52 protein-coding genes and 3 pseudogenes (1 of these 55 only partly in view) are annotated in these 57,522 nt (G+C 65.2%); 22 read left to right on the top strand and 33 right to left on the bottom strand.

Annotated features, from left to right (window positions below):
* Positions 1-296: 296 nt before the first annotated feature.
* From HUU99_RS09000 to HUU99_RS09025, 6 genes are all read right to left on the bottom strand, one after another.
* Positions 297-635: an antibiotic biosynthesis monooxygenase family protein gene (locus HUU99_RS09000; RefSeq protein WP_174286247.1), complete on the bottom strand. Its 339-nt coding sequence runs from the start codon at positions 633-635 to the stop codon at positions 297-299.
* Positions 632-1,501 (bottom strand): hydroxypyruvate isomerase family protein, encoded by an 870-nt coding sequence (locus tag HUU99_RS09005; protein WP_174286248.1) that lies wholly within the window; start codon positions 1,499-1,501, stop codon positions 632-634. The genes HUU99_RS09000 and HUU99_RS09005 overlap by 4 nt, the downstream gene beginning before the upstream one ends.
* Positions 1,498-1,914, bottom strand: a complete 417-nt coding sequence (locus tag HUU99_RS09010) for a cupin domain-containing protein (RefSeq protein ID WP_174286249.1) — start codon at positions 1,912-1,914, stop codon at positions 1,498-1,500. Before HUU99_RS09010 ends, HUU99_RS09005 begins: the two co-directional genes overlap by 4 nt.
* Positions 1,915-1,940: 26 nt before the next feature.
* Positions 1,941-3,302, bottom strand: coding sequence for an NAD-dependent succinate-semialdehyde dehydrogenase (locus HUU99_RS09015; RefSeq protein ID WP_174286250.1), 1,362 nt, complete (start codon positions 3,300-3,302; stop codon positions 1,941-1,943).
* A 78-nt stretch (positions 3,303-3,380) separates the two neighbouring features.
* Entirely contained in the window at positions 3,381-4,541 is a 1,161-nt protein-coding gene (locus tag HUU99_RS09020) for an isocitrate/isopropylmalate family dehydrogenase (RefSeq protein WP_174286251.1), read from the bottom strand.
* 8 nt (positions 4,542-4,549) lie between these two features.
* Positions 4,550-5,365, bottom strand: a complete 816-nt coding sequence (locus tag HUU99_RS09025) for an amidohydrolase family protein (RefSeq protein WP_174286252.1) — start codon at positions 5,363-5,365, stop codon at positions 4,550-4,552.
* A gap of 292 nt (positions 5,366-5,657) precedes the next feature.
* Here HUU99_RS09025 and HUU99_RS09030 point away from each other — a divergent pair, with 292 nt between their 5' ends.
* From HUU99_RS09030 to HUU99_RS09040, 3 genes are all read left to right on the top strand, one after another.
* On the top strand, positions 5,658-6,398 hold the full coding sequence (locus tag HUU99_RS09030) for a GntR family transcriptional regulator (protein WP_174286253.1): 741 nt from the start codon (positions 5,658-5,660) through the stop codon (positions 6,396-6,398).
* A complete protein-coding gene (locus HUU99_RS09035; RefSeq protein ID WP_174286254.1) occupies positions 6,395-7,783 on the top strand; it encodes an MFS transporter in 1,389 nt (462 codons plus the stop codon). The genes HUU99_RS09030 and HUU99_RS09035 overlap by 4 nt, the downstream gene beginning before the upstream one ends.
* 173 nt (positions 7,784-7,956) lie before the next feature.
* Positions 7,957-9,486 carry a porin gene (locus HUU99_RS09040; RefSeq protein ID WP_174286255.1) on the top strand — a complete coding sequence of 510 codons (1,530 nt, stop codon included), beginning with the start codon at positions 7,957-7,959 and terminating at the stop codon, positions 9,484-9,486.
* A 418-nt stretch (positions 9,487-9,904) separates the two neighbouring features.
* On the opposite strand, the gene HUU99_RS09045 is transcribed toward HUU99_RS09040, so the two are convergent.
* On the bottom strand, positions 9,905-10,792 hold the full coding sequence (locus HUU99_RS09045) for an SDR family oxidoreductase (RefSeq protein ID WP_174286256.1): 888 nt from the start codon (positions 10,790-10,792) through the stop codon (positions 9,905-9,907).
* A 215-nt stretch (positions 10,793-11,007) separates the two neighbouring features.
* On the opposite strand from HUU99_RS09045, the gene HUU99_RS09050 reads away from it, so the two are divergent.
* A complete protein-coding gene (locus HUU99_RS09050) occupies positions 11,008-11,715 on the top strand; it encodes a helix-turn-helix transcriptional regulator (protein ID WP_217430807.1) in 708 nt (235 codons plus the stop codon).
* 229 nt (positions 11,716-11,944) lie between these two features.
* Here the strand turns inward: HUU99_RS09050 and HUU99_RS15885 are convergent.
* The 9 genes and pseudogenes from HUU99_RS15885 to HUU99_RS09095 form a co-directional block, all read right to left on the bottom strand.
* Positions 11,945-12,339 (bottom strand): annotated as a pseudogene (locus HUU99_RS15885) (thiol-disulfide oxidoreductase DCC family protein).
* 458 nt (positions 12,340-12,797) lie between these two features.
* Positions 12,798-13,151, bottom strand: a complete 354-nt coding sequence (locus tag HUU99_RS09060) for a hypothetical protein (RefSeq protein WP_174286257.1) — start codon at positions 13,149-13,151, stop codon at positions 12,798-12,800.
* Positions 13,133-13,565 (bottom strand): annotated as a pseudogene (locus tag HUU99_RS15805) (DUF2269 family protein). Before HUU99_RS15805 ends, HUU99_RS09060 begins: the two are co-directional and overlap by 19 nt.
* 81 nt (positions 13,566-13,646) lie before the next feature.
* Positions 13,647-14,159 (bottom strand): DoxX-like family protein, encoded by a 513-nt coding sequence (locus HUU99_RS09070; RefSeq protein ID WP_174286258.1) that lies wholly within the window; start codon positions 14,157-14,159, stop codon positions 13,647-13,649.
* 64 nt (positions 14,160-14,223) lie between these two features.
* Entirely contained in the window at positions 14,224-14,529 is a 306-nt protein-coding gene (locus HUU99_RS09075; protein ID WP_174286259.1) for a hypothetical protein, read from the bottom strand.
* A 495-nt stretch (positions 14,530-15,024) separates the two neighbouring features.
* Complete coding sequence (locus HUU99_RS09080) at positions 15,025-15,720, bottom strand: TonB-dependent receptor plug domain-containing protein (protein ID WP_174286260.1); 696 nt, start codon at positions 15,718-15,720, stop codon at positions 15,025-15,027.
* Between the two features lie 124 nt (positions 15,721-15,844).
* Positions 15,845-17,059 carry a lipase family protein gene (locus HUU99_RS09085; RefSeq protein WP_174286261.1) on the bottom strand — a complete coding sequence of 405 codons (1,215 nt, stop codon included), beginning with the start codon at positions 17,057-17,059 and terminating at the stop codon, positions 15,845-15,847.
* Positions 17,060-17,088: 29 nt separating this feature from the next.
* On the bottom strand, positions 17,089-19,557 hold the full coding sequence (locus HUU99_RS09090) for a TonB-dependent receptor (protein WP_174286262.1): 2,469 nt from the start codon (positions 19,555-19,557) through the stop codon (positions 17,089-17,091).
* On the bottom strand, positions 19,554-20,564 hold the full coding sequence (locus HUU99_RS09095) for an alpha/beta hydrolase (protein ID WP_174286263.1): 1,011 nt from the start codon (positions 20,562-20,564) through the stop codon (positions 19,554-19,556). The genes HUU99_RS09090 and HUU99_RS09095 overlap by 4 nt, the downstream gene beginning before the upstream one ends.
* Before the next feature lie 150 nt (positions 20,565-20,714).
* Here HUU99_RS09095 and HUU99_RS09100 point away from each other — a divergent pair, with 150 nt between their 5' ends.
* The 6 genes and pseudogenes from HUU99_RS09100 (at position 20,715) to HUU99_RS09125 (ending at position 27,571) form a co-directional block, all read left to right on the top strand.
* Positions 20,715-21,620: a LysR family transcriptional regulator gene (locus tag HUU99_RS09100; protein WP_174286264.1), complete on the top strand. Its 906-nt coding sequence runs from the start codon at positions 20,715-20,717 to the stop codon at positions 21,618-21,620.
* Positions 21,621-21,741: 121 nt separating this feature from the next.
* Positions 21,742-23,307: a class I adenylate-forming enzyme family protein gene (locus HUU99_RS09105; protein WP_174286265.1), complete on the top strand. Its 1,566-nt coding sequence runs from the start codon at positions 21,742-21,744 to the stop codon at positions 23,305-23,307.
* A gap of 19 nt (positions 23,308-23,326) precedes the next feature.
* Complete coding sequence (locus tag HUU99_RS09110; RefSeq protein ID WP_174286266.1) at positions 23,327-24,412, top strand: CaiB/BaiF CoA transferase family protein; 1,086 nt, start codon at positions 23,327-23,329, stop codon at positions 24,410-24,412.
* A gap of 183 nt (positions 24,413-24,595) precedes the next feature.
* Positions 24,596-25,339 carry a carboxylesterase family protein gene (locus HUU99_RS09115; protein ID WP_302479983.1) on the top strand — a complete coding sequence of 248 codons (744 nt, stop codon included), beginning with the start codon at positions 24,596-24,598 and terminating at the stop codon, positions 25,337-25,339.
* On the top strand, positions 25,300-26,448 hold the full coding sequence (locus HUU99_RS09120) for an acyl-CoA dehydrogenase family protein (protein WP_174286268.1): 1,149 nt from the start codon (positions 25,300-25,302) through the stop codon (positions 26,446-26,448). The genes HUU99_RS09115 and HUU99_RS09120 overlap by 40 nt, the downstream gene beginning before the upstream one ends.
* Positions 26,449-26,580: 132 nt before the next feature.
* Positions 26,581-27,571, top strand: a pseudogene (locus HUU99_RS09125) (IS481 family transposase).
* A gap of 208 nt (positions 27,572-27,779) precedes the next feature.
* On the opposite strand, the gene HUU99_RS09130 reads toward HUU99_RS09125, so the two are convergent.
* The 6 genes from HUU99_RS09130 to HUU99_RS09155 form a co-directional block, all read right to left on the bottom strand.
* Positions 27,780-29,426, bottom strand: coding sequence for an ATP-binding protein (locus tag HUU99_RS09130; RefSeq protein ID WP_174286269.1), 1,647 nt, complete (start codon positions 29,424-29,426; stop codon positions 27,780-27,782).
* A gap of 105 nt (positions 29,427-29,531) precedes the next feature.
* Positions 29,532-30,251, bottom strand: a complete 720-nt coding sequence (locus HUU99_RS09135) for a TIGR02186 family protein (protein ID WP_174286318.1) — start codon at positions 30,249-30,251, stop codon at positions 29,532-29,534.
* A 38-nt stretch (positions 30,252-30,289) separates the two neighbouring features.
* Positions 30,290-31,204: a sulfite exporter TauE/SafE family protein gene (locus tag HUU99_RS09140; RefSeq protein WP_174286270.1), complete on the bottom strand. Its 915-nt coding sequence runs from the start codon at positions 31,202-31,204 to the stop codon at positions 30,290-30,292.
* Between the two features lie 33 nt (positions 31,205-31,237).
* Positions 31,238-32,065, bottom strand: coding sequence for a hypothetical protein (locus HUU99_RS09145; protein ID WP_438827179.1), 828 nt, complete (start codon positions 32,063-32,065; stop codon positions 31,238-31,240).
* 149 nt (positions 32,066-32,214) lie between these two features.
* Positions 32,215-33,591, bottom strand: coding sequence for a glycosyl transferase family protein (locus tag HUU99_RS09150; protein WP_174286271.1), 1,377 nt, complete (start codon positions 33,589-33,591; stop codon positions 32,215-32,217).
* Between the two features lie 241 nt (positions 33,592-33,832).
* Positions 33,833-34,372 (bottom strand): outer membrane protein assembly factor BamE, encoded by a 540-nt coding sequence (locus HUU99_RS09155; protein ID WP_174286272.1) that lies wholly within the window; start codon positions 34,370-34,372, stop codon positions 33,833-33,835.
* A gap of 145 nt (positions 34,373-34,517) precedes the next feature.
* Between HUU99_RS09155 and HUU99_RS09160 the strand changes: the two genes are divergently transcribed.
* Together HUU99_RS09160 and HUU99_RS09165 are read left to right on the top strand one after the other, a co-directional pair.
* Complete coding sequence (locus HUU99_RS09160) at positions 34,518-35,033, top strand: ubiquinol-cytochrome C chaperone family protein (RefSeq protein ID WP_254603081.1); 516 nt, start codon at positions 34,518-34,520, stop codon at positions 35,031-35,033.
* A complete protein-coding gene (locus HUU99_RS09165; RefSeq protein ID WP_174286274.1) occupies positions 35,030-35,548 on the top strand; it encodes a YceD family protein in 519 nt (172 codons plus the stop codon). Before HUU99_RS09160 ends, HUU99_RS09165 begins: the two co-directional genes overlap by 4 nt.
* A gap of 16 nt (positions 35,549-35,564) precedes the next feature.
* On the opposite strand, the gene HUU99_RS09170 is transcribed toward HUU99_RS09165, so the two are convergent.
* The 4 genes from HUU99_RS09170 to HUU99_RS09185 all read right to left on the bottom strand — a co-directional run bounded on the left by HUU99_RS09170 (position 35,565) and on the right by HUU99_RS09185 (position 40,400).
* Complete coding sequence (locus HUU99_RS09170) at positions 35,565-36,104, bottom strand: SixA phosphatase family protein (RefSeq protein ID WP_174286275.1); 540 nt, start codon at positions 36,102-36,104, stop codon at positions 35,565-35,567.
* A complete protein-coding gene (locus HUU99_RS09175) occupies positions 36,101-38,842 on the bottom strand; it encodes an ATP-dependent DNA helicase (protein ID WP_174286320.1) in 2,742 nt (913 codons plus the stop codon). The genes HUU99_RS09170 and HUU99_RS09175 overlap by 4 nt, the downstream gene beginning before the upstream one ends.
* Positions 38,843-38,974: 132 nt before the next feature.
* Positions 38,975-39,625: a TetR family transcriptional regulator gene (locus HUU99_RS09180; RefSeq protein WP_174286276.1), complete on the bottom strand. Its 651-nt coding sequence runs from the start codon at positions 39,623-39,625 to the stop codon at positions 38,975-38,977.
* On the bottom strand, positions 39,615-40,400 hold the full coding sequence (locus HUU99_RS09185; RefSeq protein WP_174286277.1) for an SDR family NAD(P)-dependent oxidoreductase: 786 nt from the start codon (positions 40,398-40,400) through the stop codon (positions 39,615-39,617). The genes HUU99_RS09180 and HUU99_RS09185 overlap by 11 nt, the downstream gene beginning before the upstream one ends.
* Positions 40,401-40,537: 137 nt before the next feature.
* Here HUU99_RS09185 and HUU99_RS09190 point away from each other — a divergent pair, with 137 nt between their 5' ends.
* Positions 40,538-42,151 (top strand): lysine--tRNA ligase, encoded by a 1,614-nt coding sequence (locus tag HUU99_RS09190; protein ID WP_174286278.1) that lies wholly within the window; start codon positions 40,538-40,540, stop codon positions 42,149-42,151.
* 88 nt (positions 42,152-42,239) lie between these two features.
* Here the strand turns inward: HUU99_RS09190 and HUU99_RS09195 are convergent, their stop codons facing one another.
* The 3 genes from HUU99_RS09195 to HUU99_RS09205 form a co-directional block, all read right to left on the bottom strand.
* Positions 42,240-42,539 (bottom strand): hypothetical protein, encoded by a 300-nt coding sequence (locus HUU99_RS09195; RefSeq protein ID WP_174286279.1) that lies wholly within the window; start codon positions 42,537-42,539, stop codon positions 42,240-42,242.
* Between the two features lie 208 nt (positions 42,540-42,747).
* Positions 42,748-44,754 carry a threonine--tRNA ligase gene (thrS, locus tag HUU99_RS09200; RefSeq protein WP_174286280.1) on the bottom strand — a complete coding sequence of 669 codons (2,007 nt, stop codon included), beginning with the start codon at positions 44,752-44,754 and terminating at the stop codon, positions 42,748-42,750.
* Positions 44,755-44,821: 67 nt separating this feature from the next.
* Positions 44,822-45,637, bottom strand: coding sequence for an LD-carboxypeptidase (locus HUU99_RS09205; protein WP_174286281.1), 816 nt, complete (start codon positions 45,635-45,637; stop codon positions 44,822-44,824).
* A 48-nt stretch (positions 45,638-45,685) separates the two neighbouring features.
* Here HUU99_RS09205 and HUU99_RS09210 point away from each other — a divergent pair, with 48 nt between their 5' ends.
* Positions 45,686-47,095 (top strand): glutamate ligase domain-containing protein, encoded by a 1,410-nt coding sequence (locus HUU99_RS09210; RefSeq protein ID WP_174286282.1) that lies wholly within the window; start codon positions 45,686-45,688, stop codon positions 47,093-47,095.
* 39 nt (positions 47,096-47,134) lie between these two features.
* A complete protein-coding gene (locus HUU99_RS09215; RefSeq protein ID WP_174286283.1) occupies positions 47,135-47,389 on the top strand; it encodes a DUF6356 family protein in 255 nt (84 codons plus the stop codon).
* Between the two features lie 126 nt (positions 47,390-47,515).
* Here HUU99_RS09215 and HUU99_RS09220 read toward each other — a convergent pair whose 3' ends face one another.
* A complete protein-coding gene (locus HUU99_RS09220) occupies positions 47,516-48,838 on the bottom strand; it encodes an RsmB/NOP family class I SAM-dependent RNA methyltransferase (protein ID WP_174286284.1) in 1,323 nt (440 codons plus the stop codon).
* 77 nt (positions 48,839-48,915) lie between these two features.
* Between HUU99_RS09220 and HUU99_RS09225 the strand changes: the two genes are divergently transcribed.
* Complete coding sequence (locus tag HUU99_RS09225; RefSeq protein WP_174286285.1) at positions 48,916-49,077, top strand: DUF1674 domain-containing protein; 162 nt, start codon at positions 48,916-48,918, stop codon at positions 49,075-49,077.
* A gap of 176 nt (positions 49,078-49,253) precedes the next feature.
* Here the strand turns inward: HUU99_RS09225 and HUU99_RS09230 are convergent, their stop codons facing one another.
* Positions 49,254-50,111, bottom strand: coding sequence for a hypothetical protein (locus HUU99_RS09230; RefSeq protein ID WP_174286286.1), 858 nt, complete (start codon positions 50,109-50,111; stop codon positions 49,254-49,256).
* Between the two features lie 100 nt (positions 50,112-50,211).
* Between HUU99_RS09230 and HUU99_RS09235 the strand changes: the two genes are divergently transcribed.
* Entirely contained in the window at positions 50,212-50,472 is a 261-nt protein-coding gene (locus tag HUU99_RS09235) for a helix-turn-helix domain-containing protein (protein WP_174286287.1), read from the top strand.
* Here the strand turns inward: HUU99_RS09235 and HUU99_RS09240 are convergent.
* Together HUU99_RS09240 and HUU99_RS09245 are read right to left on the bottom strand one after the other, a co-directional pair.
* The gene (locus tag HUU99_RS09240; RefSeq protein WP_174286288.1) at positions 50,462-50,794 is read right to left on the bottom strand and encodes a CRISPR-associated endonuclease Cas1; all 333 of its coding nucleotides are present in this window, start codon (positions 50,792-50,794) and stop codon (positions 50,462-50,464) included. The genes HUU99_RS09235 and HUU99_RS09240 overlap by 11 nt on opposite strands.
* Positions 50,791-51,543, bottom strand: a complete 753-nt coding sequence (locus HUU99_RS09245; protein ID WP_174286289.1) for a CRISPR-associated endonuclease Cas1 — start codon at positions 51,541-51,543, stop codon at positions 50,791-50,793. The genes HUU99_RS09240 and HUU99_RS09245 overlap by 4 nt, the downstream gene beginning before the upstream one ends.
* Before the next feature lie 94 nt (positions 51,544-51,637).
* Here HUU99_RS09245 and HUU99_RS09250 point away from each other — a divergent pair, with 94 nt between their 5' ends.
* From HUU99_RS09250 to HUU99_RS09270, 5 genes are all read left to right on the top strand, one after another.
* Positions 51,638-52,330, top strand: a complete 693-nt coding sequence (locus HUU99_RS09250; RefSeq protein WP_217430808.1) for a hypothetical protein — start codon at positions 51,638-51,640, stop codon at positions 52,328-52,330.
* Positions 52,331-52,424: 94 nt separating this feature from the next.
* Complete coding sequence (locus HUU99_RS09255; protein ID WP_174286291.1) at positions 52,425-53,006, top strand: hypothetical protein; 582 nt, start codon at positions 52,425-52,427, stop codon at positions 53,004-53,006.
* Between the two features lie 11 nt (positions 53,007-53,017).
* Positions 53,018-53,380, top strand: a complete 363-nt coding sequence (locus HUU99_RS09260; protein ID WP_174286292.1) for a hypothetical protein — start codon at positions 53,018-53,020, stop codon at positions 53,378-53,380.
* On the top strand, positions 53,377-56,538 hold the full coding sequence (locus HUU99_RS09265) for a DNA polymerase domain-containing protein (RefSeq protein ID WP_174286293.1): 3,162 nt from the start codon (positions 53,377-53,379) through the stop codon (positions 56,536-56,538). Before HUU99_RS09260 ends, HUU99_RS09265 begins: the two co-directional genes overlap by 4 nt.
* Positions 56,539-56,575: 37 nt before the next feature.
* On the top strand, positions 56,576-57,522 hold the 5' portion of the coding sequence (locus tag HUU99_RS09270; RefSeq protein ID WP_174286294.1) for a type I restriction-modification system subunit M. It continues 637 nt past the right edge of the window; 947 of the gene's 1,584 nt are visible here — the first part of the coding sequence; the start codon lies at positions 56,576-56,578; the stop codon falls past the right edge of the window.

The following is a 57,522-nucleotide window of genomic DNA, read 5'->3' on the forward strand; positions in this document are numbered from 1 at the left end:
CCGCGCGCCATGCCGTTGCCGGCGAGCATGGCGAGGTAGGCGCTCGGCAGCGCATCGTAGGTGATCGTGTAGCGACGACTGTCGGCAAGCGGCAGGTCGCGCCTGAAGACGTGGGCGTGGGTGTCGACCGGACCGGTCATCGCTGGCGGCCTTGCCGCTGCCCGCGCGCTGCACAGCACTGCGGCCGTGCCGGACAGGAACGCGCGCCGACCCATCATCGTCCGTCACCGGTCATAGCGATCTCTCCTGATATTCTGCGCGACTTCTTCGCCGTGGCGGTCTTGCGGGCGAGTCCGTTAGGCTCCCAGCATCGGCTGCTGCTCGGCCGATGGTCGAACGAAGCCGCCGATGACCAGTTCGCTATGCTCGACCGATGGCGGCGCGGCGATCCACGGTGAGATCAGATCTCTCCAGAGCTGGAAGTCCGTCGACGGCCTGAACATGCCGGTATGATGCTCGACGCTCTCCCAGCCGACGATCAGGCGATACTGCGACCGATCCTCGATCACCTGCTCCAACCTCATGCCGATACATCCCTCGGCGCGTTCGAAGAGAGGGACCGCCTTTCGGACGTCGCGCTCGAACTCGGCATTCGTTCCCGGCCTGATCGTGATGGAGGCGACTTCCGTTATCACCGTGCTCTCCCCATCGGTACAGATGTGCGGTTTACCAACGGTGCCAACGCTGGATAGCCTGACGGCCAGCCAATCCCTTCGACGGTACTGCGCGCCGGGATATATTCGAGGCCGATCGGCCCTGCGTAGCCAACATCCTCCAGCGCATCGAAGAAGGATGCGAAGTCGATCGTACCGGTTCCGGGTTCGTGCCGTCCGGGAGCGTCGGCGACCTGAACATGGGCGAAGCGATGGCCATAGCGCGTCGTGAACTCGACCGGATCGACGCCTGCCTGAGCGGCGTGGAACACATCGAACGAGAGCCAAAGGTTCGGGGCCTCGACCGCGTCCAGCACCCGCATCGCAAGATCGGGATGGTTCATATAATAGCCCGGCAGCGATCCCGGGCCGATCGGCTCGATGATGACCCCGAGGCCGTGCGATGCTGCGGCCTCACATGCCGATCCGATATTGGCGCGGTAGCAGGCCCAAGTGCGGTCTTCCGAAACATGCGCCGACGGCACGCCCGACATGGGGTGGATGAGCGGGCACGCTATCGCACGCGCGTAGCGGACGGCCTCTTCCACCGTCACCGCGAACTCCGCCTCGCGGCCGACGAGCGCGGCTATTCCCTTCTCACCGGGCGTGCCGGCGGGGGTCCCGATCTGCGTGACGGACAGTCCGTTGCCCTCGCAGAGCGCCCGCACGCGATCGCTTGAGACGGCATAGGGCGACGGATGCTCGACGAACGCGAAGCCCGCGGCGGCGGCGGCGGCGAACCGGGCCTCGAACGGCAGCTCGGTGAAGAGATATCCCAGATGCGCGGACAGGCTGAAGCCATTCGCCAAGGATCGATCGCCCGCGGGTCGCGCTGCCGGACCGGTCATTGTCCGCCATGCTCCTCGTCGATCCGGCGCGTATCTCCCGTCGCGACGATCGTCCTGTCGGCATCGGTCGAGGCATAGACCCACAGGATGCGCATCCGCGCGGTCTCCGACGCGTTCTTGAAGAAGTGGGGGACGCCTGCCGGGATGAAGGTCGTGTCGCCCGGATGCACGTCGTATTGGACGTCCGCGATCGTGGCGACCGCCTGGCCTTCGAGCAGCACGACGCTCTCGTCGCAATTGTGGTAGTGCAGCGGGACCGCGCAATCGGGATCGAACTCGGTGATCCCGTTGATGAAATCGGTCGCGCCGATCCCGGCTCTGACCAGGGGGAAGGTCCGCACGCCGCCGCCGCGATCCTTCGGATCGATGCTGTCGAGTTGCAGAACGACGGGCTTCGCATTGGCTGAGGCCATGTTCAAACTCCTTGAAAAGGGATCGATCAGCCGATCCAGACGGTCTTCAGATTCATGAAGGCGTGCACGCCGAGCTTGCCGAGTTCGCGCCCGTAGCCCGAGCGTTTGATGCCGCCGAACGGGATGCGCGGATCGGACGCCACGAGCGCGTTGACGAACACCGCGCCCGCCTCGATCCTCCGGACGTGATGCCTGGCGGCGTCCAAATCCCGGGTCCAGATGGAGGCGCCGAGGCCGAACTCCGACCGGTTGGCGAGGCGGATGGCGTCCTCCGCGTCACGCGCGCGCACGACCGCGGCGGCGGGGCCGAAGGTCTCCTCCCGGAAAGCCGTCATGTCCTCGGTGACGTCGTCGAGCACGGTCGGTCGGTAGAAATTGCCGGGACCCTCGATCATGCCACCGCCGACGAGCAGCGTACCGCCCTCCCCGATCGTTCGCTCGACCTGGCGATGCAGCTCGTCGCGAAGATTGGCGCGCGCCATCGGGCCGAGGGCATGATCGCGGTCCATCGGATCGCCGACCGTCATCGCGGCGACGTTCGCCAGGAATGCCTCGACGAAACGATCCGCGACCGAGCGCACGACCACGAAGCGCTTGGACGCGATGCAACTCTGGCCGGTGTTCGAGAAACGCGCCTTGACCGCGGCCTTGGCGGCGAGCTCGACGTCGGCGTCGGCAAGGACGATGAACGGATCCGATCCGCCGAGTTCAAGGACGTGCGGCTTGAGCTCGCTGGCGGCCTGCGCGCCCACCAGGCTTCCGACCTGGGTGGAGCCGGTGAGGCTGACTGCCGCGATACGGCGATCGCGAATGACCGCCTCGACCTTGCTATTCTCGATCAGTAACAGGCCGAACAGGCCCACGGGAGCGTCCGCAAGCTGCATCAGTTCGGCGGTCGCCTGCGCGCATTGTGGCACGTTGTTCGCGTGCTTGAGGATCAGGCCGTTGCCGCCGAGCAGAGCGGGCACGAGGCACCGGATCGTCTGCCAGAACGGGTAGTTCCAGGGCATGATCGCAAGCACCACGCCAAGCGGGTCGCCGACGATCATGCTTTCGCGCGCGAACGTCTCGACGCGCTCGGGTGCGAGGATGCGTTCGGCATTGTCGGCGTAATAGTCGCAGGTCAGCGCGCATTTGGCGATCTCGCCTTCCGCCTCCACGATCGGCTTGCCCATCTCCTGGGTGATGAGTGCGGCGAAGCGCTCCGCGTTCGCCCGGAGAACGGCAGCCATGCGCGAGAGGAGGGCGGCGCGGACCGAAGGCGGCTCGCCGGCCCATCCACGCTGCGCCGCGGCGGCACGCGCGAGCACGGCGTCGACCTCCGCGGCCGTCTGGAACGGCAGTTCCAACATGGCGACGCCGGTCGCAGGGTTAGCAGATACGATCATTGCAAGTTCCTCTTGTCCGTGGAACGACGCCTCAGCGTCGGGGGCCCGACATGGCAGACATGACGGTGCGCGGCGGCATCAGACGCCCGCCGCAAGTTTGGCGTGGACCAGGCGGCGCAGGTTCCCCGCCGGGCGGCTCTCGCCCGGAATGTCCCCAGGGCTCGGGGGCACCCAGCGAAGCCTCGATCCACTTCCTCCGGCCGAGGAGAGTGCTGCGATGACCGCGTCGGCGAACCCGCCGGTGCCGACCTGCGTGCCGCCCGGCCCGAGATCGGCGGTGCGCGTTTCGCCGCCCGTCAGCACCGCCTCCAGCGCGGCGTCGACGCGGTCGGCCACGTCGGCGCGACCGATGTGGTCGAGCATCAGGAGCGCCGCCCGCAGCAATGCGGTCGGATTGGCGATGCCGCGCCCCGCGATGTCCGGCGCGGAACCGTGCACCGCCTCGTAGATCGCGACGTCGTCGCCGAGGTTGATCGACGCGCAGACGCCGAGGCCGCCGCCCAGGCCGGCGACCAGATCGCTCAGGATATCGCCGTACAGGTTGCTGGTGACCAGCACGTCGAACCGCGACGGGTCGGTGACGAGCTTGCAGGCGGACGCATCCACCAGCAACCGGTCGCTCTCTATCTCGGGATAGCGTGCGGCGACCTCGTCGAAGATCCGGTCGAACATGCCGTCGCTCAGTTTCAGGATGTTCGATTTCGAGATGCCCGTCACGCGGCGACGCTTCTGCGAGCGCGCGATGAAGAATGCCGTCTCGCATATCCTGCGCGTGTTCGCCGCCGAGTTGACCTTGAGCGAGGTCACGACACCGTCGCCGAGATCATATTCGATGCCGATGTAGAGGTCCTCGAAATTCTCGCGGACGAGGATCAGATCGATATCCGGTCGCGCCCTGCTCGTTTGCGTTCCCGGCAACGTTCTGACCGGGCGCACCGACGCGAACGTCTCGAACTCTTCCCTTATCGTGACGTTCGCGCTGCGCTCGCCATGGCCGATCGGCGTCGCCAGCGGCGCCTTAAGCGCGACGCCGCAGCGCCGGATGGCGTCGATCGTCGCCCGCGGCAGGCCGCTCGCGTCGCCACCGGCGAAGACCCTGCCTCCGGCGTCGCAGCGGATCCAGTCGATGCCGGCGTCGGCCGCGGCGAGTATGCGCACCACGGCCTCCGAGATTTCGGGGCCGATCCCATCGCCCTCGATCAGGACGACAGGGGCGAGGTCATTGTTCTTGTAGGTCATCGAAGTCCTCAATCATGCCAGTCGAGCGCGAACAGCCGGCCGGGATTGCCGCAGAGCAGGGCGCGCCGCTCCTGATCGTCGGGCACCCACGCCGCCAGCCAGCGCAGCGTGTCCGCATAGGAGAAGCCGCCCTCGTGGCCGGTCCACGGCCAGTCGCTTCCCCAAATCACCCTGCCCGGTCCGACGGTCGCGAGGATGCGCGCCGCCGACAACGAGGCTGCGGGCGGCGGCAGGCGATAGGGCGCGGAGAATTTGAAGAAGACCCGCTCGTTCTTGGCCGACGCGTCGAGGAGCAGGTCGAGCGCGCCGCCCTCGCACCCGTCCGTCCGGCCGAAATGATCGATCAACACCGCACAGGGCAGGGTCGTCAGACTCGGCGCCACCATCTGCCACTGACTGCCTTCGGCCTGAACCTCGAGCACCGCCCGCAAGCTGGCGAGCCGCTCCGCAAACGCGTGAAAGGCCGCGGAGGACAGATCTGGCGGCGACTGGCCGATGCAATTGATCCGAACCCCCACGATGCCGCCGGCGACCAGGTTTGCGAGTTCAGCGTCCGACACGTGCGGATCGACGACGGCGACCCCCCGAAAGACGTTCGGCGCGTCCTGAATGGCGTTCAGGATGAAGCTGTTGTCGGTGCCCAGGAAGCTCGGCTGGACGAGGATCGCACGCCGGACCGATGTTCCTTGCATGTCGTCCATCAGCGCGTGGGCATGGGCGTCATAAGCGGGTGCGTAACGCCGGTTCGGCGCGAGCGAGAGGCCGCGTTCGAAAATGTGAACGTGCGTGTCGATCGGGTCAGGATGGACGGTGCCGGCTAGCAACTTCGAATTTCCTCTTGATCGACGCGTCGTTCTGCTGCACCACTCCTATATAGGACTAGAGGAGCGATGCAAGCTTCCGGTATCGAGAGGATCGCATGACTGCAACCGCCCCCCCGTCACGACGTGAAGCATCCGGTCCGGCGGCGGGAGCGAGGTGCGATCCATCGCCGGCCAAGTGCGGTCCTGAATCGACGAAGGACTTGAGGGGCACGGGTGCGGCTGTGACAATCGTCGAACCCCGGTCGCGAACCAGGTCGCGCCGCGGAACGGAACGTCCATCATGATCTCGACCATGCCAGCCAGACCAGTCCTCGCGGGTGACGCCCATCTCCCGCTCTATCGCCGGCTCTGTATCACGATCGCCGGCCGGATCGCCGATGGCCACTGGCGGCCCGGAGACATGATCCCCAGCGAGACGGACCTCGCGAGGATCTACGACGTGGCGCCCGGCACCGTCCGCAAGGCGATCGAAACCCTGGCGACCGACGGCCTTATCGAGCGGCGGCACGGCCGCGGCACGTTCGTCCGCCGGTCGAACTTCGACCATTATATGACGCGATTCTTCCTGTTCCGGGATGCAAGCGGCAGCGAGCTCGATCCCGAAAGCCGCATTCTCTCGCGGCAGGTCGTGTCGGGCCCCGCCCCGGTCGTCAGCGCGCTGGGCCTGCCCGACGGCAGCGATCTGATCCACCTCGTCCGACACCGATATTGGGAGGATGCGCCGCGCCTGCTCGAGGACATCTATCTCCCGCTGCACCGGTTCGGGCCGATCCTCACGTGCGACATCGAGGAGATCGGGCCGCTTCTCTATCCCGCCTATGAGCGGCTCTGCGGCGAACTGGTCTGCTTCATGGAGGAGGAGATCACGATCGTTCCCGCAAGTGCGCAGGACGCCGCCGTGCTGGGATTGCATTCCGCTGATCTAATCGTCGCGATTGATCGGTGGGCAAAGGACGCGGCACGACAACCGATCGAATGGCGTCGCTCCCGCGGCGAGACAGGCCGGTTCCGATACAAGGTCAAAGTCGAATGACAGATACCGTCCTAAAGCGTCAGGAGGACAGCTTCGTGGTTCATGCAGCCGCCGAGCCGCCGATCGGCCAGACCGACCACGACGTCGCAGCCTCCACCGTCCGGGCGATCAGCTGGCGGTTCATGCCGCTTCTCACCGGCTGCTTCATCGCCGCCTATATCGATCGTGTGAACGTCAGCTTCGCCGCACTGACCGCCAACCGCGATCTGGGCCTGTCGGCAAGCCAGTTCGGCTGGGGTGCCGGTCTGTTCTTCGTCGGCTATTTCCTGGCCGAGACGCCGAGCAATTTCATCATGACGAAGATCGGCGCGCGGCGGTGGTTCTCTCGCATCATGGTCAGCATGGGAGTGGTCGCCGGCGCGACCGCTTTCGTGACCAGCCCATACGAGTTCTACGGTGCCCGCTTCCTGCTCGGCTGCTGCGAGGCCGGTCTTCTCCCCGGCGTCATCCTGTTCCTTCGCGGCTGGGTGCCCAAGGCGCTTCGCGCGCAGTTCATGGGTACCTTCCTGCTCGCCATTCCGCTGTCCAGCGTCATCGGCGCACCGATCTCGGGCGCTCTGCTGGAACTCGACGGGCTGTTCGGCCTCAAGGACTGGCAGATCATGTTCGTCCTCGAAGCACTGCCGTGCGTGATTCTGGGCGGTCTCGTGCTCCTGTTTCTGACCGAAACGCCGGACGAGGCATCCTGGCTGTCGTTGGAGCAGAAGGCGTGGTTGCGGGGCCGGTTCCTTGAGGAGAAGAAGGAGGCCGAGGGCTCGCTTCATCGCGAGGCCAACCGTTCCTGGATGATCCTGCTCGACGCTCGCGTGCTGGCGTTCGGCTTCGCCTTCTTCGGGGCGCTGTGCGGCAGCTACGGGATCACGCTCTGGCTGCCGCAGATCGTCAAGGCGTTCGGCGTCACGAGCGCGATGAACGGCTTCGTCACGGCTATCCCGTTCGTGTTCGGTTCGTTCGCGACGATCATCATCGCCCGCAGGTCGGATCGGACGAGGGAACGCGTGTGGCACGTCGCCGGTCCGGCGCTTGTCGCCGCAGCCGGCCTGGCACTTGCCTCGATCGTAGCGTCGCCGTTCCTCATGATGACTGCGGTGTCGCTCGCGGCGATCGGCCTGTTCGGCCTTCGCGGCACCTTCTTCGCACTCGTTTCGGAGCGCTTCTCGGAAGACAATGCGCCGCTCGGGATCGCGGCGATCGGCGCCTATAGTTCGCTCGCCGGGCTGATCGGTCCTTGGGTCGTCGGTCTCCTCAAGGACGCCACCGGCAGTTTCGTGCCCGGAATGATGTTCCTCGCCGTCATGTCGCTGGCCAGTGCCGCGACGCTCCTGCTGAACAGGCGACTGGGAGTGTCATCGATCCCGGTCCGGATCGCTGAACCTGCGGGATAAATAGTCGGCACGATCGACGAACGCCCGGGCGGCAAGAACCGGGGGACATTAACAAGCTGCCTGCACGAAGAAGCCGCTCGGCAGGGCTTCTTCGGATGCTGACGCTCTGCGCCTCGCCAGAGCGAACAGGATGCAAGCGCAATCAGCCTAAAAACCGAAAGGGGGAGGATTCCATGGTTTATACGTTCGCACTCGCGTTTGCGGCCTCGGCAACTGCTCTATCCTCATCGCCATCGCAAGCGACATCGCCTGCCGACCTTCAGAGGGAAGCAGCGCCGCCCGAGGACCTGGGAGACCTGGTTCGAAGACAGGCGCTCGAGATCAAAGCGCTGAACGAGCGGATCACCGCTCTCGAGCAGTCGCAGGCCAAGCCGAGGACGCTTCGATCCGACGACGACCAGCAGCAAGCGGCCGATCACGTCGCGCGTACGGCCCCGCATGCCCCGGCTCGCGTGCTTCCGGACGGTGTCCGTCCGACCCCGGCCGCCAACATGACCGCGCTGCAGGTCCAGGACCAGATCGACCAGACGATCAAGGCTCGGATCGGCTCGTCGAACCCCGATATCATCGCCGAATGGGGACAAGGCGCGCCGATCTTCCGTTCGGTAGACGGCTATTGGTCGTTCAAGCTGCGCGGCCGGATGCTGCTGGACGCCTCAACGACGAGCGGCTCGCGTTATGACGAGCGGAATATCACGACGACCGGTGCGCGGGCGCTCCGTCTGGGTCTTGAAGGCGGCCTCGGAGACCGGTTCTTCTATCAGTTCGAGACCGACCTCATCAACCGCCAGGCGAGGATCCTGACCGCGTTCCTCGGCTACCGGGGCGGATCGGGCAAGCTGACCTACGACGTGCGAGCGGGTAATCTGTTCAACGATCGCGGCTTCGAGGGATCGACCGGCTCGGACTCGACCCCATTCCTGGAACGCAACGTCGTCGCGACCTCGATCCTTCCCGAACGCGGCTTCTACGGCATGGGCGTGCAGACGCGGCTGTACGGTAGCGACTGGCATTTCTCGGTCGCGGTGACCGGCGACGACCTCGACGGTGTGGCGACGGCTTCGGACAGCAGGACGATCCAGCTTCGCGGGCACTGGAACCCGCCCGTCGTGGACGGCGCGATCGTCCATGTCGGGTTGTGGAGCTATGACGAGAATCTTGCCGGCAAGAGCGTGATCGCGCGCGATACGAACATCGGCGGCCGCTTCAACGACAACCTCCGCGTCTCGACCGGCCCGCTCGTCGGGGCGACGGGCGACCGTGGCTATGGTGCGGAACTCGGCTCCTTCGTCGGTCGCTTCTGGGTCATGGGCGAAGCAGGCCAGCGCGTCTCGCGGCTGAGCGATCAGCCCGATTTCACGGCGCGCGCGTGGAGCGTGTCCGGCGGCTATTTCCTCACCGGCGAGCCTGCACCCTATAATTCGCGCAACGGCAGCTTCTCCACGCCGCACGTCAAGCAGTCGATCTTCCGCGGCGGTAGCGGTGCCGTCGCGCTGACCGCGCGGTATGAGAACCTCGACTATGGGAACGTCGCGACCGGCGGCGATGGCTGGGCGGCGACGGTCGGAGGCAATTGGTACCTCAACGATTTCGTCGCGCTGATCGCGAACGGGATCGAGTGGCATACCGACAATAGATCAACCACCTTTATTGGGAGGGACTCTGGTCGAACTTTCACGGTCCGCGCCTTGGTGGTGTTCTAGGGCTTGTGTGTTTGGATCAACAGACGTGTTAGAAAACAAGCTTATGATGGGGTCGGTTAATCGCGTGCCGCAGCGCGAGCCGATGTTCAGCGGAACGCCTACCAAGCCGAGATCGATGGCTTCACTTAAACGTTAAACGCCGAAAACCAACCATCGTTCGTGGAACTAGAGATGAATGTTATCGTTCTCATCACGTCGGAACGCTCTAAGTTCGCAGATATTTATGTGAACAAGCTACCCCATAGAGCGTTCGCCTACGCCATCGGATAATCATCATGACCGACATCGATCAACATGAGGCTCGTGGCTCGAACGCGAGTGCGCCGTTTGGTGCAGCGAGCTCATCTACGGGACGGCGCACTTTTCCGGCGGGCGGCGTTGGGGCATTCGCTGCGGTGTCGTCGGCGAGCGCGCAACATCAAGCTGATGGTGCGAAATAGGTCTTCTCCGTCAAGTCGGCGAGCAGGGTTGGACCGGTAGGTGTCCAGCCGGTGAGTTCGCGTGTGCGAGTGCTCGACACGGGCGCGTTGGTGCCGACAAAGCCGGCGAGCGCACCGAAATGCTCGGGTGGACGAGACTGAACCGGCAGACCGAGCGCGCGGCCGATCGCCTCGGCGATGTCGCGGAACGCAACGCCTTCCTCTGCAACCGCGTGATAGGCTGACAACGGTACGCCTGCGTCCAGCACCAGGCGGTAGAGCCTGCCGGCGTCGGACACGTGCACCGCGGGCCAGCGGCCGGCGCCGTCGCCAATATAGCCCGACACGCCCGTCGCGCGCGCGAGACGGGCGAGCATCGCCATGAAAGCGGGATCGCCGATCCCGTGCACCGTCGTAGCGCGTCGCACCGCGCCGACCCGCACGCCGCGCGCGGCGAGCGCGGCTGCGGCCGCCTCGCTCTTTCTGACGTAGTTGGGATCGTTGAGCGGCGGCGTGTCCGCCTCGGTCGCGATCCGGCCAGGAGCGAGCATCGCAAGCCCCGTGGTGACGAGCATCGGCTTGTCGGTCCCGGCCAGCGCGTTCCCCATCGCCATGATCGCGCGCCGATCCTGCTCGCTGTTTTCGGCATATTTCGAAAAATCGTGATTGAAGGCGAGATGGACCACCGCGTCGGCGTCGCCAGCCGCCGCGGCGAGCTGGTCGAGGTCATCGAGCGTGGCCTGCAACACGGTCGCGCCCTTCGCGGCTAGTGACGCCGCCTTCTCCTTCGAGCGCGAAAGGCCAAGCACCTGGTGTCCGGCACCCAGGAAGTCGTCGACTACCACGTTCCCCACCCAGCCGGTGGCACCCGTCACAAACACGCGCATCGCAGACCTCTTGGTTGTTCGCCCGTGTTGTCGGGACGCGCTGGGCTGGTGTAAAGTTTGGAGCGTATCCAGGTATAAATGCAAACAGGTTTGATCCTCATGATCGGTGACGGCTCGCTCGGCGGCTATCTTCGCGAACGTCGCACCCGCTTGATCCGACGGCTCTTGGCTGTGCCGGCGGTCGGCGGCGCACCCCTGGGCTCCGACGCGAGGAGGTGGCGCAGCGCGCCGGGATCAGCGCGACCTGGTACAGCTGGCTGGAGCAGGGGCGCGGCGGCGCACCTTCGACGGCCGCGCTCGACAGGGTGGCCGAAGCGCTGATGCTGACCGCGGTCGAGCGGGAGCATCTCTTCCTGCTTGCCTTTGGTCGGCCGCCGGAGGTGCGCTATCAGCCGCCTGGAGGAGTGGCGCCACGGCTCCAGTGCGTGCTCGACGCGCTCGATGGCTATCCAGCAATGATCCGGACCGCGACATGGGACGTGGTCGCTTGGAATCAGGCCGCCGTTGCCGTGTTCACCGACTATTCGGCATTGCCGCCGGCGGAACGCAACCTGCTCCGCATGATCTTCCTTGATCCCCAGGCGCACACCTCGAACTCTAACTGGGAGAGCGTCGCCCGTTTCATTGTCGCCGTGTTCCGCGGTGACGCCGCCCGCGCCGGCGCGGGTGACGCCGTGCAGCCGCTGGTGGACGAGCTGTGCGCGAAGAGCGCGGACTTCGCCACGATGTGGCACGAGCGCGCGGTCAAGGGCGTCTGCGAGGGCGTGAGGCGCCTGCACCATCCTGTAATTGGTGAGATCGCAATGGAGTTCTCGGCATTCGCGGTCGACGGTCGGCCGGATCTCGCCATGCTGGTCTACACGCCCGTATCGACCGACGACGCGGCTCGGATAAAGGCACTCACCGCTGTCTATGCCGGCTGACGGCATCGTCTACCAACGGAGCGGCATACGGAGAACTGGCTGTCGTTGTCGCGGTCACAACGAGATAAACGCCTGACATTAGTGCAATCGGCAGACCCCGTTGCTTTGACAGCAGCCAAGCCGCTCCTGGGTGCAGTAGTGTCTCCGAAGAGGCTAACCAACTCAAATGAACGAAGGTCCGCTTCCAGGAACCGTAGAACTCACCTGAATGTCGCTTTATTGGTCTAGATTACCCGGCCCGCGTCTTCGGATGACAGCCGCAGCAGACCTGCCGTTGGCCGAATATCCGGTACCGGTCGCGCGCAAAGAGGCGATACAGCGGATCGCGGACGTAACGGGGTATCGCCCGCAGGATCGAGGTACTTCGCCAGGGCCAGCCCAGTCCGGCGTAGATCGCGAGCACAGCGTCGCTGTCGCGCAGCACCTTCAAACCGTCGACGACGATGATCGTATCGGGTCGTCCGGATCGATGCGGTGGCGACGGCACAATTCTCGCCCGACCTCACCCTGGATGGAGGCGAGACGGAAGCGCCGATGCCGATCGTGACGCAAGATGAATTGCGCATTAGCCGAACACAGTACGCACAGCGCGTCGAACAGGATGATGGGGCCGTTGTCGTCCATGGTCACGCTCCTTGCATGGCGGGCGTGACGAACAGGTCAACGATGCCGTGTAGCACCTTGCGGAAGTGCGCGGCGGGGGTCGCGCACGAACTCTGCGGGCATTATGTCGTAATCGGACAACGACTGTTCCACCCGGGTCCCAGCCGACGCATTCGCCGCCGGCAAAGGCTGCCAGGCCCTTGTCGACCCGCTCGTCCGTATCGGCGAAGTCGCGGAACGGGAGCGAGGCGGGGAGGTAGGCGAAAGCGACTCGAGGCTTCAGCGCCAGTCGGCGGGCAATCGTCCAGTCGAAGGCGGCAAAGGCCTGCTCCACTCCGGGCCCGACGATCTCGGCCTGCTCCCAGCGGAAGAAAGCTGCAAACAACGCTTGTCGTTTGTCCGCCGACAAACCTTGTCCACTTCGCCGAACTTGATGGCATTGCTGCATAAGAGCGTGGAGATCGGCCGGAACGAGTCGCTCAGCGGCGGCTGCGAGATGGTCGCGGCTGGTCAGGCGGTAGATGAACCAGGTTTCGACGCAGACGCGGCGGTTGATGTCGCGGAACGTCTCGGCCAGCGCATGGAGCGGCCAGCCGGCGCGCACCATCGGCACCGGCCAGCGTCATAGCGCGAGCGGCGATCGCGCCTGCCGTCAGCCCGCGCCGGAAGTAGCCGCTCGCCCACAAGGCGCCGCGCGCCGCGAGCAGGCGCATCGCGTCGCACAGCAGCCGGGCGATCGGGTTGGCGCTGCGCCAGACCTGCGCGGTTCCCGCCAGCGTCAGCGTGCCCGCGCCGTCATGAACAAGGCGCAGCATCAGCGGCAGCCGGTCCATGTTGGACCCGAGCAGGCGGCGGAACAGCGACGCGCTAACCACAGGTTGGGCTTTGCGACCATGAGCCAGTAGATCGCGATCACACCGGTGAACGCAGGCCAGCCGAGCGCGAACCGCCAGCGCGACAGCCGGTGGTAGAGCGCCGGCAGCGCCTGCCCGTCAGGCGTGGAATTGGCGATGCGGCGCATCCGCAGCTGGATCGCGACCACCGGCAGCCAACAAGCGCCGACTAGCAGGTATAGTGCGATCGCGGCGGCGCGCCAGCTGGTGGTCAGCGGAACCCGCGATGCGCGCCAGCCACACGCCCGTGACCGGCTGCACGATTACCGCAGGGGTGGTGAACAGCCAGTCGGCGAGCACGACCTGCCGGTCGATAAGGCGCCGCGCGGCAAGCTCGACCGAGCGGTTCGCCATCCAGCCGTGAAAGGCGGTGCCGAGCCCGGTGCGAACAACAGGGTCGAGCTGATGATGTGAACGGTCTTGAGCAGCGCGTAATCATCCATGATCGGTCTCCCCCGCGCGCACCGCGAGCGCGAGCCCGAGCACGGCGACGTTCTTGACGAGCGGGCCGAACGGGCCGGCCCACAGGACGGGAAAAGCGATCGGGAGGATGGCCGAATAGCCGGCCATAACGGCGATCGCGACCGCGCGCACCCGAAAGCGGGCGAGAAGCGCCAGGCCGATCGCGATGTCGAGCAGCGAGGCGGCGACGAGCGTCGGCAGCGCGGCAACGCGGCAACGCCGGTGATCCCGGTCCGGGCGAGCAGCGCGAAATTCTGGTCGCGCGGAATCGGCAGCAGCGGCACCAGCCCGCGGCACCAGCCCGCCCGCCCGCCAGACCGGCGCGAGCAGCACGCGCAGCACCGGCGCGAGCGGCAGGAGTCGCGCGGCCAGCAGGTCGGCTGGCGTGGCGGGCGAGCGCGCCAGTGCCTGCTCCAGCAACGCAGGCCGGAAGCCACAGGCGGCGACGAACGGCGCGACATCGGCGGCGTTGCCCGCCTCGAGCATGGACAGGCTCTCGCGCGTGATCCGCCCGGCCCGAGGATCTCGCCGACGCGCGCCGCCGCCGCGATCAGCGCGCGCGGGATCGCAGCATCGGTGCGGGCACCAGGCCGAGCCAGCGACGCAGCGCCAGCGTGATCGCATCGGTAAACATCGCCTCCGGGCCGACCGCGTCGATCCGCACTGCGATCGGGCCGGTGGGTACGAGCGGCCGGGCGATACTCTCTACCAGATCGTCGACATGGATCGGCTGGAGCATCCAGCGCCCCGCGCCGAGCCGGAGCGGCATCGGCAACGCGGCGAGGGTGGAGAATAGCGCCGTGCTCTGGCCACCTCGGCCGACGATCAGCGACGGCCGGACAACGACCCAGTCCATCATGCTCCCCGCTGGATCGAGTCCGGCGAGCTTGTCGTCCGCAGCGCAGCGCCGCTCCCCCGAACACCGGCAAAACGGCCAAGGTGCTCACCAGCGCGCCCGAGGTGGCATTCTGGACGTCGATGCTGTGGATGTATTGGCACGAAGTGACGGATGTGAGATCCGCAAACCCGAAATCGTAGTCGACGTTGAGGATACCGACTGTCGTGTTCTTCACGGTGCGAGGCAAGACGTACTGATTGTATTGCAGATCGCCGTTGAGTGGCTCGTGCGTCATGAAATTGTAGAGCACAACGTCGCTGGCGTCGATATTGACATGCTGGTAGAAGCCGTCTGCCCCGATCTTCAGCTTGTCTGTCGGTGCAAACAGAAGCGAGCCGTGGCCGCCGTAGGAATCTGCACTGTTCTCGTTGCTGAGGCCGCGCGCCGCGTTGTCGACGAAGCCGCCGCGTTTGTCATAAAAGTGGGAGGCGCGGACCGCCAGAACGTCCTCGATCAGGTGCGCGCCGACCGCGGCCCGTGCGGAATAGCTGACGTCTCCATGGCGCGTGGTCGAAACCTCGCCGCGCCTGATCGCCTCAAACTTCGTGAGGCTCGGATCGTGGAGCGTATAGGAGAGAAGCCCGCCGAGCGTATTAGCGCGTAGATCGTACCTTGCGGCCCTTTGAGCACCTCCACTCGATCGATGTCAATCGGATCGAGGTCGAGCGTCTCCTGCGCACCAAAGTTGAGGCTGGAGCTTGAGCCGACCGGCGCGCCGTTGACCACGATCGCGACCGTGGGAGAAGTGTCGATTCCGATCGACAAGCCGCGAATGATAGGTGCCGCCGAGCCGACGCCGTTGTTGAACTGGAGACCGGGCGTCTGCGCGGCGAAGTCGCGGATGCTGGTCTGTCCGCTAGCGAGCAGATCGTCACCACGGAAGGCGGTGATCGCGCCAGGCACTTCGAGCGCCCGCTCCGACCGCTTGTTCGCGGTAACGATGATGTCGTTCAGGCCGGCCGCTTGCGTCTCGTCGGTTTCGCTCGGACCGGCCTGGGTCGAGCCCGCAGACGACGGTGCCGATCCCGACGCGCTCGAGCCGCTGGTCGCCTGACCGGCTGCCGAAGGAATCGTGTCCGATGTGGCGGCCGTCGGCGTAGCCGTAGCCTGCGCTACCGTGGGCGCGGCACATGCCGTGATGGCCAGCATCGCTGCACTGCCAAGCGGCGCATTCACAAGAGCTTTCATTTCCTCTCCCCTTCTCGCCACGGAACGCTACTTTCAGTGTTTTGTGAGGGGGGGCGCTGCGATGCTGGCTCGGCTTCTTCCCTTCTCAGGATAATGTTGAGCAGGATCCTGCCTCGCCTTTGCGGCTGAAGCGCTCGTCCAGCCACGTAACCGCACCTGGAAAGCCGGCCACATCCGCAGCGCGATGATCTCCCTGGAGGACGACGTAGGTGACCGAGTCACCCTCCTTGCAGTAGGCCCTCGCAAGCCTATGCATGTTTTCCGGCACGACGAGTTCGTCCTTGTCGCCAACGTAGAAGTAGGACGGCGACTTCGGCTTGCCGTACCTTCCGCCGGCCACTTGAGCGAAGATATCCCGCACTCTGGGTAATGCCCAGGGATTGACCCCACCAACGGTGAAACTCTCGATCCTCTTGTTCGGATAGCCGCCCGCAAACTGCTCGATACATTGCGTTCCGATAGTCCGACGGAGCTGTTGACCCTCCTGGTTCAACAGCGCGTCCAGACCGATGGCTGGGTATGCTCTGCTAATCCCGAAAAAGCCTGCAAAGGCGATACCCGCCGCCGGCCCGCCATTCAGGTGCTCGAGAACTTCGCCGACATCGACGGCCAAGCCGCCCGAAGCGGCTCCGACCAGGTTCAACTCGGGCGCGTAAGTAGACGCCAGCTCGTTCGCGAACTCGGTTCCCCGGGCACCTCCCGAGTAACCGATCATCCCGACCGGCGTGGCCGCGCCCGCCAAGCCCGCGGGCGTGAAGTTTTCCGCTGCCCGGATGCCGTCGAGCGTTCCCTTCGCCTCGACGTAACCGGCGACCCACTCGTGATCGGGGCCGAGAAAATCGGGCACCACGACCACCCAGCCCTTTGACAGCAGGGCCGCAATCTTCCCGACGTCGCCTTCGGAGCCGGTCCGCAAGCGATAGGACGGGTCGCAGTCGTAGGAGAGCGTGTCAATCGGCGGCTGGAATGACACGAGCTTGGCGGGCCTGCTCATCCTTTGGGGCCTGAGGATCGTAGCGACGTTCGCCTGCGGCGCGCCGACCGTATTCGCACTGACGTATTGAACTTGGTAAGCACTGAATTGCGAAAGTCTTTGGATGGTTACCGACCGCGACCTCAGGATCTCACCTGGGTGGCGGCCATCGAAGGATTGGGGCTGCGCGTAGAACGGATCGGCCACGCCACTGAGGACAGGAGTCCTGTCAGGCTCGGAAGCCATCACCGGTCCGGTGGCGGCGATCGAGGTGATCGACAGCGACCCTGCCACCCACATGGTCGATATGAGCCGCACCAGTTTCATTGCATCTAGCCCTCATCCGCGCTCAAAGACTAGAAAGTCAGTCTAAGTTGAGCCGCCACGTTGATTGGCGCTTCCTTTTGGGCGAAGATCAGAGAATTATAGTCGAGGATCTTCCGGTCAGTCAGGTTCTTCCCGATCAGGTCGAGAAACAGGTGCCGCTTCGGCAACTCGAGAGTGATCTGACCATCGAGGCGCACATAGCCGGGCACTCGGAAGAACGGGTCGTTTCCGTTCGCACCATCTGCATAATAGCCCGACGTGAAATACGGGTTGGCCCGAATGGTCAGGCGATAGTCCGAGCCGAAATCGAAGGAATAGCTGGCCGAGACATTCCCGCTCCAGGTGGGCGAGTATGGCGTACGTTGACCGGTGACATCTGCGATCGCGGCCACTGGCTGAGCAAACGCGGAGCAAGCGGGAACGACGTAGTTGTTTGCGCAGGCGTTCTGGAGCGTCAACGGCGAGGAGTTTGGAAAGCTGGTGTACTTTGCGTCGAGATACGTCACGTTCGCGCCGAGGCGGAATGCCGGCGTCACCGCCAGTTGCGTCTCCAGCTCGATGCCTTGTGACTGAGAAGATGCGGCGTTGCGGACGACCGCCTCGTAAGCGTTGAACTGCGGAACGTAAAACGGCGAGTTGACCTGCAACGCTTCGTAGTTGCTACGGAAGGCGTCCACGTTGACGAGTAGCTTGTTTCCGAAGAGCTTGCTCTTGATACCAACCTCGTAAGCATTGACGTGCTCCGAGCCGTACTCCGCGAATGCGGGGAAGGATGTGAACTGGACGCCGTTGAACCCGCCCGCTTTGAACCCTCTGTTGAAGGTGAAGTAGGCCATCACCTCGGGATCGATCTGATATTGAAGGCCGGCCGACGGCTCGAGCGCCCGGTAGGTGTTGCTCCTGGTCGGGGAAGGGCCGCCGATGCCCTGACCAGCGGCTAGCGCCCAAAGCGCTGCGGCAGGCGCGGGTATCGGCGTCCACCCACCATAGACTTGCGAACTTGTGCCGAAGAGGTTGCTGCCGAAGCCGTCCTTCTTCTCGATCGTGCCTCGAAGTCCAGCGTTGATCTTCAGTCCATCGACGACTTTCCAGCTTACGCTCCCAAAGGCGGAATATACCTTACCGTTAACGACAAAGGGGGTGACGATCGCAAAGGGCAGGTAATTGGCGAGCAGGCCGAATCCGGGGAAGGTGGCAACGTAGTTCAGGTACGGGGCATTATCCTCCTGCTGGCTCGCCAAGCGATCTGACTGGAAATACAGTCCCGCCAGGTAAGTGAACGACTGATCCGTCGGGGAGGCGACGCGCAGCTCTTGGCTGAACTGATGATACTGCTCCGGGGTCGTGATCTGCTGGTAAGGAACCGGGAGAACCTGGCTGTATCGAGACTCGAAATGGTAGCCGGTGTACCCCGTCACTGACGTGAAGGTATGTCCCCAGTGCCGGTAGTTGAGCGTAAGCTCGCCGGCGTAGGAGTCCAATCGCGCCCCTTGACCCGCAAGCCCCGTGTTAAGGTCGTTGTCCGTCCCGAGAGGGACAGCGCCGGTGCCCAGTGCCAGTGCCTGGACGCAGCCGGGGACGAAGGCGTTTGCGAGAGGCGCGGGCGCGGGACAGTTAACCCGCTGGCTGGCCAGACCACCCGGTGTGCCAAACGCCCGGTTGTGACTTCCTTCGATCTTGAACGTGGCATCCAGATCGTCGGTGGGTTTATATGACAGAGTCAGGCGGCCGGCCTGATCGTCGCGATCGGGTGCCGACAGCCCTGTGTTGACGTTGCGGATGTAGCCGCGCTCGCCGTCAGCAATCGCCGCTACGCGCACGCTCAGCGTGTCGGTGAGCGGAACCGTGACGGCGCCCTCCGCGGCATATTGATTGAACGAGCCGTAGAGCAGGCGTCCGAAACCCTCCAGTTGGTCGCCCGGCTTTGCGGTCACGATGTTTAGCGCTCCGGCGACGGCGCTATTGCCGAAGAAGGTCGTCTGTGGACCCTTCAGCACCTCGATGCGGCCGATATCCAGGAAGGTCGCACCGCTCAGACGGGAGCGCCCATTGTAGATGTCGTCGTTGAAGATCGCGACCGACTGATCGAACGAGGGATTGTCGCCCGAACCGATGCCGCGGACATAGAGTTGGCTGTCCGCGCCGACAGTACCGATATGCACGGCAGGCGTGGTCTGGGTGAGATCGGTGAAGTTATTATAGTTCTGCTGCGCCAGGGCCTGACCGGTGATGACCTGCACCGAGATGGGCACGTTCTGCAGATTCTCGCTCCGCCTCTGCGCGGTCACGATGATGTCGCCGAGTTGGCCGGTCTGAGCCCGGTCGGCGTCGCTACGCCCGGTCGCGCTGTCGCCCGGCGAGGCTGCGGCGGGTCCCACCGACCCCGGGGTTGTCTGATCAGCGCCCGTCGAGGCTGGTACGCTTTGCGCCTTCGCCCCGGTTGCGGTGGTCAGCGCTAAGACGGCCGCACTGGTCAACAATGCGCTCGACAGTGTCATAGCGTCTCTCCCTGGTCGCCTATCGCCGTTTCTGGTGTCTCGGTGTGCAGGCCCGCAGGCTTTCGCATCACCCGCTCGATCCGGTCGCAGATCAGGTTCACCGCCCGCGCGCCGATCTCAATCAGGGCCGCGTAGCCTACGAAGCCGTGGAAGGTGCCCTCGAAGCAGGCGTACTCGACCGGCACCCCGGCTTTCGCCAGCCGGTCGGCATACAACTTGCCCTCGTCGACCAGCGGATCGTGGTCGGCCGTGATGACCAATGCCGGCGGGAGCCCAGAGAAGTCGCGTGCCAGGATCGGTGACGCGCGCCAGTCCTGAGCTTGGTCATCGCTCGACAGATAATGGTCGAGCATCCAGTCGATGTCGGCGTTATCGAGCACCAGCCCGCCGACGCCGAGCCGCGCGCGGGACTCGTAGTCGGTGCGCCGGCGCATATCGAGGCTGGGGTAGATGGGAACTTGGAGAGCGATGCGCGGGCCACCGCGCTCCCGCGCCTGCAGGCAGGTGACGATCGTCAAGTTGCCGCCCGCGCTATCACCCGCCAGGATGATGCGATTGGCGTCGGTTCCCAATCTCTCCGCGTTCTCGGCGACCCAGCGGAGCGCCGCATAGGCGTCGTTCACCGCGACCGGGAACTTCGCCTCCGGGGAAAGGTGGTAATCGACGTTGACGACCACCACGTCCGCACGCTTGGCGATCTTGCGCGCGAGTTCGTCCGTCTCGTCCAGACCGCCCGCGAAGAAACCGCCGCCGTGATAGTAGATGACGACCGGCAGGGCCTCGCTTGTCTGGCGCGGGGTGAGGATGCGTACGCGGAAGTTCCCATCGGGCGTAGTGATGGTCTCCTCGTTAACGCTGTGCATTTCGAGGTCGGGGGCTACCGGCCCGGGAACGCGTAGCGAGAGGATGCGCTCGCGAACTGAAATGGCGTCGCCCTGGCGGAATGGGAGCACACCGCTGGCATTCAGCGCGTCCACCATGGCCTGCGATTGTGGTTCCAGTGCCAACGATCACTCTCCCCGTCCGCCTCGACGCGGACACAGTCACCATCGCCGGCTTGGACCGGTCCCGGGGCTGCTGAGAATGCAGATGACCACAACGCGGTGCCATGCGGCAAATGCATTGTCGGGCGAAGCCATGACGGCTATTCATCCCCTATGCTAGACCGTCGCCTCAATCACGTCGTCGCCGTGGCCCACTCGGGGTCGTTCACCAAAGCCGCCGAGAAGGCCGGCATTACACAGTCGGGTATCACGAAGAGCATCGCCGACCTCGAACGCGAACTCGGCTATCCATTGTTCTACCGCACGGCACGCGGCGCTATGCAGACGGAAGCTGGACGCGAGTTCGTCGACCGGGCCGTCCGATTGCTGGAGGACGCGCGCACGCTGTTGACGGGCGATCGGGAGGGCAACGACCCGTATGCGCAAGCACTGCGGATCGGCGTCTGCCCGGCCTCGCTCGAGTGGTTATTGGCCGCGCCGCTCGCGACACTGCTCGCGCGGCATCCCGCCATTCGCTTCGAGATCGTCGGGTCGAGCTTCGAGCGCGCGATCCAGCTTTTGCGGACGGGAACCGTGGACGTCGCGGTAGGCTTCGACGACGCCTTCTCCGAATGGAGCGAGTTGAAGCGGTCGCCGGTCGGTGCCCTGCGTGCGGTCCCGTTCGTTCGCAAGGACCACCCGATCCTTGCAATCGCTGAGCCGGGCCAGGCGGACCTCGCGCTTTACGACTTCGTGGTGCCGTCAGACTCGCGGCCCTATGGCGGCGTCGTCCGGGCGGTCTACGAGAATGCCGGCGTTTTCCATTGGCAGCGCCACGTTCACATGATCGACTCATTTCCCATCGTGAAGCGCGTCGTGGCGACGTCGGACGCGATCGGGGTGACGACGGTGGAGTATTCCGGAACGGAAAGCTTCTCCGCGTTCTATTCTCGGGTGCCGGGCGAGAGCTTGTTCGCGCCAGCGCCGATGTGCTGCGCGGTTCGATCGCGATGGGAGCCGAGCCGCGCGGTTAAGGCGTTCCTCCGAGCCATGCGCGACAAGGTGCCGCTCGAGGCATGACGCTCGGTCATAGCTCGCGCCATAAATGAACTCGACGCCGGGCCGGCCTGTATCGCATGGTAAGGCACGAACCGGACCAAGCAGGCCGGCAGGACGCTAGCGAGCGTGGGGAGAGGTTGGCATGGCGGCACAAGCGGAAGCGCTTGCGCAAGACTCGCTCGGATGGCGAGTCCTTGGGCACGCGCGCAATCACCCAGAACGTCGCGCGGTGGTGTGCGACGGCGCCGCCAGCACCTACCGGGAGATGGCCGGTCTAGCGCTGCGATGCGCCAGTCGCCTCCGTAACATGGGGCTGGTGGGCGGGGGCAATACGCGCGTCGGCCTCCTCGCGAACAACAGTCTCGATTTCGCCGCCGCCGCGCTCGCCTGTCAGTTGGCGGGCGTAGCGCTGGTTCCGCTGCCGGCGCTGGTCACGCCGGACGCGCTGGGGCGCATGATCGATGACGCAGGTGTGGTGCTTCTCTTCCACGATCGCGACCACGACCGGCAGGCTCTGATCGCGACAGCGCAGGCTAGCGCGAATGTGCAGCTGGTGCCGATCGGCGGCGCAGAGCCGACGCTGGAGCGGTGGTGCAGGAGTACGGAGCCGCTCGACGCCAAGTCCATCGATCCGAGTTGGACGTCTGACCTGATCTACAGCTCGGGCACTACTGGGACGCCCAAAGGCATCGCCCAGAGCTTCGGCAGCCGCGGGGCTCAGTGCGTGAGCCTTGCACCGCTCGGCGTGGGCCCCGACACCAACCTACTCCATACCATTTCGATGTATTCCAACTTCGGACTGTCGGCTCTGCTGCTGTCGCTCTGGTGGGGCGGCACGTTCTTCATGCTTCGCAAGTTCTCCGGTGCCGCCGTCGTCGACATCCTCGCCGGCGAGCGGATCGACATGGCGTGGTTCGCGCCCGCGACACTCGTGCGCACAGTGGAGGCGCCCGGCTTCGCCGATGCGGTGCGCGGGCACCCTTGCATCAAGCTTTGCGCAGGCGCGCCCCTGTCCGACACGCAGAAGCGGCAGGTGGTGGAGGGTTGGGACGGTCCGTTCTTCGACGTCTACGGCCAGACCGAGACGGGGACGCTGACCATGCTCCCGATGCACGCCGCGCCGAGCGATAAATGGAAGTCGGTCGGCACCGTGCTTCCGTCCGTCCAGGTCCGCATCCTGGACGATGACGACAACGTGCTCCCTCCGGGTGCTGAGGGCGAGATCGCCGGTCATTCTACGACGCTGATGGCGGGCTACCACGCCCGGGACGAGGCGAATGCATCCGCGCATTGGCGCGATGAGGCGGGGCGGCTTTACGTGCGCACCGGCGACGTCGGCCGGATCGACGAGGACGGCTATCTCTGGCTGTGCGACCGTAAGAAGGACATGATCATCTCCGGCGGGTACAACATCTACCCGGCCGACATCGAGCGCGTCCTTTCCGACCATCCCGCCGTGTTCGAGGCGGCGGTGGTCGGCTGCGCCTCGCACCGGTGGGGCGAAACGCCGGTCGCCTTCCTGACGCTGCGCGAGGGCGCAAGTGCCGACGAGGAGGAACTTCGCGCCTGGGTCAATGCTCGCGTGGGCACGATGCAGAGGGTCGCGGCCGTCCGTATCCTCGCCGCGCTGCCGAACGGCACGATGGGGAAGATCCTCAAGCGCACGCTGCGCGACGAGCACGCCGCGTCACTCGGCACGCTCCCCTGATTGGATGATAGGCAACGCGATGACAGAACGAGCCAGAACCGGCCCTCTCGCCGGCATCCGCGTGGTCGAGTTCGCCGGCATCGGGCCGGGGCCGCACTGCGCGATGCTCCTGTCCGACATGGGCGCCGAGGTGCTGCGGATCGATCGCGCCGGCGGCAATGGCTGGCCCAATCCGGTCGTCGACCGCGGCCGGCATCGGCTGGAGCTCGACATCCGCAGCGAAGAGGGGCGCGCCGGCGCACTCGCCGCCATCTCGAACGCCGACGTGCTGGTCGAGGGCTACCGCCCGGGGGTCATGGAGCGGCTTGGATACGGGCCCGACGAAATGCTCGCGGTGAACCCGCGTCTGATCTACGGACGCATGACGGGTTGGGGACAGACCGGGCCGCTTGCGCAGGCGGCCGGCCACGACATCAACTACATAGCGCTCACCGGCGCGCTCCACGCCATCGCCAATGACGAAGGGCGGCCGGTGCCTCCCCTCAATCTCGTGGGCGACTTCGGCGGCGGCTCGCTATACCTCGCGCTCGGCATCGCGGCGGCGCTGGTCGAGCGCGGGCGGTCCGGCCAGGGCCAGGTTGTCGACGCCGCGATAGTTGACGGCGTGGCATCGCTGATGACGATGTTCGGCGGCCTGCTCCCGTTCGGTGCCATCACGCTCGACCCCGAGCGCAACCTGCTCGGCGGTCGCGCGCCGTTCTATCGCTGCTATGAGTGTGAGGACGGCAAGTACGTCTCGGTCGGCCCGCTCGAGCCGCATTTCTACGCCGACCTCCTCCAGCGCGTCGACGCATCCGAGGACCTTCGCAAGCGCCAGAACGATCCTTCGAACTGGCGTGAGCGGGCCGACGCGCTGGCCGCGATCTTCCGCACCAGGCCGCGTGACGCGTGGTGCGAACTGCTCGACGGCACGGACGCGTGCTTCGCGCCGGTGCTGGCTTACGAGGAGTCGCTCGAGCACCCACACATGACCGAGCGCGGCACCTATATAGAGGCCGACGGGCTGAGGCAGGCAGCGCCGGCACCGCGTTTCTCGCGGACGCCAGGAGACATCGGCGCGAGCGGCGACGGCCGCGCCTTGCTAGACCGGTGGACCGCGGCATGAGCGGGGCTGCGCATCCCTTCGCGATCGCGCACACGGCCGGGGGGCACGTCCGCGGGCGCGTGGATGACGGCGTGCTTACCTTTCTCGGCGTCCGCTATGGCGAGGACATCCTGGCGCTGACTGGCGACGAGATGCTCGCAGGCTACATGAAGATTCCCCGATGGCGGGCTGCTCGTTTCCGGCATCGCCCCGACCGTGGACGGCGTAAACCTGCCCAGACATCCGTTCGAGCCGAGCGCACCCGCCCTGTCGAACTCGGTGCCGATGCTGATCGGCACGACGGCGACGGAAACTTCGATCTTCCCGGACTTTCTCGGTGGCGATCCGTTCGGCATCGGCTTCGACGAGCTGCAATCGCGGTTCGCCCGTCTGCTTCCGCCGGGATTGCCGCACAGCCCGGCGGCGATCGTCGAGCGCGCTCGGCAAGCACTGCCCGACGCCTCGCCCACGGACCTGCTGTTCCTCGTCACCACCGAGCTGCTGTTTCGCGCCCGCTCGATCACCCAAGCCGAATGTGCCGCAAAGCGACCAGCGCCGGTCTACATGTGGTTGCTCGACTGGGTGACGCCAGCGGACGGCGGGAAATGGGGCTCCCCGCACGGGCTGAGCGTACCACTGGTCATGGACACGGTGCCGAGCGTGCCTTCTATGTTCGGCAATCAGGTGGAGGGCGCGCTCACGCTGTCGCGGACCATGAGCGGCATGTGGGCGGCGTTCGCCCGCACCGGCGTGCCCAGCATTCCCGGATTGCCCGAGTGGCCGTCCTACGACGAGACCCGGCGCGAGACGAGGTGTTCGACACGCATTCATATGTGGCCGCCGATCCGCAGGCGGCCTTACGCACCCTGTTCCAGCCGTGACCGCCGACCGAATCTAGGACACCCGCCATGTATCCCGACAATGCCGACGACGCCGAGCTGGAGATGATCCGCGACACCGCGCGCCGCTTCTTCGCAGAGGAGGTCGCGCCGCATTACGCGGATTGGGAAAAGCAGGGCCATGTGGACCGCGAGGTCTGGCGCAAGGCGGGCGCGGTCGGACTGCTTTGCCCGATGGTCGGCGAAGAAGATGGCGGCCTTGGCGGCAACATCCGGCATGCGACGGTGATCATCGAGGAGATGGCGCGCAGCAACTGCGAGATCCCCGGCTTCTACCTCCATTCCGACATCGTCGTGCCCTACCTGCAGCGGCTGGGGACGCCCGAGCAGAAGGCGCGCTGGCTGCCCGGCTGCCTCGCCGGCGACGTCATCACCTGCATCGGCATCAGCGAGCCGAACGCCGGCTCCGACATGCGCGGCCTCAAGACCCGCGCGGTGCGCGACGGCGACGAGTGGGTGATCAGCGGGTCCAAGACATTCATCACCAACGGCTGGATGGCCGACCTCGCCTTCATCGTCGCCAATACCGGCGAGAAGGAGGGCGGCGGCGGCAAGAGCATCTTCCTGGTCGAGACCGACCGGCCCGGCTTCCGCCGCGGCCGCCTGCTGGAGAAGGTCGGTCAGAAGGCGCAGGACACGGCCGAGCTGTTTCTCGACGAGGTGCGCTTGCCCGCCGACGCGCTGCTCGGCGAGGAGGGACGCGGCATGGCCTATCTCATGCAAGAGCTTCCGAGCGAGCGGCTCTTGATCGCGATCTCAGGCCTCGCGCTCGCCGACGCGATCTACAAGCAAACGGTGGATTATGTGCGCGAGCGCCGGGCCTTCGGGCAGGCGGTGGGCGACTTTCAGGCGACGCGGTTCGCGTTGGCTGAGATCAAGACAGATCTGGAGGTGGGCCGCGCCTTTGTCGACGATTGCGTCCGGCGCGTGCTGGAGCATAGGCTCGACACCGCGCGCGCATCGATGGCCAAGCTGTGGCTCACCGAGATGCAAGGCCGCGTGGTGGACCGCTGCGTCCAGCTGTTCGGCGGCTACGGCTATATGTGGGAGTACCCGGTCGCGCGCGCCTTCGCGAACGCCCGGGGGCAACGCATCTACGGCGGCACCAGCGACATCATGAAAGAGATCATCGCCCGCGACATCGCGGCAGCAGCCTGAGCCGCCGTACGCGGGCGCCGCTCAGCGCGGCGTCATGCGGATACTGCCGTCGAGGCGGATGGTCTCGCCGTTTAGATGTTTGATCCCAGGCTTTGATGGTGCATCATTCATCGTCAGCTGGAAGGAAGCGCTATGGGCCAGGTACTCCACCGGAGCGCCACAACGACCGAGGCAGTCCGTCGAGCGATACAGCATAGTCAAGCGAGCCTGAGGGTGCTGGCCAAGCGTCACGGCATCAACCAGAAGACCGTTGCCAAGTGGAAGCGGCGCACCTCGACGCCGATCTGCCGACCGGACCGAAGGTGGCCAGATCGACCGTGCTGTCGATTGAGGAGGAGGCGGTTATCGTCGCCTTTCGACGTCACACGTTTCTGCCGCTGGACGACTGCCTGTACGCGCTGCAGGCCACCATCCCGCATCTGACGCGCTCGTCGCTGCACCGCTGTCTGCACCGCCACAGGATATCGCAGCGCCCAACGATCGAGGGCGACGCGCCTACCAGGCGCAAGTTCAAGAGCTACCCGATCGGCTACTTCCACATCGACATCGCCGAGGTCCGCACCGGGCAGGGCAAGCTCTATCTGCTGGTTGCCATCGACCGCACCTTCCAAGTTCGCGTTCGTCGAGCTGCACGAGAAGGCCACCACCAGGGTCGCCGCAGACTTCCTCCGGCACCTCATCGCCGCACTGCCCTACAAGGTACACACCGTGCTCACCGACAACGGCATCCACTTCACCGATCCGAAGTACCCGGGCGCGGCCGTCGAAGAGGTCAAGCCGGCTCTCGCCGCTGGCGAAATCTTCCGCTGCCACTCCTTCGCTCTCGCCTGCGCGCAGAACGACATCGACCACCGGCTCACTAAGCCGCGTCACCCCTGGACCAACGGTCAGGTCGACGAATGAACCGCACCATCAAGGAAGCGACCGTCAAACGGTACCACTACGAAACACACGACCAGCTCAGGCAGCACCTTGGCGACTTCGTCGCCGCCTACAACTTCGGCCGAGGCTCAAAACACTCAAGGGCCTCACACCCTACGAAGCTATCCGCAAAACGTGGCTCAAAGACCCGCGCCGCTTTACGTCAGACCCGACCCACCAAATCCCGGGACCAAACATCTAGGATGCGGGTCGGAGCGTTTGCTCCTCCTTCGTCACCCCGGCCTTGCGCCGGGGTCCATCGTGCCGCGCGACAATCGGCCGGTTGGTGCGCGGCACGATGGATGCCGGGTTGGGCCTGGCATGACGGTATAATATGATGCGGACCTGCGGCTCGCTTGCGCGAGCCGAGTAAAACCGGCGATCCGCCCCGGCGGATCGCTCTCTCGGTTTTACTTCCCCTGCGCCCGCCAGCGTTGGACGGTGCGGGCGATGATCTGGTCCTCGCCGCCGACATTGCGCCACAGTTGCGAGAACAGGGGATCGCCCGATGCCGGGCGCTTGCCTTCCTCCAACGCGTCGAAGCTCACGCGGATCGGCACCGCGACGCCTTCGCCGCAGACGATGCATTCGCGATTCCTGAGCGCGGGGATCGCATCGAGAAACCCGCGCGCGCCCTCGGGCATCGCGGCGCGCACGAAGGCCTGGTCGCGTTCGTTGTTGAGGCGCATCGCGATGATCGTGCCGCATTGCGACAGCACACCTTCCTCCAGATCGGACGGGCGCTGCGTGATCAGGCCCAGGCTGACGCCGTATTTGCGGCCTTCCTTGGCGATGCGGCTGAGGATGCGGCCGACCGAGGATGTCTCGCCGTTACTCGGGATGTAGCGATGCGCTTCCTCGCAGACGAGGAGGATCGGGCGTTCGGGTTCGTTGCGCGACCAGATCGCGAAATCGAACGTCATCCGCGACAGGACGGCTACCACGACCGACGTGATTTCCGACGGCACGCCTGACACGTCGACGATCGAGATCGGTTTGCCGTCGCCGGGCAGGCGGAAGATGCGCGACAGGAATGCCGCCATCGTGTCCGCGACCAGCATGCCCGAGAACATGAAGCCGTAACGCGGATCGGCCTTCACCTCGTCGATCTTCGTCTTCAGTCGCAGATAGGGGGCGGTATCGCCGGCACGGTCCATCTTGCCCATTTCGAGATTGATGAGGCTGGTCAGGTCGCTCAGCAGATAGGGGATCGGCGCGTCGACCGTCAGCTTGGCGATTTCCTGCCCCAGGCGGCTCTTCGCCTTGGCCATCAGCAGGCATTTGGCGAGGATATCGGAATCGATCTGCCGTTCCTGCCCGGTGGTCGTCAGGAACACCTCGCAATGTTCCTCGAAATTCATCAGCCAATACGGCATCTGCAGATTGGTGACGTCGTAGATCGCACCGGTGTTGCGGAACGCCGCGGCATATTCGCCGTGCGGATCGATCATGACGATATGGCCTTCGGGTGCCAGCTCGCAGATACGGTGGAGGATCAGCGCGGCGCTGGTCGATTTGCCGGTACCGGTCGAGCCGACCAGCGCAAAATGCTTCCCCAGCATCGCGTCGATATAGAGCGCGGCGCGGACGTCGCGGGTCGGATAGACGTTGCCGATCGCGATATGCGCGCGGTCGTCCGCGGCGTAGATCTGTTTCAGGTCCGCGGTCGCGACCGGATAGACCTCGCAGCCGGGAAGCGGGTAGCGGGTGACGCCGCGACGGAAATTGTAGAGCTTGCCCGTCAATCGCTCCTCGTCGCCTTCGCCGAGAAAATCGATTTCGGCGCGGACCCCGTCATTGTCGAGATCGAGCGTCAGGCTTCGCACATTGGCGACCAGCCACTGGCCGCCGACACGCATCTTGATCTGGCTGCCGAGCGTGCCCGCCGCGGCGATCATCGGATCGCCGTCCTGCGCGAGCGCGGCGACCGCGGTGCGCTGGAACAGCAATGTGCTCGACGCACCGGTGATCGCGATGACGACCCCGATCGGTGCCATCGCCGCACCGCCCATCGGCAGGGCGTTGGCGAAGGCTGCTGGCATCGGCATCATGTTCATCGGATCGGATCCTTGCGGGTCATGTTGCCGGTCATGGCCGCGAACCGGTAAATTTAGCGTTCAGAGCATGTTGCGGACGCGCCGTCGGCGTGTTCGAACGGACGTTCAGACCCGCCGCGCGATCCATCCCGCGCCCCAGCCGAGCAGTACCGACAACGCCACCGCGGTCAGGCCATAGCGGATCGCCGACCGGTCCGCGGCGCGTGCGACGAATCGTTCGAACCCCGATTTGCGGATATCGATATCGCGCACCGCCGCGGTCAGCACGCGGCCGTCGCGGATCAGGAACGTTTCCGCGGTGAATCGTCCGACCGGCACGCGCGCAGGAATCGTCAGCCGCGCACGGTACAGCACCCCATCGGTCACGGCGACCGCATGCGGGTCCTCGAAATACAGCCCCGACCGCCGTTTCAGATCGACCAGCCCGCGCGCGAATCGGTCCTGCACCGCGGTCGCGGCGTTGGAGGCGGGGGACAATTGCAGGCTGTCGAGCCCCAATTCATAGATCGCACGCGTCCGATCGTCGACCAGCTGCCCGATCGGCCGCGACGATGCGATCGCGTAGAAACTGGGCGCGGACCGGTAGCGCAACCGATCGGCATTGACCCAGATGCCGGCGACCTTTTCCTTTTCGCGGATCAGGATCGATTGCGTCGGCCCTTTTACGACGACCACGATATCCGCAGGCGATTCGCCTTGCGGCAGATGGCCGCCGGGGTAGAGGATCGCGCCGAACAGCAGCATGTCCGCACCGTGGAAGCTGTAGGCGATCTCGATATCGCGCTGCGACACGTCGGGGACGAGGACCGGCTTTTCCGCCGCCATCAGTAGCGGCGCGATCAGCAGCAGGACATGCCCGCTCCTCACGACAATTCGATCGTGAACAGTTCGTCGGGTCGCCACACCAGCCCCAGAAAGATACGCAGACCAACCAGCAGCACGATGACCGCGAGCGCGAGGCGCAGATATTCGGGACGCGCTTTGGACGCAAAGCGCGTCCCGACCTGTGCGCCGATCACCGACCCGAGCAGCAGCAGCGCGGCAAGGACGATATCGACCGCCTTGGTCGTCGTCGCGTGCACCATCGTCGCGACCGCGGTGACGAACAACGTCTGGAACAGCGACGTGCCGACGACGACCGACGTCGCGACGCCGAGCAGATAGATCATCGCGGGCACCAGGATGAATCCGCCCCCGACGCCGAGCAGGATCGTGAGGATCCCGGTCACGAATCCCAGGATCAGCGGCGCGAGCGGCGAGATATACAGCCCGGATTTGTAGAAGCGCGTCCGTAGCGGAAGCGCGGCGACGATCGGATGGTGGCGGCGCTTGCGCGGGCGTGGCGGCTTGCCGCCGCGGCGGACGCCGATCGCGCGGACCGATTCGGTCGCCATCAGCATGCCGATGAACCCAAGCATCAGGACATAGATGACGCCGATCACGGTATCGATCTGCCCGAGCGCCTGAAGCAGCCGAAACAGCCATGCGCCGAACAGCGACCCGACGACGCCGCCGGCGACCAGCATCCCGCCCATCTTCACATCGACCCCGCTTCGTCGGAAATGCGCGAGCACGCCCGACACGCTGGCCCCCGTCACCTGGCTGGCGGACGATGCCGCCGCGACTGTCGGCGGAATGCCGTAGACGATGAGGATCGGCGTGGTCAGGAACCCGCCGCCGATCCCGAACATGCCCGACAACAGCCCGACCGCGCCGCCGAGCGCGACGATGAAGATCGCGTTGACCGACAGATTGGCGATTGGAAGATACACGTTCACGGGTGCGATGTTAGCCGCTGAGCGGGGGCGCGGCTAGAAGTCGCTGCCGATCGTGAAGGCCGGGCCGGAACCGGGACGCGCATCGCCGGCGATACGCTCCCGCCAATCCGCCGACAGCCGGATCGTGCGGCGGCCGACCGGGACCACCGCGCCGATCGTCGGCCCGAGATCGAATCGTGCCGCGCCCTTTTGCGCGCTGCCCCAGACGCCCGCGCCGATATCGATCCGCACCGGCCCTCGATCGACCAGCGGGTGCGTCGCGCGCGCGGCGGCATCGACGAATCCCTCGACTCCGCCGCGCGCGATCGCACCGGCCTGGCCATAGGCCTCGACCCGGACGCCGGGGGCGACGAGGCCTGGCCCATAGCCGCCGATGATGCCGATCGTCGGTCCGCCCTTGCCGCCGTCGAGGACGAACCGCTGTTCCGCGATCAGATGGAACGGCAGCCGCGTCGGTTTCCAGTCGAGCCCGATCGCCGCCTCCTTGCCGCGTCCCGAAAGCGGCGTCGCCAGGCGGGCTGCGATCGCGACCCGGCGCGCGGCGTCGAGCGCATAGGTCAGCCGCACGCCCGCCTGCGACGCCCCGAGCTGCCCGCCCGACAGCGTTCCGCTCGGGCCGCCGCGCGCGAGCATCCAGGCGCTTCCCGCCAGGCGACCTGGTCCCGCGACCGGCCCGGGGCGGAGCGGCGGCCCGATCACGCCCGGCGTGCGGGCAGGCACCGATTGCGGGCCGGATTGAACCGCCGCGATATCTGCCGCGGCACTGTGGGTCGTGGGCAGCGAAACGGGCGCGGCTATCGGTGCGATCGGCGTGTGCTCGACCGGCGTCGCTGGATCTACGGTAGGTTTCGGCAAGGGCATCGATATCGTCGACGCAAGCACCGGCGGAAGGACCGCACGCGCCAGCGCCCGAAGCGGCAGTGTCTCCGCGGCTGGCCACAAGGCGGCAACGCGGAACAGGGTCCATCCACCGGCGGCGCTCCCCAGGAACCGCAGCGGTCGGCCGTCCTTCACTGGGTGCGCAGGTCGTGGGCGTCGGGAAAGGCGTGACGCGTCTTGTCCCAAACCATCGGCGCGCCGCGTAGCATCGCGACATACCGGGTCAGCGCACGCCGGGCGGCGAGCAACGCGACATAATTGCCGACGACGAAGCGCGGCACCGACCACCAGGCCTCCCGCCATCCATAAGCCCGCCCGGTAAACGCCATCCGCATCGCCAGCCGCCACCCGAGCAGCATGAGATTGACCTCGACCAGCCAGTCGGGCCCGCCCGGCATCGGCCATCGGACCGCCCATCCCCAGTGGATCGCACCGACAATTCCCCAGCCGAGGAGCGCGGCATAGGCGAAGCCGAGGACGATGACCGCCAGCGGCGCACGCCGGTCGCGCATCCGCATCCAGTGATCGCCGATCCGGTGCCACCGCGCCCAGCCGGTGCGATCCCACCCCGCCAGCGCGATGCCGGTCATCCAGCGCGCCTTTTGCCGAACCGCGGCGTCGATCCGGTCGGGAAAGAAGGCGCGTACCGCGACCAGCATGTCGTCGGCATCGCGGACCCGGGCAAAGGCTGCGCGACCGCCAAGCTCGGCGATGCGAAGGCCCAGTTCATAATCTTCGGTCAGGCTGCTCGCATCGAACGGGTCGCCGCCGCGCATCCGTGCGATCGTCGCCAGCATCGGCACCGCTATCGCGCAGCCGGTCCCTGCCAGCGGCATACCCGCGCCGAGCGACCGCCGGACGATGACACCCTTGCCGTGATTTTCCGCGAACTCGTCCGCATAATGGCCCGACACCAATCGCGAGGACCGTTTGATCAGCGGCACGACCGGCAGTTGCACGACGCGGTGATCGACGATGAACGTCTCGAACACGCGCAGCTCGTCCCGGTGGACGACATCCTCCGCATCGTGAAGCACGACCGCGGTCGTCGCGGTTTCCGTCCGCGCATCGGCACGCTGTAGCGCGCGCCAGAGCGTGTTGAGACAATCCGCCTTTGTCGTCGGGCCGTTCTTCTCACCGATCACCAGAATGATCCGCGGGTCGGCCTCGGCGACGCGCGCGGCGGCATCGATAGAACCGCGATCGTTCGGGTAGAGTCCGACGAATATGCGGAAGTCCGGGTGATCCAGCGTCGTGCTGGCGGTAGCGAGCATCTGTCCGATCACCGCCGCCTCGTCCCACGCAGCGACGAATACCGCGAATCGCGACCGCACCGCCGGTGCCGGCAGGTTCGTCAATGCGGTGTCCGCGCCCTGCCCGAACCAGCGATGGCGAAGGAACAGCAGATCGACCAGTAGATCGTCGATGCCGCCGATCAGCAGCCCTGCCGCCGCGAACAGCGTGATTTCACGCAACACCGCGTCGATCGCGCGAATCGCCTCGTCCATTGGTGCCCCCGCCCCGTGCCGACGCGACGATAGGGCCCGGCATTCGAGGAACAATCGGCCGCGTTCAACAACATGATCGGTTATCGATGTAAACGAACGCAGGATCGTGCGTTATTCGTACCGGACCCCGGCATGGCCTTTCCCGGGGTCCGTGCCGGACGGCGCGCACCGATGCGCAACACGCGGCGCGACCCGGTCTTTATGGGCTCGATCGCCAGGCCTCAGACCCCCGGCATGCGGATCAGGGGGCGTTGCGACCCCTGCCGCCGCCATTGGGCGAACCGCCGCCATCGCTTGACCCGGGGCCGCCACCCGCACCGACGGTGCCGATATTGCCGAACAGATCCTGGAAGAAACCCCGCTTTCGGCCAAGCGTCGGCGTCGTCTTGCCATACATATGCACCGAAGCGACTTGGTCGAGCCCGCTGCGCCGGATCGTGGTGACGTTGCCTGCCGGATCGAAACTGATGTCGAGCGCGATCTGGGTGATCGCGTGCGGATTGCGGAACCCGTAATTCTTGCTGTCGCGAGCCAGATAATACCAGTCGCCCTTGTCGAACTGCGCCGAGAAGGTCGGTTTGCCGAGCGTCTGGAGTACCGACTGGCGGTTGTCGACGCCGGGCTGCACCGAATTCACCAGATCGGTATCGACGATATAGCCCTGATGGGACTTAATCTGCGTGCAGCCCGCAGCACCCAGCGCAGCGACCGCGATCAGCCCCAGCCGGGCGATACGCCCCGATCCGGCATAGTGGCCCGGCCATATGAAACGGGATGTCATGATATTCTCCGAGGCGGCACGCGAGGACACGGTCGCGCGATTGCATCCGCGGCCGATCGCCTCGATATGCGGAGAAGCGCGGACAGACAAGCCGCGCCCGTCACATCACGAGCGGAAGCGACACGCATTGGGCTGGATCGAAACGTTGAGGACGCGATTTGGAATCGGGCGATCCGGCACGACCCGCGCCGCGACCCTGCCGCTGTACCAGGCGATCGTCGCGCGCGCGCGCGAGATGCATTGGTACGAGGCGGGGGCGGTGCCCGATACCGTCGACGGCCGGTTCGACATGGTCGCGGGTATCCTGACGCTCGTCCTGCTGCGGCTGGAAACCGCGCCGGAGGGACCCGAGCCATCCGCCCGGCTGACCGAACGCTTCGTCGACGACATGGACGGGCAACTGCGCGAGATCGGGATCGGCGACATCATCGTCGGCAAGCATATCGGCCGGATGATGTCGATGCTCGGCGGCCGCCTCGGTGCGTACCGCGCCGGGCTCGCGCCCGGCGGCGATCTGGAAGGCGCGCTGGTCCGCAACGTCTATCGTGGCGAAGCGCCGTCGCCGGCCGCATTGGCGCATGTCGCAAGCCGTCTGCGCCAATTCCACGCCGCGCTCGCCGCGACGCCCGTCGCCGCGATCCTGGCGGGGATGCTGCCATGACCCCGGAATTCCATCGGCCGGTCCGGATCGACACGATCGGCGAGCGCGATCGTGCGGTCGAGATCGAGGCGAACGAAGGCGAACGCGCCGCCCTCGCACGCCGGTTCGGGCTCGTCGCGGTCGATCGGCTGAGCGGGACGTTCGGTGTGCGGCGCGAAGGCGACGGCATCCTCGCATCGGGCAGCGTCGGCGCATCGGTGGTACAGGCCTGTTCGGTGACCGGCGATCCGATCGCCGTGACCGTCATTGAGACCGTCGCACTTCGCTTTGCCGACGAAATGACGAGCGAGGGCGACGAGGTCGAACTGTCGGTCGATGCGCTCGACATCCTGCCGATCGAGGACGGTGCCGTCGATCTGGGCGAGGCGGCGGCGGAGACGATGGCGCTGGCGCTCGACCCTTTTCCGCGCAGTCCGGGGGCCGCCGCCGTGCTGAAGGCGGCGGGCGTGGTGAGCGAGGACGAAGCGACGCACGGACCGTTCGCGGATCTGAAGGCGAAGCTGGGCCAAGCCTGAGCGCGCGTCATCGCGGTCAGTCCGCGTCCGGCCCGAGCGTCGGATCGAGGTCGCGCGGTCGTACGAAGCGCTCGAGCGCCCCGCCGCCTGGGCCGACATCGGTCCAGCGGTCGACGGCGAACGTCATCCGCGCGACGCTGGCGGTCGGGTATTTGTCCTCGACCGCGTCGCGCAAGGCACCGGCGCTTTCGGGCACGAGCCACAGCACCAGATCCTCCAGCCCGGGATTATGCCCCACCAGCAGCACGTCCCCCACCGCCCCCGGCAGATCGCGGACCACGTCGAGCAGCGTTACGGCCGACGCCAGATAGATGCGCCGGTCCCAGACGGGGGCGAGCGTCCGGCCCAGCCCGCGCTGCACCTCGTCGAGCGTTTCGACGACTCGTACCGCCGGCGAGGCGACGACATGGTCGAAGTCCGTCGACCGACTGCGCAGATGTGCACCCATCGACGCCGCGGCGCGCTTGCCCTTGCCGTTCAGCGGCCGGTCGAAATCGCGTGCCACCGTGTCGGTCCAGTCCGACTTGGCATGGCGGAGCAGCGTCAGGGTCTTCATGGCGCGCCTTCCCGGACCGGTTCGCCGCGGTCTTGCCCGAGTGCGGGGCCGGAGGAAAGCCGCGATGCGACCCGCCGCACCGCGTCGTCCAGCGTGACCCGGACGACCGCGACCCCGGGCGGGAAGGCGGTCAGCAGGCGCGACGGCATCGCCGCCGACAGCAGCACGAACGCGCCGTGATCGTCGCCGCGGCGGATCAGTCGTCCGAACGCCTGCGCCAGCCGCGCGCGCACGATCCGGTCGTCATAGGCGGAGCCGCCCCCGACTTCGGTCGCCGCCAGCCGCCGCGCGGCGTGGAGCACGGTCGGCTTCGGCCAGGGCACGCCTTCCATCACCACCAGCCGCAACGACCGGCCGGGTATGTCGACACCGTCCCTGAGCGCATCGGTCCCGATCAGCGACGCGCGCGGATCGTCGCGGAAGATATCGACCAATGTGCCCGTATCGATCGGATCGACATGCTGCGCCATCAGCGGCAGGCCATCGCGGGCAAGCCTGTCGGCTATACGCGCGTGAACGGCGCGCAAGCGCCGGGTCGCGGTGAACAGCCCTAATGTCCCGCCATCCGCCGCGACGATCAGCCGCGCATAGGCATTGGCCAGCGCGGCGACGTCGCCGCGCTTGACGTCGGTAACGATCAGCACCTCCGACTGTCGGGCATAGTCGAACGGGCTGGCGGCGGCGAAATGCGTCGCCAGACGTGCGAGATGCCGGGCCCCACTGCGCGCGTCGGCGATGTCCCAGCCCTCCGCACCGTCCCCGCCGCCGCCGGTCAGCGTCGCCGAGGTGACGAGCGCACCATGCGCCGGTTTCAGCACCACCTCCGCCAAGGGCCGGGTCGGGTCGAGCCAGCGGCGGTGCAGCCCGATATCGAATTCGCGGCCCTCGATCCGGTCGACCGCCAGCCAGTCGACGAAATCCGCATCCGCCGGTCCCCCGATACGCGACAGCAAGGCGAGCCACGCCGCGACCGTCTCCGCGCGCCACCCGATCGAGGCGATCGCCCCCTCGATCCGCGCGCGCGCCGGGCCGTCCATCCAGTCGGGGCCCTCCTGCAGCACCGCCTCCAGCCGCCGCCCGAGCGTCACCAGCGGGCGGACCAGCGCGTCGAGCGCGGCGGCGGCTGGACCCGCGGCATCGATCAGTTCGGGCGACGGCTCGGCCAGTTCGGTCTCCAGCCCATAGCCCGCATCGCCGCGCTGTTCGGCGCGCGCATAGGCAAGCCCGCGGACCGCGGACAGCAGCATCTCGATCGCGCCGAACGGCTGGCCTTCGCCAAGCCGCTGCAACCATCCGTCCGACGCCAGCGCGCGCGCGGCAACGACCGCATCGGCGATCGCGCGCGCGCCGCCCTCGTCATAGCTCGCGACATCGGACAGGCGCGCCGCCAACCCGCGCCGCCGCCCGCGCCCGCCCGATTCCGGGCCGGTGATCCAGCGTCGTAGCTCGATCGTCTCCTGCCCGGTCAGCGCGACGCCGAACATCGCGTCCGCGGCGTCGAACAGATGATGCCCCTCGTCGAACACGTAGCGCGTCGGGCGCGCCGCCAGTTCGCGGCCGCGTGCCGCGTTGACCATCACCAGCGCATGGTTGGCGATGACGATATCCGCTTCCGCCGACGCCCGCGCGGCGCGTTCGATGAAGCATTTGCGGTAATGCGGGCAGCCGGCATAGACGCACTCGCCGCGCCGGTCGGTCAGCGCCGCAGGGCCGTTGCGGCGGAACAGCGTCGGCAGCCAGCCGGGCAGGTCGCCGCCGACCATGTCGCCGTCCGCGCTGTACGCCGCCCAGCGCGCGACCAGTTGCGCGAGGATCGCCGCGCGGCCCTGGAACCCGCCCTGCAGCGCATCCTCCAGGTTCAGCAGGCAAAGGTAGTTCTCGCGACCTTTCCGCGTCACGACCTTGGTCCGGCGCACCGCTTCGTCGGGGAACAGTCGCGCGCTTTCCTGCCCCAATTGGCGTTGCAGCGCCTTGGTATAGGTCGACACCCACACCGCGCCGCCCGCCTTCTCCGCCCAGAGCGAGGCGGGGGCCAGATAGCCGAGCGTCTTGCCGATCCCCGTTCCCGCCTCCGCCAGCACGAGGTTGGGCGAATCGCGCACCGCCCGCGGGCCGAACGCCACCGCAACCGCCTCGGCATAGGCACGCTGGCCCGGACGCTCCTCCGCGCCGTCGCCGGTCAGCTGCGACAGCCGGGCATCGACCGCCGGCAGATCGACCGCGACAGTGCGCGGGGCCGGGCGGGGCGCACTTTCGTCCCATTCGGGCAGTTTGGAAAACAGCCAGCGTTCGTTCTCCGCCGGCTTCGCGATCCGGTCCGCGAGCGCGGGGGCCCAGGGCCAGCCGAGCTTACCGAGCGAGCGCATGGCAGTCCACGCCCCCTCGCGTTCGGGCCAGTCGCCGCCCGCCCGCCCCATCAGCGCGTCCGCCGCGGCGAGCAGGAACGGCGCGACCGCGGCATCGTCCGCGGGCGGCGCGATCCCCGCGGCGGCGGCCAGCCCCTTGGCGGTCGGCACAATGAAGCGCGCCGGCCGCAGGAACGCGAACAATTCGAGCAGGTCGAGCCCCGACAATTCGGCATAGCCGAGCCGCTGCCCGACCAGCACCGCGTTCAGCAGGATGACCGGCGTATCCGCCGCGATCCGGATCGCCTCGCCGCGCCCGATCTGCCGCACGCCCGACCGGTCGGCGATCCAGATCCCCGCATGGCTGGCGTGGAGGGCGGGATGGGGCGGCATCGCGGCGACGATGGGGGATGCGGAACGAAAGGGCAACCTGATGGCCTAGAAACGCGGAGGATGCGTAACGCGATCGGACGAACAGCATCCGGCGGAAAGTGCCATAGGTGCCCGGTCCGTGGACGATGCAGCTCAAGCCGCCATCAGCGCGCCCCGCCAGTATTCGGCCAGCGCCTCGGTCAACTCGTCGATGAAGTCCGGGTGAAACGCGCCGGCGAGGGCCACCTTTGCCGTGTCGTCCAACAGTTCGACGCCGAGCGACTGCCACAATCCGCAGGTCAGTGCGTGGGTGCGCGTCAGCAGCTTGACGCCGCTGCCCTCGCACAAGCCCAGTCGTTGGTCGATCAACGCGCCGCCTGCGACCAGCCGGTCTACGAACGTTCGCTTGAAATCGGCTAGCGACGCCAGGTCGAGCCCGTGCTCCAATACGGGCCGCAACGCGTCCAGCCTCAGCAGTTCGCGGTGACCGTCGAGATGCGCGACATATGCAGCCAGGAAAGCCGCCGCCGGATCGGCTTTATCGGCCTGGGCGGATGGCGCGAACGCCCTCTCGACCAGGCCCACGACGCCGCCCCAGCCATTCACGAGCAGGGCGGAGAAGATCGCCTCCTTGGAGCTGAAATACAGGTACACCGTTCCCTTGGCGAGGCCACTGGCTTGCGCGATCGCATGCGCCGTGGGCAAGTCGCCGCGCCCGTCGCCGAACAGCGCGGCCGCCGCGGCGAGGATGGCTTCCCGGCGCGCGTGCTTGTCCTCACCGCCATAGGCACGCTTAACTGCCATGCTCCGCCGCTTCCGCCCTGGTGGACAGCTTTGCAACGAAGTGGCGGGAGAGCAAGCGGTTGCTGAACGCCGTCAGTTTGTTGATCTTGCCCGCCACCACGCTCGATTTCCCCGCTAGCAAGGCGTCGACACCGATGCGCGCGACCTTCTCCACGGGCAGGATCGTGCGCTGCAGCCCGGCAGGCGTCTTGAACCCGGACGCCGTGTTGAAGCCGGTGTCCATCAGCCCTGGCGACAGCGTCGTGACGCCCACGGCGGGGGCGAACTCGACGTTCAGCGCTTCGCCGAGCGACAGGACATAGGCCTTGGCCGCGGCATAGGCCGCGAGGTTGGGGCAAGGGCTGAACGAGGCGAGGCTGCCGACCAGCAGGATGCGACCCCGCCCGCGCGCCATCATCCGCCGCCCATAGAGCAGGGTGAGTTCGGTCAACGTGACCACGTCTAGTTGCAACATCGCAAGCAACCGCGCGTGATCGGCGTCGACGAAGGAGCCTGCCATGCCGAAGGCGGCGTTGTTCAAGAGCAGGTCGGGCTTGATCCCGTCGGTGTCGATCCGTTCCGTCAGCGCCGCCGCGCTGCCAGGTGCCGAAAGGTCGATCGAGAATACGCGCGTTTCCACCTTGTGCCGATCCCTCAGTTCGGATGCGAGCGCCTGCATCGCCGCATCTCCGCGTGCGGCCAGCGCGACGTTAAGGCCGCGCGACGCTATTTCCCGCGCGAGCGCTTCCCCCAACCCGCCCGACGCGCCGGTGACGAGGGCCCATTCCTTGCTCATCTTCCGTTCCTCTGATGACCTATGGTCATCAATAATGACCGTAGGTCATATGTAAAGACTAGTGATCGAAGCACAGGGCGAAGGTTCCGGTGCGGATCCGGTTGCCCCCCCGCCCCCCGAGCGCTACCCGCCCCCGCATGACCGACGATCTCCGCCCCGATCTCCTGAGGACCGCCGCGCTCGATTCGAAGGCGTGGCCGTACGAAGAGGCGCGCAAGCTCTTGAAGCGCTGGCCAGCCGAAGGGGGCGGCAAGCCGGGCGGGGCACCGGTACTGTTCGAGACCGGCTATGGTCCGTCGGGGCTGCCGCATATCGGTACGTTCAACGAAGTGCTGCGCACGACGATGGTGCGCAACGCCTTCCATGCGCTCAGCGACCAGCCGACCAGGCTGATTGCGTTTTCCGACGACATGGACGGCCTGCGCAAGGTGCCCGACAACGTGCCCAACGGCGCGATGCTGGCCGCGCATCTCGGCAAGCCGCTGACGCGGATTCCTGATCCGTTCGGCACGCATGACAGCTTCGCCGCGCACAACAATGCGCGGCTGCGCGATTTCCTCGACCGGTTCGGGTTCGACTATGAATTCGCCTCCTCGACCGAATATTACACTGCCGGAAAATTCGACGACGCGCTGAAGGGCGTGTTGCGCGCGTTTCAAGGCATACAGGACGTGATGCTGCCGACGCTGCGCGCCGAACGCCGCGCGACCTATTCGCCCGTGCTGCCGATCTCGCCGACCAGCGGCACCGTGCTCCAGGTGCCGGTCGAGGTGGTGGATGCCGACGCCGGGCTGATCGCGTTCACCGACGATGACGGCCAGCGGATAGAGCAATCGGTGCTGGGCGGCAGAGCGAAGCTGCAATGGAAGGTGGACTGGGCGATGCGCTGGGTCGCGCTCGGCGTCGATTACGAGATGGCGGGCAAGGACCTGATCGATTCGGTGGTGCAATCCTCGAAGCTCGCGCGCGTGCTCGGCGGACGCCCGCCCGAGGGCTTCAACTACGAGATGTTCCTCGACGAGGCGGGCGAGAAGATCTCCAAGTCGAAGGGTAACGGCCTGAGCCTCGACCAGTGGCTGACCTATGGCCCGCAGGAATCGCTCGCGTTCTTCGCGTACCGCGAACCCAGGAAGGCGAAGTCGCTCCATATGGGCGTCATCCCGCGCGCGGTGGACGAATATTGGCAGTTCCGCGGCAATTACGCCGGGCAGGATCTGAAGCAGCGTCTGGGCAATCCGGTGCATCACATCCATGACGGCGCACCGCCGACCGGCGCCTTGCCGGTAACGTTCGGGTTGCTGCTGAACCTCGTCGGCGTGATGGGTGACGCGACCAGGGACCAGGTGTGGGGCTATCTCGCCAACTACGTCGCCGATGCATCGGCCGATACCTATCCCGAACTCGACCGGCTGATCGACCATGCGCTGGCCTATGCGCGCGATTTCGTCGCGCCGACGTTGCGGCGGCGTGCACCCGAGGGGGTGGAGATCGCCGCGCTCGAGCGCCTCGACACCGGTCTCGCCGCGCTGTCCGAAGGAGCGAGCGCGGAAGATATCCAGGCTCTGGTCTATGAGATCGGCAAGACTGATTTTGGGGAGATCGGCGGGTTCGCCGAACTGCGCGACTGGTTCCGGGCGCTGTACGAGACCTTGCTCGGATCAAGCCAGGGGCCACGGATGGGCAGCTTCATCGCGCTGTACGGCGTCGCCAACAGCAGGCGGCTGATCGCGGAGGCGCTGGCGAGGGCGTGAGGCGAGCGGCCCGCGCATGACAAACCCGCCCGCCGTGCGGCGAGCGGGTCGTCGATCGTCCGGCAGTCGCGCGAGCACGACCGATGGATCAGCAGCCGTTCTTGCGATTCTGCGCGGCGTCGTGCTTCTTGTCGAGGTGCTTGCCGAGCAGCGCACCGCCGACACCGCCCGCGACCGTGCCGAGCACGCCGCCGCCAAGCGCGTTGCCGACCAACGCACCGCCCGCACCGCCGGCGATCAGGCCGGTCGTCCCGCTGCTCTTCTTGCAACGATAATAGCGGCCGTCTTCGCCGCGATAGGTGCGGTATTGCTGCGCGGTCGCGGCGGTCGGCGCGACGGCGGGGACGGTGACGGCGGCCATGAGGGCGACCAATGCCAGCTTCTTCATATCGATTCTCCTGCGCAACGATTGACGTGACGGGGCTATAACGACGAAAAGCCCGACTGGTTGCGATCCGCCCGAGCGGGCCTGCCGTTCCTTTACGCCGCCGACACCCTGTTCGAGGATGCCGCAACCGTCTTTGCGAGCCTATGCTTGAACGCGCCCTGACGCCGAGCGACAGCGACCAGTCATGTTCGCGTCATCGACCCTCGGTTTATGCCAGATCGGGCGGCGTCGCTTCGCGGGTCAGTATCGTGGTCGCGTCGGCGAGCGTCAGCATCTCCTGCCCCTGGCTGCCGAGCCGGCGGAGTGCGACCGTCCCCTCGTCCGCCTCGCGCTTGCCGACGACGAGCAGGTTGGGGACCTTCGCCAGGCTATGTTCGCGCACCTTGTAATTGATCTTCTCGTTGCGCAGGTCGGTCTCCACCCGGATGCCCGCCTTGCGCAAGGTCGCGGCGACCTGTCCGGCATAATCGTCCGCGTCCGACACGATCGTCGCGACCACCGCCTGCACCGGTGCCAGCCACAGCGGGAAGCGGCCCGCGTGGTGCTCGATCAATATGCCGATGAAGCGTTCGAACGTACCGAGGATCGCGCGGTGAAGCATCACCGGGCGGTGCCGCTCGCCGTCCGCGCCGACATAGGACGCGTCGAGCCGCTCGGGCAGGACGGTATCGGTCTGGATCGTGCCGACCTGCCAGGTCCGGCCGATGGCATCGGTCAGATGGAATTCGAGCTTGGGCGCATAGAACGCGCCTTCGCCGGGCAGTTCCTCCCAGCCATATTCGGGCGTGTCGCGCCCGGTTGCGGCGACCGCGTCGCGCAACGACTGTTCGGACCAGTCCCACATCGCCTCCGATCCGAACCGCTTTTCCGGCCGGAGCGCGAGCTTGATCGCATATTTGTCGAAGCCCAGGTCGCGGTAAACCGAATCGAGCAAGTCGCAGAACGCGGTTACCTCTTCGATCAGCTGGTCCTCGCGTACGAACAGATGCGCGTCGTCCTGCGTGAACTGGCGGACGCGCATGATCCCGTGCAGCGCACCATGCGGTTCGTTGCGGTGGCAGCAGCCGAATTCCGCCATGCGGATCGGCAGGTCGCGGTACGACTTGATCCCCTGGCGGAAGATCAGGACGTGCGCGGGGCAGTTCATCGGCTTGAGCGCCATAAGGTCGGCGTCGCCCGACAGGATCGCGCCCTCGTCCGCGACATTGGGGATCTCGTCGGGGACCACGAACATGTTCTCGCGGTATTTGCCCCAATGCCCGGACTGCTCCCATTGGCGTGCGTCCATCAGCTGCGGCGTCTTGACCTCTTCGTAGCCCGCCGCATCCAGTCGCCGCCGCATATACGCCTCCAGCGCGCGCCAGATCACGAAGCCGCGCGGGTGCCAGAACACCGACCCCTGCGCCTCGCTCTGGAGGTGGAACAGGTCCATCTCCTGCCCGATCTTGCGGTGATCGCGCTTGGCGGCTTCCTCCAGGCGGAAGAGATGCTGATCGAGCTGCTTCTTGTTCAGCCAGCCGGTGCCGTAGATGCGTGACAGCATCGCGTTGTTCTGGTCGCCGCGCCAGTACGCCCCCGAAACGCGTGTCAGCTTGAACGCGGCGGGGTCGAGCTTGCCGGTCGACACCATGTGCGGCCCACGGCACATGTCGAGCCACTGACCCTGGCGATAGATCGTCAGTTCCTCGCCCTCGGGCAGGCTCGCCGCCCATTCGGCCTTGAAGCTTTCGCCCTGCTGGGTCCACCGATCGATCAGCGCTGCCCTCGTCCAGACCTCGCGCACGAACGGTTCGTCGCGCGCGATGATGGCGCGCATCTCGGCCTCGATCGCGGGCAGGTCGTCGTCGGTGAACGGCCGGTCCCGGCCATCGATCTTTGGCGGCGCGAAGTCGTAATAGAAGCCGTCGTCGGTCGCGGGGCCGAAGGTGATCTGCGTCCCCGGAAACAGATGCTGCACCGCCTCCGCCATGACATGCGCGAGATCGTGGCGGACGAGTTCCAGCGCGTCGGCCTCGTCGCGCGCGGTGACCAGCGCCAGGTCGGTATCGCCCTCGAACGGTCGCGACAGATCGCGCACCTGCCCGTCGATCCGCGCCGCCAGCGCCGCCTTAGCGAGCCCCGGCCCGATCGCCGCGGCGACATCCGCGGGGGTCGTCCCGGGCGCAACCTCGCGGACGGAACCGTCGGGCAGCGTGATTCGGAACATGAGCGACATGGATTCAACTTTCGGGTGAAGACTCACGCGAATAGTGATTCCGCACCCGATTAGGCAAGCGCTGCAATCACGCGATGCCGAAGGGCACGACCATATTGTCCTGCGTATGCCCGATCTGCGCACGGCCGAGATACGGCACCGCCATCGCGGCGCACCAGCGGTCGATCATCGCCTCGATGCTCTCCTCCCAGGGCGGGTCGTTCGCCTTCACGTCGCCGACCGCGCCGAGCCGGATGCCCGCGATCCCCTTCAGCTGCGTGGCACCGGCCATATGGAACAGCAGCCGGTCGACATTGTAGAGCGGTTCCGACACCTCCTCGACGATCAGGATGTGATCGGTCAGGTCGGGCAGCCACGGCGTGCCGATCAGCGCGCCCAGGATCGACAGGTTGAACGCCGCCGACGGCCGCCCGTCCAGCCCCGGCTCCAGCGCGGTGCGCGCGCCCTCCACCATCCAGGCGAGCGAGCGCATGACGGTCTCGTCGCCCCTGACCCGGTGGATGTCGGTCGGCATCGGCCCATGCGTCGGCCGCCCGATCCGCCGCGCGTAGAGCGCGCCGAGCAGGAACCCCATGTCCGAATAGCCGACATAGGTCTTGTGTCGCGCCGCCGGGCCGAGGGCGGGCATGACGGTCGCGAGCAGCCGGTTCGATCCATAGCCGCCGCGCGCGAACCAGACCGCGTCGTACGCCGGATCATTGGCGTAATCGAGGAACGCCGCCGCCCGTACCGCGTCCGACCCGGCGAAATGCCCCTGTGTCGCGAAGCATTGCGGATGGAAGACCAGATCGACTTGCGGATATTCGATCGCCGCAAGGGCGGAAACCGTCGCGACCATGTCCGGGTTCGCGCGATTGGCCGGGGCCACGACACCGATCCTCACTGCCTGACCCCGCTTGCCTGCGCTACCGCCCGGCGATAGCGCGGCATGATGCATGACGGCAAACCCTGTTTCCTGGTAGGCATCGGCGGATCGGGGATGATGCCGCTCGCGATGATCCTGCGCGCGCGCGGGGTCGCCGTCGCCGGATCGGACCGCGCGCTGGACCAGGGCCGCGTGCCGGCGAAGTTCGACGATCTGCGCACGCGCGGCATCGCGTTGTTCGCGCAGGACGGCAGCGGGGTGGTATCCGCGGACCAGACCGTGATCGCCTCCGCCGCGGTGGAGGAGAGCGTGCCCGACATCGTCGCGGCGAACCGTCTCGGCTGCGTACGGGCGACGCGCGCGCAGATGCTGGCGGGATTGTTCAACGACGCGGTGCTGCCGATCGGGATCGCGGGGACGAGCGGGAAATCGACCGTCACCGGGATGATCGGCTGGATCCTGCACGCGACGGGGCGCGATCCGACCGTCATGAACGGCGCGGTGATGAAGAATTTCGCGAACGCGGACGCGCCGTTCGCCAGCGCGCTTGTGGGCGGCGGCGACGCGTTCGTCAGCGAAGTCGACGAAAGCGACGGGTCGATCGCGCTCTATGCACCGACGATCGCGGTGCTGAACAACGTCACGCTCGACCACAAGCCGCTCCCCGAACTGCGCACGCTGTTCGCCGACTTCGCGGGCAAGGCGCGCACGACGATCGCGAACGTCGGCGATCCCGAGGCGGCGGCGCTTGCGGCGGGGTTCTCGGGGCAGGTGGTGACGGTCGCGGTCGGGGCGGCGGCGGATTTGCGCGCGGAGAACCTCGCCCCGGAACCGTTCGCGATCGGCTTCGATCTGATTGCCGGCGAAACCCGCCACCGCGTCCATCTTGCCGTGCCCGGCCGGCACAATGTCGCCAACGCGCTTGCGGCGATCGGCGCGGCGGTCGCGGCGGGTGTACCGATCGCGGATGCGGCCGCGGCGATCGCGGGGTTCGCGGGGCTCAAACGCCGGTTCGAGTGGATCGGCGAGGCGGCCGGCGTCGCGGTCATCGACGATTTCGGGCATAACCCCGACAAGATCGCCGCCACGCTCGATACGCTGCACGCTTTTGACGGCCGGTTGCTGATCCTGTTCCAGCCGCACGGCTATGGCCCCCTGGCGAAGATGCGGGGCGAACTGGTCGCCGCCTTCGCCGACCGGTTGCGCCCCGCGGACCGGCTGGTGCTCCCCGATCCGGTCTATCAGGGCGGCACCGTCGACCGCGCGGTGACGAGCGCGGATGTCGTTGCCGACATCGCCGCGACCGGCGTCGATGCGCGCCACATCGCCGACCGGGCGGTGGCGGCGCGGTGGATCGCGGGCGACGCGCGGCCGGGCGACCGGATCGTGGTGATGGGCGCACGCGACGATACGCTGGGGCTGCTCGCGGCCGACATCCTGGCCGCGGTCGAGGATGGCATGAACGGCGGAACGTGATAGGATAGGATTGCCGCGCGCAGCACGAAAGGATTTGCGATGTTCCGCCGCCTGTTCCTCGATCATCCCGCAACCGTCGGCGAGAGCTTCACCGAGCATTTCGGCGTTGCCGGCCGGTTCGGGATTACCATGATCTGGGGTGGCTTGGGCGCATTGCTCCACGCCTTCCTGCCCGCGGTCTGCAAGACGCGCGGCAGCGACACCGTCGCCGCGCTGCACGCGCAGATGGTCGCAAAGCGCGGCGCGGTCCGTGCGGATCAGGCGCAGATGAAAACGGTGGAATATATTATCTGAGCTTTTCCCACCCCGGCGAAGGCCGGGGCCCAGATACGATGGTCGCCGTAACGAAGCGTCTCGCTCTCCAACGGACGTCTGGAAACTGGGCCCCGGCCTTCGCCGGGGTGGCTACCTCGCCATAGGCTAAGCCCGAACGAACCGCGCCACGAAGAACCCGTCGCAGCCCCCGGCGTCCGCCAGCATCCCCGGCAGCGTTCGTACCCAGCCCTGCCCGGTCGCCGCGATCCCCGCCGGCAGCAGCCCGGGCGCGGGCGGGACGACCGTGAACGCCGGCCGTGCCGCCAGGAACGCCTCCGCCTGCGCCTCGCCTTCCTCGCGCTCCAGCGAGCAGCTGGCATAGACCAGCGATCCGCCGGGCTTCACCCAATCCGCCGCGCGCGCCAGCAGCGCCGCCTGCACCTCAGCCATCTCCGCGATCAGGCGGGGCAGCACGCGGTACAGGGTTTCGGGATGCCGCCGCACGATCCCGGTCGCGCTGCACGGTGCATCGAGGAGTACCGCATCGACCGGCGCGGGTGGTGTCCAGTCGAGCAGGTCCGCGGTCACCACCGTCACCGCCAGCCCGGTGCGCGCCAGATTTTCGCGAAGCCGCTCGATCCGCTTCGGCGCGAGATCGACCGCGGTCGTGGTCCAGCCCGCCGCCGCCAGTTGCAGCGTCTTGCCGCCCGGCGCCGCGCACAGGTCGAGCGCGTCGCCCGCGCCCGCCCCCAGCAGCCGCACCGGGATCGACGCGGCGATGTCCTGCACCCACCATGCGCCCTCGGCATAGCCCGGCATGTCGGGCACCGGCGGATGCTCGGCGATGCGGACATGCCCGGGCGCAAGGCTGATCCCGCCCAGTTCCGCGCACCAGCGATCGGTCTGCGACGGATCGGCGATCGTGACGTCCAGCGGCGGCGGCGCGGCGACCGCGCGCGCGATGCCCTGTACCGCCGCCTCGCCCCACGCCGCGCGCCACCGGTCCGCGGCGGCGGCGGGTAGCGTCGGCACCTCGGGCAGGACCGCATTGCTGCGCGAGAGCGTACCGAAGACGCCGTGCACCAGCCGCTTCGGTCCACCATCCACCAGCGGCAGCACCGTCGCGATCGCGGCGTGCGCCGGTGTACCAAGCACCAGGGTCTGCGCGAGCGCGATCCGCAGCGCCATCCGCGCCTTCGCATCGTCGGGCAAGGGCTGCTTCGTCGCCGAATCGATCAGCGCGTCGAGATCGGGCAGGCGGCGCAGCGTCTCCGCGGCGATGGCGTGCGCCAGCGCGCGATCGGGACCGTGCACCGCACGCGTCGCCTGCGGCAGCGCCTGTTCGATCGATTCGCCGCGCCGGAGCACCGCGTCGAGCACGCGCAACGCCGCCCGCCGCGGCGCGGTGCCGAGCGGTTCGACGGGGCCGCGCGGCGCTTGCTCCCGCACGGGTCGGACGGAGGATGGGCGGCGGCGGGGCGGATTCATTGGACGATCTTTCGAGGCGGCTTGTCCGACCGGCGGTCCGATCCGATGTAGCGTCCTCCCTTATCCGAAAGTCCGCCATGGCCAAGCGTCCCGCCCACGTGAAACCGCCCGCGCATCTGTCTGCGAATCCGCCGGTGCCCGAACCGCAAGCGGTCGCACCGTCGACGACGGATCCGCTCGGCAAGAATCCCACGCGTTACGGGGATTGGGAATCGAAGGGCATCGCGATCGATTTCTGATGCTTTCGGGCCTGACGCGAGTCGTCACAGCAAGGCCACCCCGGCGAAGGCCGGGGGGTATAGTGATAGTGGGTGGAAATTGCATTTGTGACCACAACTCATGAGGTGTCACGCCAGCTATCACCCTACCGCTAAGGCTTACCTCTGATCAGCCTTCGGTCTCCGTAATCGCGTCCCTAGAACGCGACGTGGTTAATAGCCTTGTCGCGCGATGCTCGGTTCGACGCCGCTTCATCATTCCACAAAATGCGGAAATCAATTAATTTGATATGGATGGATACGCCGTCTGCATCAGCTTGAACGTTCGCCGAGGCCCAATTCGTCTCGAATGGCAACGCGTCTCCGCCAGTTCGCTTAACGGTTTCGATCAGCGACCATTTGAAGGTTTCTGGCGTTGCATTTGTCGGCTTTCCATATTTTGCGCTTAGTTTGACCGCTAAGGCACGAAGGAACATGTCATCAATCGCAAAACGTCTAACCAACTGCACGGAGTCAACTCGATAAATCCGCCCCAGTGGCGTTATGCTAAAATCATATCTGATACCATTCTTTGTCGTTTGATATTGATATCCACCTATACTTTCCAGCGACGACAGCGATGCCGCCTCTCCAATGGACATTCCTAACGAAAAGCCGCCAGCATCACGTGCTATCGTCGCCGATCGCATTGGTGCAGAACCTTCTTGCATCGTTCTGGAAGCAAAACCCGCTTTTACCTCGCGCACTGACAAGGGAAGCGTTTTCTGTGAACAGTGGTGCCAACGATAATCGACAGGGAAAACGGCGGTATCTGCGTAAGCCCAGCACCAACCCCGCGCCTCTAGCGTTTTCTCCGCCCGATCACGTTTTGGACAAGCGTTTTTGATCGTTTCCGCGTCAGACGATCCTCGGCATAGCTCGTTGAACCGATACCATTCACCCATGCTGGCGCGATCCGTTGCCGAGGCATCGAGAGGTGTTTGACCTTCCGCGACGCTGGCGATGCTGCCGATCCCTATCACAGCCAAAGGCATCATTTTTAGGTAAGTACGCATTGGCTACCCTCCTGTCCGGCAGCCGATAACTAGCGGAAAAGAGTTAAATGATGGATATGGCCAGTGGTTTATTGGCCGTCAAAAAGTCTGCTGTCGCGGCATGCGCGGACGCGAACTTGTTGGCTTGAACCTACGACGCTTGCGGGTCGAACGCGACATTTCGCAGGAACGGCTAGCATTCGATTCCGGGGTTGATCGCTCCTACCTTGGTGGCATGGAACGTGGCGAAGAAAACCCGACCGTGGATATTCTCGACAGATTAGCGACGACGCTGGCAGTTTCGATTGCCGAGCTTTTCGCAGCCACCGGCGATGACATTTCCAAAGGGCTGAAGCGCGGTCGCAAACCCGCTAGACATTAGGTGAAGCACCAATCTGCGCGACCACCCGCGCCAATTGTGGTGACAGGCGGCAATCACCGTTGGCGCGGATGACGAAATCGGCGGCGGCGAACTTTCGCCTATGTGTGAATGCCAAAATCATCGCATCGATACGAGGGCGTTCCGGTTCGATTAGGTCGAGTATCAACGCGGCACTTCCCCGCTTGCTATTGTGCATGATGCCGAGGGTCGGATCATAGCCATCCGCAATTGCCTGTATTTGCATCTGTGCCAATTTCACTGCGTAGGCGTAATTCAACATGGCGTTGACCGGGTGCGACGCGTTCCGATTTTCCGCCTTCACGCCAGTCGCGAGCGAGCTACGCCCTGCGTACGTTTGCCAGCCATCCGGCACGGGCCGACGTGTTGTTCCCGTCCACGCGATCGGCAATCCATGCCAGCGGCGAAATAGGCGGATGCGCACTCGCCTTCGATTGCAAATATCGCATTCAAGTCGTGAAACACACCCGTCGTGAGCTTCTCCATCCCAGCTTTCGCTTTTTCGATGGCGACGGCTTGTGCTCGCGACGCTGGAATATGGTTTTCCAGGGTCCTGATACTGGCTGTAACTTTTTGGCGGATGAGGTCTGCTGCGAACCCAAGTCGCTTAGTGTTGTCGGCTCGGGTTTCGTTTTGCCAGCGCAGTTTGTCACGATCAGCCGCATAGCCGGTGCCGCTGGCAACCGTCGCCACCTCGCCCGTCCATTTCACTCGCGCCAGTGCTACGCCTTGTTCCGCCAGCCATGACAACACGTCGAATGACAGGGTGCCGCTGCCGTCGAGTAACAGGATACGCGTTGGCGTTTCAAGATCACCAGGATAATAGCGATATTTCGTCTGCTGCTGCGGATAATGGGTAAAACCGTCGCGAATGATAAGCGCGCCATGTTCGATCCGAAGCGACACGCCGTGTCCGCATAATATAAGTGGGGTCGGGTTGCGCTGGCGCAGACGGCGAGGCCGTCGCTGGTTCGCAGCTTCTTCAATCCAATGGGCGGAGCGCTCGGCCCATTCGATATCGTCGCCAACGAATTGTTTTACGTCTTGATACATTAGATAAAATTATCAGACGGCAGGCAATATGTCGCCGAAATTAGCGGTTAATTTAACTGGGCTGGTCCATCCAACCGTATAATCTGATCTTTTTTTGCAGGTTGGCATGCCGTCAGCAATTTCACGTTTGATATGGGACAACGGTGTCCCGCTTTCCGATGCGTGGCGGCATTTCGCAGACCCAGCGATCATTGCCGACCTCGAACAGTCCCCCGGCTTCATTGGCACGATCGCTGCCGAAATGACCGATCTAAAGGCGGAGCCAAATCTATCATCAATCGTCGAAGTCGCCACTAAGGCAAGTGCCGCATTATCTCGAAAACACGAAATCGAAAGCGATTTAAAGGATGAATTGCTTGATAGCCTATTTAATGGCGAATTGACCGCCACGGGATATCGCGAAGCTCCAAGTACAAGTCCTGCGCCCGTTGTCATTGCGGCCGCTGATTTTGATGATGCCGAGCCAAATTGGACGGCATCGCATTTATCCGTAAACGGAAAGCGTTATGGCCGCGTACGCATTACCGACGAACGAAAACCGATCGTTTCAACGAAGCCGGTACGGCCAATGGGTAGGCCAGGATCGGGCAACGCTATTATGGCAGCAATCGATAACCTGATCGCGGATGGAACCGACTTTCAGAATATTCCGCGTTCAATTGCCTGCGAATTAATTCGAGAAAAATTAGGCCAACCCCGCCGGACCGGGAATGGACTAACCGATATAAATTTGGCGAAATACCTCGTCTTAAAAACTGGTCGGAAATCAATTTCGGAAAATACTTAATGTTCTCGACTTACGAGCATAAGAGGATTCGACACTAGCGCCGATCTGACAATCCTAGCGAACCGTTGCCCATTTCCGGGCACGGAGTCGTTCATTGTCCTCGCCAACGCCCCGCAACTACCGAGCTGAGTATCAGCGTCGAATAACCAACGCGGCCAAGCGCGGGCTGACCCGGTCGCAGGCCCGTGGCCATGCAAGGCATACCGAACCGCGCGTCCGACCATCGACCAAGCCCGCGACCGTCGATGATCGATTGGAACAGGCACTAAAAAACCTGCGCCAGACCGGCAACCGTGCCGCCGCAGCAAAGTCGGTAGGAATTGCGCCCGAACGCTTGCGCCGGTTCTTGCGCGAAAACGTCCAGATAGAAGGTCGCGGTCGTACCTTAAAAATCACGGACGACCGCATCCGCGAAATGCCGGTCATCTCGCGAGGTAAGGTTTCGCTCATGCGGCTGCGCGGGTTCGATCAGGCGTCCCTTAATAGCAGCTATGTGAACGCTGTCACAAAGTATCTCGATACGAACGAACTTGATGTGTTGGCCCGTTTTATGGGCCTATCGGTGATCGATGCGCGCGGTGTTTCTCACCCGCTCGAAACTCATCCCAACACGCTTCGCCGTCTCGCCCATGTCGGGGACGAGCTTTTCCATGAAATCTACCGGCTCGTTTTGTGAAAGGAATACCCGTGAATACGATCGATATTGCTCGCGAAGCCCGCAAACAGCGGCGCTTGGAAATACTCGGCTCTAATGAACCACGCTGCGCGAAATGCGGCGATCAGCGGTGGCAGTGCCTTGAAAAGCACCACGTAGCCGACCACGGCCAAGATGACGCGACGGTTTGCGTTTGCCGGAACTGCCACCGGGTTTTGAGCGACCTGCAAAAGGATCATCCGCCGGTCGATTGCAATGCCGACCCGCTGTTGAGTGCGATCGGGCACTTTCTTTTAGGGCTGGCGGATATGCTCCGCATCATCGTGGAGCGACTGCAAGAATTTGGTCTGGCGCTCATCGCCCGGGCCAGCTTGGTTGAGGGGGACGCGAAATGAGCGGTTTTCTCGCCCCGCCCGTGACCGACGAATTTGCGGTTGCACTGCGTGCTTATGCAGCACCGACTTTCAGAGTGTTGCCGGACAAGAATGCACCACCGCCAAAAGCGCCGCGCAAATCGTCGGTTACGCCGTCGTCGGGCCGCGTCTTGATCTTCGATACCGAGACGACGAGCGACGCGGCGCAATCGCTGCGGTTCGGCACCTATCAGTATCGCAGCGTCGACGTGCTGGAAGAATCCGGTATCTTCTACGACCCGGACGGCGTGACGTCGGACGAGCTAATCACACTGAGGGTATATGCCGACGCCAACGGCCTGATGCTCCGCACCCGCGAAGAGTTCGTGGACGAGGTGTTTTTCGCTCAAGCTTATCAGCACCGCGCCACCATCGTCGGGTTCAATCTACCTTTCGATATAGCGCGCTTGGCGATCCGGCACGGCACTGCGCGCGTGCCGTTAGATAGCGAGACCGCGACAATGCGCGGCGCGTTCACCTTCGCTTTGTCGGGGCAGAAGATTTACCCGACGATCCGGGTCAAACATATGTCGCAAAAGGCCGCGTCGATTTCCTTTGCGGCACCCATGCGCCAGCCAAACATGCGCGGGGAACGCAATCGCGGCATTCGTTCGGGCATTCGCCGCGGTCATTTCGTTGACGTGAAAACGCTCGCCAATGCCATCTTTGCAAGGGGCTTTTCGCTATCGACGTTGTCGCGATTTTTGCAGGTTCCCAATCCAAAGCTCGATTACGATGACTTCACCGGACCGGTGACCGACGAAATGGTGCGCTATGCGGTCCGCGACGTGCAGGCGACGTGGGAATGCTACGTCGAACTGATCGAACGGTTCGCCAAGTTGAACCTGACCCGGACCATCCCGGAAAAGGTTTATAGCGAAGCGAGCATCGGCAAAGGCTATATCCGCGAAATGGGCGTCGTCCCGTGGCGCGAAGCGCAGCCCGACATTCCCCGGCATATTCTAGCCCGGATTATGTCGAGTTATTACGGCGGTAGATCGGAGGTGCGGATACGGCGCGAAATCCGCCAAGTCATGTTGTGTGATTTCCTGTCGATGTATCCGACCGTCTGCACGCTGATGGGGCTGTGGCGCTTCGTGATCGCGGACGGCATGAAGTGGCGCGATACGATCGAGGAAACGAGGGCGTTGCTCGATCGGATCGACTTGGCGGCGCTGCAATCGCAAGCGACGTGGAGTGGATTGACGACACTCGTCCGGGTGCTGCCCGATGCCGACATTTTCCCTGTCCGCGCCGGGTATGAGGGTGAAGCCGCGACCACCATTGGTGCGAACTATCTGAGTGCCGACTGTCCATTATGGTTCACGCTCGCCGATTGCATCGCCGCCAAATTACTGACGGGCAAAGTCCCGGAAATTGTCGAAGCCATGACCTTTTCGCCGGGAGACGTGCAACCCGGTTTGCGCCCTATCGATATAGCCGGAAAACCCGAATACGGCGTGAACCCGGTAACGACCGACTTTTTCAAGCGCGTTATCGAACTTCGCCAATCGGTCAAACGGGAGATGAAAGCCGCCACGGGTGACGAGCGTGTCCGGCTCGATACCGAACAGCACGCGCTGAAAATCTGCGCAAACTCGACCAGCTACGGCATTTGGGTAGAGGTCAATGTCGAGACGCGGCCATTCCGGAAGGCGGTGACGGTGCATAGCGCGACATGCCAGCCGTACAGCTTCAAGACCGACAAAGCCGAAATGCCGGGGACCTATTTTCACCCGCTTTTGGCAACGTTGATAACCGGCGCTGCACGGCTGATGCTCGCCATCGCCGAACGGCTCATTATCGATCAGGGCTTGGACTGGTCGTTTTGCGACACGGACAGCATGGCGATTGCCAAGCCGGACGACATGGTACCCGACGAGTTCGGACGGCGGAGCGCTACCGTGGTCGAATGGTTTGCCGCGCTCAACCCCTATGACTTTGGGGGGTCGATCCTGAAAATCGAGGGCGTGAATGCGTCACTTGAAACGGGCAGGCCGGAGCCGCTTCATTGTCTCGCTATTTCGTCCAAGCGGTACGCGCTGTTCAACTATGCGCCGGACGGCACGCCGATCATGCGCAAGGTGTCAGCGCATGGCCTTGGCCATTTGGTCAAACCGTATGGCGAGGATGAAGCGCCCTCCGAATTGCCTGTCCCGGACGAGTCCGTTTTAGGCACCGGTATCGAACGCTGGCACTGCGATTTATGGCATCACATCGTCATCGCCGCGCTTGGTGACACACCTGATCAGGTCCGGCTCGATTATCACCCGGCGCTGCGCGGGTCCGCGATCAGCCGCTATTCCGCCACGTCGCCGGAATTGCTCGGTTGGTTCAAAAGCTACAACGCAACCCGTGCCTATCGCGATCAGGTAAAGCCGTTCGGATTTCTACTGTCGATGACCGAGGCATTTGGATTTGATGTCGAACGTGTCGTCGCCGGTCCACGGAAGGGGCGGCGTAAAAAGACCGGCAAGATGAAGCCAATTGCGCCGTTCGATACCGACCATGCGATTGCTGTCGCATCGGCATTTGATCGGGACACCGGTCAACCTGTCGCCGCGTCCGCGCTCAAAACCTACGCCAGCGCGCTTGCCCAATATCATCTTTCGCCTGAATCGAAATTTCTCAATGCGGATTATGATGACCGGGGGACGACGATCAGGCGGCATGTACGCATGACCGGGACGCAGCATATCGGGAAGGAATCGCACGATTGGGAAAGGCAAGCCGTGCTTGGGCTGTGTCTCGACAGCGAGGTAGCTTATGGCGCTGCACCAGACGATGTGACCGACAAACTGCACGCGTTCGTTGCAGAATTTGGCCAGCCACAAGCGGCGAAAGCGCTAGGGATTTCAGCGAAACGGTTGATGTTACTAGCGTCCGGCGAAGCATTCAAAGGGCAGGAAACCCTTCTGATGAGGGCCGCTTCACGTTTGCCTGACGCGTCACGTTTATGCGCAAAATTGCGGCATGATCGGCACATCGAGCAAAGCGACCTCAAGGAGGCGGTGAAACGGGACGGGCTTCGCGCCACGGCGCGGCGGCTCGAAATCGATCCGTCCAATCTGCGCCGTCACCTCAACGCCGCGTCAGGGAGCGCATCTCATCTTCGGACTAGAATCACGCCTTCCCAATAATTAAGGGGCGTGCCAGACTGTACGAGGGGGAGTACGCATGGCTCGTGGACGGCCGAAAAGAACGGCAGCGGAGCCAATTAGCCCTAGCATTCGGGCGTTTGAAGCACCGCTATGGGCGGCGGCGGACAAGCTGCGCGGCAACATGGACGCTGCGGAATACAAACACGTCGCACTTGGGCTGATCTTCCTCAAATACATTTCTGACCGTTTCAACGAGCGCCATGCGGAAGCGATGGCTGATCCCGAACTATGCTTTATGGCATGGGAGAAGGATTGGTATGTAGCCGAAAATGTGTTCTGGGTGCCGGAAAATGCACGGTGGGAGTATCTGAAGGATAACGCCACCAGCACCAGGCCGACGATTGGCGAACTGATCGATACGGCCATGATCGCCATCGAAAGCGAGAATCCAACGCTCAAAGGCGTGCTGACCAAAAACTATGCCCGGCCTGAGCTGGACCAGACTAAGCTGGCTGAAGTGGTAAAGCTGTTTTCTGATCTCGCTTTCCGCGATCAACATCACGGGCAAGACGTGCTGGGCCGGGTCTATGAATATTTCCTGGGCCAGTTTGCCATCGCTGAAGGCAAGCGCGGTGGGCAGTATTACACCGCAGGATGCGTCGTGCGTCTGCTGGTGGCTATGATCGAGCCGTTCAAGGGCCGTGTCTATGACCCTTGTTGCGGGTCAGGCGGCATGTTCGTGCAGTCCGAACAGTTCATCGAAGCGCACGAAGGTGGGCGCAACGACATTTCCATCTATGGGCAAGAATCTAACCCAACGACATGGCGGTTGGCCAAGATGAACCTTGCCATCCGGGGCATCGAGGCGAACCTTGGCAGCAAATGGGCGGACAGTTTCCACGAGGATATGCACCCCAGCATCAAGGCGGATTACATCCTCGCCAACCCGCCGTTCAATGCCAGCGATTGGGGGCAAGAACGGTTGCAGGGCGATCTGCGCTGGCAATTCGGCACGCCACCCAC

This window comes from Sphingomonas bacterium, assembly GCF_903642285.1.
Classification (GTDB): Bacteria; Pseudomonadota; Alphaproteobacteria; order Sphingomonadales; family Sphingomonadaceae; genus Sphingomonas.

Excerpts from the sequence above, each read along its gene's own strand:
- HUU99_RS09005 (WP_174286248.1), bottom strand. The coding sequence starts at position 1,501 with ATGACCGGTCCGGCAGCGCGACCCGCGGGCGATCGATCCTTGGCGAAT.
- HUU99_RS09035 (WP_174286254.1), top strand. The coding sequence starts at position 6,395 with ATGACAGATACCGTCCTAAAGCGTCAGGAGGACAGCTTCGTGGTTCAT.
- HUU99_RS09020 (WP_174286251.1), bottom strand. The coding sequence starts at position 4,541 with ATGACCTACAAGAACAATGACCTCGCCCCTGTCGTCCTGATCGAGGGC.
- HUU99_RS09040 (WP_174286255.1), top strand. The coding sequence starts at position 7,957 with ATGGTTTATACGTTCGCACTCGCGTTTGCGGCCTCGGCAACTGCTCTA.
- HUU99_RS09155 (WP_174286272.1), bottom strand. The coding sequence starts at position 34,372 with ATGACATCCCGTTTCATATGGCCGGGCCACTATGCCGGATCGGGGCGT.
- HUU99_RS09105 (WP_174286265.1), top strand. The coding sequence starts at position 21,742 with ATGGCGGCACAAGCGGAAGCGCTTGCGCAAGACTCGCTCGGATGGCGA.
- HUU99_RS09070 (WP_174286258.1), bottom strand. The coding sequence starts at position 14,159 with ATGCTCGAGGCGGGCAACGCCGCCGATGTCGCGCCGTTCGTCGCCGCC.
- HUU99_RS09175 (WP_174286320.1), bottom strand. The coding sequence starts at position 38,842 with ATGCCGCCCCATCCCGCCCTCCACGCCAGCCATGCGGGGATCTGGATC.
- HUU99_RS09195 (WP_174286279.1), bottom strand. The coding sequence starts at position 42,539 with ATGAAGAAGCTGGCATTGGTCGCCCTCATGGCCGCCGTCACCGTCCCC.
- HUU99_RS09135 (WP_174286318.1), bottom strand. The coding sequence starts at position 30,251 with ATGGCGGCGGAAAAGCCGGTCCTCGTCCCCGACGTGTCGCAGCGCGAT.
- HUU99_RS09085 (WP_174286261.1), bottom strand. The coding sequence starts at position 17,059 with ATGAAACTGGTGCGGCTCATATCGACCATGTGGGTGGCAGGGTCGCTG.
- HUU99_RS09265 (WP_174286293.1), top strand. The coding sequence starts at position 53,377 with ATGAGCGGTTTTCTCGCCCCGCCCGTGACCGACGAATTTGCGGTTGCA.
- HUU99_RS09120 (WP_174286268.1), top strand. The coding sequence starts at position 25,300 with ATGTATCCCGACAATGCCGACGACGCCGAGCTGGAGATGATCCGCGAC.
- HUU99_RS09170 (WP_174286275.1), bottom strand. The coding sequence starts at position 36,104 with ATGAAGACCCTGACGCTGCTCCGCCATGCCAAGTCGGACTGGACCGAC.
- HUU99_RS09090 (WP_174286262.1), bottom strand. The coding sequence starts at position 19,557 with ATGACACTGTCGAGCGCATTGTTGACCAGTGCGGCCGTCTTAGCGCTG.
- HUU99_RS09220 (WP_174286284.1), bottom strand. The coding sequence starts at position 48,838 with ATGAATCCGCCCCGCCGCCGCCCATCCTCCGTCCGACCCGTGCGGGAG.
- HUU99_RS09245 (WP_174286289.1), bottom strand. The coding sequence starts at position 51,543 with ATGTATCAAGACGTAAAACAATTCGTTGGCGACGATATCGAATGGGCC.
- HUU99_RS09145 (WP_438827179.1), bottom strand. The coding sequence starts at position 32,065 with ATGCCCTTGCCGAAACCTACCGTAGATCCAGCGACGCCGGTCGAGCAC.
- thrS (WP_174286280.1), bottom strand. The coding sequence starts at position 44,754 with ATGTCGCTCATGTTCCGAATCACGCTGCCCGACGGTTCCGTCCGCGAG.
- HUU99_RS09080 (WP_174286260.1), bottom strand. The coding sequence starts at position 15,720 with ATGCTGGCCATCACGGCATGTGCCGCGCCCACGGTAGCGCAGGCTACG.
- HUU99_RS09165 (WP_174286274.1), top strand. The coding sequence starts at position 35,030 with ATGACCCCGGAATTCCATCGGCCGGTCCGGATCGACACGATCGGCGAG.
- HUU99_RS09180 (WP_174286276.1), bottom strand. The coding sequence starts at position 39,625 with ATGGCAGTTAAGCGTGCCTATGGCGGTGAGGACAAGCACGCGCGCCGG.
- HUU99_RS09185 (WP_174286277.1), bottom strand. The coding sequence starts at position 40,400 with ATGAGCAAGGAATGGGCCCTCGTCACCGGCGCGTCGGGCGGGTTGGGG.
- HUU99_RS09230 (WP_174286286.1), bottom strand. The coding sequence starts at position 50,111 with ATGCGTACTTACCTAAAAATGATGCCTTTGGCTGTGATAGGGATCGGC.
- HUU99_RS09235 (WP_174286287.1), top strand. The coding sequence starts at position 50,212 with ATGCGCGGACGCGAACTTGTTGGCTTGAACCTACGACGCTTGCGGGTC.
- HUU99_RS09210 (WP_174286282.1), top strand. The coding sequence starts at position 45,686 with ATGCATGACGGCAAACCCTGTTTCCTGGTAGGCATCGGCGGATCGGGG.
- HUU99_RS09030 (WP_174286253.1), top strand. The coding sequence starts at position 5,658 with ATGCCAGCCAGACCAGTCCTCGCGGGTGACGCCCATCTCCCGCTCTAT.
- HUU99_RS09060 (WP_174286257.1), bottom strand. The coding sequence starts at position 13,151 with ATGGACCGGCTGCCGCTGATGCTGCGCCTTGTTCATGACGGCGCGGGC.
- HUU99_RS09215 (WP_174286283.1), top strand. The coding sequence starts at position 47,135 with ATGTTCCGCCGCCTGTTCCTCGATCATCCCGCAACCGTCGGCGAGAGC.
- HUU99_RS09045 (WP_174286256.1), bottom strand. The coding sequence starts at position 10,792 with ATGCGCGTGTTTGTGACGGGTGCCACCGGCTGGGTGGGGAACGTGGTA.
- HUU99_RS09130 (WP_174286269.1), bottom strand. The coding sequence starts at position 29,426 with ATGAACATGATGCCGATGCCAGCAGCCTTCGCCAACGCCCTGCCGATG.
- HUU99_RS09100 (WP_174286264.1), top strand. The coding sequence starts at position 20,715 with ATGCTAGACCGTCGCCTCAATCACGTCGTCGCCGTGGCCCACTCGGGG.
- HUU99_RS09110 (WP_174286266.1), top strand. The coding sequence starts at position 23,327 with ATGACAGAACGAGCCAGAACCGGCCCTCTCGCCGGCATCCGCGTGGTC.
- HUU99_RS09010 (WP_174286249.1), bottom strand. The coding sequence starts at position 1,914 with ATGGCCTCAGCCAATGCGAAGCCCGTCGTTCTGCAACTCGACAGCATC.
- HUU99_RS09225 (WP_174286285.1), top strand. The coding sequence starts at position 48,916 with ATGGCCAAGCGTCCCGCCCACGTGAAACCGCCCGCGCATCTGTCTGCG.
- HUU99_RS09075 (WP_174286259.1), bottom strand. The coding sequence starts at position 14,529 with ATGGACTGGGTCGTTGTCCGGCCGTCGCTGATCGTCGGCCGAGGTGGC.
- HUU99_RS09190 (WP_174286278.1), top strand. The coding sequence starts at position 40,538 with ATGACCGACGATCTCCGCCCCGATCTCCTGAGGACCGCCGCGCTCGAT.
- HUU99_RS09150 (WP_174286271.1), bottom strand. The coding sequence starts at position 33,591 with ATGGACGAGGCGATTCGCGCGATCGACGCGGTGTTGCGTGAAATCACG.
- HUU99_RS09015 (WP_174286250.1), bottom strand. The coding sequence starts at position 3,302 with ATGATCGTATCTGCTAACCCTGCGACCGGCGTCGCCATGTTGGAACTG.